We start from the raw sequence: 54,996 nt of genomic DNA, 5'->3' as shown, positions 1-54,996 counted from the left end.
CCCCCGTCCTCCCCGTCCCGCCTGGACGCGCTGACGGCGCCGACCGCCCGGCACGCCCACCGGCTGCTCGTCGCCAAGGCGATCCGCGAGTTCACCCATGAGCGGCTCCTGACGCCGGTGCGCGGCGAGCGGGTCGACGACGCCGGCCGCCACGCCTACACGCTCACCCTGGGCGGGGTGCGGTGGACGTTCACCGCGCGTGCCCTCCCGCTCGAGCACCTCGGCGTGGATCCGGACTCGGTGTGCCGTGCCGGGGATCCGGACGCGGTGGCCGTCGACCGCTTCGTCCTCGACGCGGCCGAGGTGCTCGGGCTGGCCGGCGAGGCGCTGGACGTCTATCTCGAGGAGCTCGCCTCCACCTTCGCCGCCCGGTGCCACACCCTGGCCGGCGAGCGCCCGTCCGCCGCCGACCTGGTGGACGCGGACTACACGGCGGTGGAGGCCGCCATGAGCGAGGGACACCCGGGCTTCGTGGCCACCAACGGCCGCATCGGCTGGGGGGCCACGGAGTACGCGATGTTCGCCCCCGAGGGCGGGCGGGCGCTGCACCCGGTGTGGCTCGCGTTCCCCTCCGAGCTCGGGGGACGGTGGACCTGGCCCAAGACCGCGAGCGCGGGCGCCGCCGTGCCGGCGCCGCCCCCGCCGATCACCGAGGCGGTGGCGGGCCTGTGGGCGGAGCGGGCGGCGGCGCTCGACGTCGATCCGGAGGCGTACACGCTGATCCCGGTGCACCCGTGGCAGTGGGAGCACCGGATCCAGGTGGCGTTCGCCCCCGACCTCGCCGCGGGGCGGCTGGTGCACGTGGGCGAAGACCCGGACGCGTTCACGGCCATGCAGGCGGTGCGCACCCTGTTCAACGCGAGCGACCCGCACGCCCCGCAGCTGAAGACGGCGTTGTCCGTGCAGAACATGGGGTTCGTGCGCGGCCTCTCCCCCGCGTACATGTCCGTCACCCCGGCGATCAACGCGGTGGTGGCCGACCTCGTGGACTCCGACCCCCTGCTCGCGAGGTGGGGCTTCGGGGTGCTGCGGGAGTACGCCTCGGCCGGGTACACCGGGGACGCCTTCCATGCCGTGGGCTCGAAGGGTCCTCACACGAAGATGCTCGCCGCCCTGTGGCGGGAGAGTCCGCTGCCGCGCCTGGCGGAGGGCGAGCGGGTCATGACCATGGCGGCGCTGCTGCACCGGGACGGCGGGGGCCGCTCCGTGGCGGGGGCGCTCGTGGAGCGCTCGGGGCTGACGGCGGCGCAGTGGCTGCACGGGGTGGTGACGGCCTACGTGACCCCGCTGGTGCATCTGGCCGCCGCCTACTCGACCGTGTTCATGCCCCACGGGGAGAACATCGTGCTCCGCCTGCGGGAGGGACGGGTCACCGGCGCCTTCCTCAAGGACATCGGGGAGGAGGTGGTGGTCGGCGCGGACGGCGTCCCGCTCACGGAGCAGACCCGGCGCATCCGCATCGACCTCACCGACGAGGACCTCTCCCTCTCCTTCTTCACGGACATGCTGGACGGCGTGCTGCGCCATCTGGCCGACGTGATGGACGCGGACGCCCTGCTGCCGGCGGAGGAGTTCTACGCCGTGGTGGGGCGGGTCCTCGCCGAGTACACGGCCCTGGGGCTCGCGGATGTGGAGCGCCTCGGCCTGGACGCGGAGGACTTCGCGCACTCGTGCCTGAACCGGTTGCAGCTGCGGAACGCCACGCAGATGGTGGACCTGACGGACCCGTCGGGCTCGCTGCTCTACGCCGGTCGCCTGGCCAACCCGGTGGCCGCGCCGCTGCGCCGCGCGCTGGCGGAGCTCCGGCAGGACGCCGCGGCATGAGCGCGGACGCGTGGACCGGGACGGCGACGGGTGACGTGGCGGGCCGTTGCCACCGGGACGCGCACGGCGTGCCGACGCTCGTGGCCGCGTCCCTGCCCGAGCTGGCCTACCTCCAGGGGTGGCACGTGGCGACGGAGCGGGCCTGGCAGGTCGACTGCGAGCACCGCCGGGTCACCGGCATGAGCGCCGAGGTGTTCGGCCCGCCGGCGGTGGCGAACGACGTCGCCGCCCGGCAGATGGACCTGGACGGCGCGGCCCGCCAGGCGTTCAACGCCCTCGACGACGCGGAGGACCGGGCCTGGTTCACCCGGTTCGCCGACGGCGTGAACGCGGGGCTGGACGCCGGGGCCCGGCGCGCGCCCGAGTTCGCCGCCCACGGGGTGAAGCCGCTGCCGTTCGACCCGCACACGGCGCTCGCCCTGCACCTGGGCTACAACGTCTGGCTGACCAACGCGCCGGCCGCCCTGTTCCGCACCCTGCTGGCCGAGCGCTTCCCCGCGCTCGCCGCGGCGCTGATCTCGCCGCGCCCCGACGCGGACGGCTCGAACGCCTGGGCGGTGCGCGTCGGCGCCGAGGGCGCTCCGCTCGTGGCCGCCGACCCGCACCGGCTGCTCGAGCTGCCCGGCGTCTACCAGCAGGTGCGCCTCGTGGTGGAGGCCGAGCGTCCCCGGGACCGCGTCGACGTCGTCGGCCTGGCCTTCCCCGGTGTGCCGGGCGTCCCGCATGTGGGGCAGTCCGAGCACGTCGCGTGGGTGACGACCTCGGCGATGGTGTCCTCGCTCGAGATGGTCCTCGAGGACGCCCCCGAGGGGCCGGAGGTCCTCGACGCCCGGACCGAGCGGGTGCACGTGCGCGGCGGCGACCCCGTGGACTTGCGGGTGGCCCACACCCCGCGCGGGCGGCTCGTGGACGTGCCCGGCGCCGGCCCGGTGAGCATGCGGTTCCCCGCCTGGGACCGCGCCGACACCGGCCTGCCGAGCGCGCGCCGGCTGCTCACGGCCGCGAGCGCCGCGGAGGCCTGCGCGGTGCTGGACGGGCACGTCGAGCCGGTCAATCGCGTGATCGTCGCGGACCGGCGGACGGTGCTCACCCGGCACGCCGGGGCCGTGCGGCGCCGGGATCGACGCTCGGCCTGGGGTGCGGCGCGGGCCTCCGCGCTGGGCCGGGGCTCCGCCGACGGGTCCCTCGATCAGCGCTGGGTGCGCTGGCCCGCGCCGGCCGCGGCGGACGACGTCGTGGTGGCGGCCAACGAGCCCCACCCGGACACCGCCTGCCTCACCGTGGACGCGTGCGCGCCGTGGCGGTCCCGCCGCATCCGGGAGGCCCTCGAGGCGCTGGCACCGCAGGAGCGGACCGTGGACGCGATGGCCGCCCTGCAGACGGACACCCGGACCCCGGGCGCGCCGCGGGCCTGGCTCGCCGACGCCGTCGACGCGCTCGTCGCGGACGGCGTGCTGGCCGCGGAGTCCGTCCCGGCGTGGGCCGGCGACGCCGCCGCCGGATCGGCCGCGGCCCGCTGGTGGCTCCTCGTGGAGCACGAGGTGGCCGCCGCCCTGATCGCGCACCTGCCGCCCGCCTCGCGGGCCCTGCTCGGCGGCCCGTGGGCACCGTGGGGCGACGCCGCCGCATGGGTCGGCGCGGCGCTCGCCGAGCGCGGGCCGGAGCCGCTGCGCGCGGCCCTGGGGGTCGCAGCGTCGACGAGGGACCTCGTGCGGGCCGCCGTCGCCGCCGTCGGCGACGCCGCTGAGCCGCCGGGCCCCGACGACACGGCTCGGACGTGGGGTGCGGCGCATGCCCTGACCCCGTTCCTGTTCACGCACGAGCATCCCGGCGGGCCGGATGTGCCGGGGCTCGCCGACGTGCTCGACACGATCGGGTCCGTCCGGGTGGGCGGCACCGCGGACGCGGTCTGCGCCACCTCGCACGCCCCCGGCCTGGCCGTCGGCACCCACCGCGGGCCAGTGGCCCGGGTCGTGTTCGACCTCGGCGACCGCACCCGCAGCCGGTGGGTCGTCCCGTTCGGCGCCTCCAGTCTCGGAGGCGGGCACGTGACGGATCAGCTGGACGCGTGGGCCGCCGGCCGCCTGCTGCCCGTGCCGTCCGGTCCCGTCCCCCCGTCCGCCGGCAGCGGCGTCGCACCCGCCCGCTCCGTCCCCGGCGGGGCCCCTCCGGGACGCATCGTGGCCGAGGTCGGCGTCGGGGCGTTGGGCCTGACCATGACGCGCGTCCGCCCGGCCCTGGACGCCCCGCTGATCCACGCACTCGTCACGGAGCCGCGGGCGGAGTTCTACGGGATGCGCGGGCACAGCGTGCAGGACGTCGAGGAGGTCTACGACTTCCTCGAGTTCCAGCCCACCCACGCGAACCACCTCGTGTGGCACGGCGGGACCCTCGTGGCCCTCGTGCAGACCTACGACCCTCGCGCGGAGGAGGTCGGCGGCGCCTACGAGGTGCGGGACGGGGACCTCGGATTCCATTTCATCACCGCCCCCGGCGGCCTGCAGGGGCGCGCCCGCGCCACGGCCTACCGGAGCATTGTGGACTGGTTGGGCGCACGCCCCGGCACGCGTCGGCTCGTGATCGAGCCGGACGTCCGCAACACGCGGGCCGTGAAGACCGCCCGGGCTCTGGGCTTCACGGTGGACCGGGAGGTCGAGCTGCCGGGCAAGCGGGCGGCGCTGTGCTTCCGCGCCGTGCACTGACCCTGCCCCGCACACGGCGACGGCGCGCACCCGTCTCGGGTGCGCGCCGTCGTCGTGCCGGTCAGGGGCGGTGGCTCACTTGTGCTCGGCCACGCCCGTCTGGCCCTCCCGGACCAGGGCGGTCATGCGGGAGACCGTGCGGAAGTACTTCTTCATGTAGCCGCCGTGCATCATCTCCTGCGTGAACAGGGCGTCGAAGGGCACACCGGAGGCGAGGACGGGCACGTCCTTGTCGTACAGGCGATCCGCGAACACCACGAAGCGCAGGGCCGTGGCCTGCTCCGTGATGGTGTGCACGTCGTGGAGGGCGAGCACGTCCACGTCCTTGACGAGCTCGCGGTAGCGGGAGGGATGCACGCGGGAGAGCATCGCGGTGAGGTCCGCGAAGTCGTCCACGGCGAGCACACCCGCGTCGGGGAAGTTCTCCTGGGCGGTGGCCTCGACGGCGGCGTCGTCCAGCGGCGACGGGGCGGCGGAGAGGCCGCGGTGGCGGTAGTCCTCGCCGTCCACGCGGATGACCTCGAACTGGTCGGCCAGGACCTGGATCTCGCGCTTGAAGTCCTGCGCCGCGAAGCGCCCCTCGCCGAGCGAGCCCGGCAGGGTGTTGGAGGTCGCCACCAGGCGCACGCCGGCGTCGGCCAGCTCGCGCATGAGGCGGGACATCAGCACGGTGTCCCCCGGGTCGTCGAGCTCGAACTCGTCGATGCACACGAGGGTGTACTCCTTGAGCTCGTCCACCGCCTTGCGGAAGGACAGGGCGCCCACGAGGTTGGTGTACTCCACGAACGTGCCGAACGCCTTGGGCCCGGGGGCCGCGTGCCACGTCGAGGCCAGCAGGTGGGTCTTGCCGACGCCGAAGCCGCCGTCGAGGTAGATGCCGGCCGGCCCTGCCGCCCGCTTCTTCCCGCCGAACAGGCCGCCGAGGAACCCGCCGCCCGAACCGCCCCGGCCGAGGTCTGCCGCGAACCGGCGCAGCCGCTCCACGGCCTGTGCCTGCGAGGGGTGCGCGGGGTCCGGGATGTAGGTGTCGAAGGACACCGTGCCGAAGCGGTACGACGGGTGGAAGCCGGCCAGCAGCTGGTCCGGGGTGACCTGCGGCGAACGGTCGGCGAGGTGGACGATCTGAGCCACGGGACACTCCCAGGGTCGACGACGGGGATTCCGGGCCATGCTATCGGGCCGCGGACCCGACCCATGTGACCTCGCGTGTCCCGGACTGAGGGGCCCCTACCCTCTTACGTGACACCGATGTGCCGTAATCTGTCGCGCAGGGCACGGACACGGAACCCGCCGTCGTCGTGCCGCCCGCCCCGGGCCCGTGCGGGCCCGCCCGACGCGAAGGAAGGCAGTGCCATGACCGATACCGCCGCGAAGTTCTCCGAGTACGCCCACCCCGAGAAGCTGGTGTCCACGCAGTGGGTCGCCGACCATGTCGGCGACGAGGACGTCGTGGTCCTCGAGTCCAACGAGGACGCTCTCCTCTACTCCACCGGCCACATCCCCGGCGCCCAGCGCGTCGACTGGCACACCGAGCTCAACGACCCCGTCACCCGCGACTTCGTCGGCCCCGAGGCCTTCGCCGAGTTCGCCGCCTCCAAGGGGATCTCCCGGGACACCACCGTGGTGTTCTACGGCGACAAGTCCAACTGGTGGGCCGCCTACGCCCTGTGGGTGTTCACCCTCTACGGCCATGAGGACCTGCGCCTGATGGACGGCGGCCGTGACAAGTGGATCGCGGAAGGACGCGAGACCACCCGCGAGGTTCCGACCGTGGCCCGCGCCGAGTACCCGGTGATCGAGCGCGACGACCACACCGAGCGCGCCGCCCGCGAGGACGTCCTCAAGGCCATCGGGACCACCCCGCTGATCGACGTCCGCTCCCGTCCCGAGTACACGGGCGAGACCACGCACATGGCCGGCTACCCGCAGGAGGGCACCCTGCGCGGCGGCCACATCCCCACGGCGGCGTCCGTGCCGTGGGCGTCCGCGGCCAACGAGGACGGCACCTTCAAGTCCCGCGCCGAGCTGGAGCAGGTCTACCGCACCGGCGCCGGCCTGCAGGAGGGCGACGACGTGATCGCCTACTGCCGCATCGGCGAGCGGTCCTCCCACACGTGGTTCGTGCTCAAGTACCTGCTCGGCCACGAGGACGTCCGCAACTACGACGGCTCCTGGACCGAGTGGGGCAACGCCGTGCGCCTGCCCATCGCCGTCGGCGAAGAGCCGGGCGAGGCCCCCGCGCGCTAAGCCCCCGGCACGGCGTGGATCACTAGACTGGGACACCATGACCGAGAACCACGCCGTGCCCGCCGCCCTGGCCGAGATCATCGACGACTTCGCCGGGGTGCCCGATCCCGAGAAGCTCGAGCTGCTGCTGGAGTTCTCGGACGAGCTGCCGGCGCTGCCGGAACGCTACGACGGCCACGAGGCCGAGATGGAGCAGGTCGTGGAGTGTCAGACCCCGCTGTTCCTGGCCGTCGAGCTCGGGGGTGAGCCCGGCCCGCAGGCCCCGGTCCGCCTCTTCATCACCGCTCCCCCGGAGGCGCCCACCACGCGCGGCTTCGCCTCCGTGCTCACCCAGGGCCTGGACGGGCTGAGCGCCCTCGAGGTCCTGGACGTGCCCGAGGACATCCCCACCCGCCTCGGTCTGGCCAAGGCCCTCACCCCCCTGCGGCTGCGCGGCATGTCCGCCATGCTCGGCCGCATCAAGCGCAACGTGCGCGAGCAGGCCGGGATCGCCTGAGTCCGCCGTGGGCCAGCGCAAGAAGGATCGCGGCGCCCGGCACGGGGCGGCCACGCCGGCCGTCGCCGCACTCGAGGCCGCCGGGGTCCCGTACCGGCTGCACACCTTCGACGTGGCCCTCGACGCCGGCGGCGAGCGGTTCGGCGTCCAGGTCGCCCGGGCGCTCAGCGTGCCCGCCGACCGACTGTTCAAGACGCTGATGGTGGCGGACCCCGACGGCGCGCTCGCCGCATGCGTGGTGCCCGTGTCCGGTCAGCTGGACCTGCGGGCCGCCGCCGCGGTGCTGGGCGTCAAGCGGCTCGCCCTGGCCGATCTGGCGGTCGTCGAACGCCGGACCGGCTACGTGCGGGGCGGCGTCTCGCCCCTGGGCCAGCGCCGGCCCCACCCCGTCGTCCTGGACTCCTCCGCTCTCGACGCGGAGCTCATGTACGTCTCCGGCGGGCAACGCGGCCTGGATGTGGAGATCGCGCCCGCCGACCTCGTGCAGGTGACGGGCGCCGTCGTCGCGGAGATCGCGGCGGACTGACGGGCGGGTCCTGCGGCCGGGCCGGTCAGGCGTCGTCGCGCGCCTGGCGGCGCACCACAGCCATGCGCTGGCCGACGGTGACCAGGGAGGCTGCGGCGAGCAGCCCCAAGGTGACGGCCAGGACGACCGGGGGCAGACCGAGGCCGGTGAGGCCGGCGACCACGAGGGTGGCCACGAGCCGTTCGGCGCGCTCGGCGATGCCCACGTGCGCGTCCCAGCCGAGGGCCTCCGCCTTGGCACGCACGTAGGAGACGAGCATGCCCAGGGCGAGGCAGGCCCCGGAGAGCGCGCCGACCGCGGGTGCGGCGCCGACGCCGAAGCCCCACAGGCACAGCCCGAGGAACACGGCCGCGTCCTGCACGCGGTCCAGGGTGGAGTCGAGGAACGCGCCCCAGCGGCCGGTGGACCCGGCCTCGCGCGCCATGATCCCGTCCACCAGGTCCGAGAACACGAACGCGGTGATGAAGAGCGTGCCCCAGAACAGGTGCCCCAGGGGGAAGAGCACGAGCGCGCCCAGGCTCACGCCGAGTGTGCCGACGACCGTCACGGTGTCCGGACTGACCCCGGCCCGCAGGAGCGCACGGGCCACCGGGGTGAACAGGCGGGTGGTGACGCCGCGCGCGTGACGGTCCAGCATCAGGCGGAGTCTCCGGCCCCCGGGCGAGGATGCTCGGCCGCGGCACGGGCGTTGGCCGCCTGGCGCGCGGCGTGGTCCCGGGCGGCCCGGTCCCAGACGTCCGCGAGGATCTGCCGGGTCTCCCCCAGGGTCTGCGACATGTTCTTGGTCCGGGCGATGATCGGCAGGAAGTTGCCGTCGCCGGTCCACCGGGGCACCACGTGCTGGTGCAGATGGGCCGCGATCCCGGCGCCGGCCACCGCCCCCTGGTTCATGCCGAGGTTGTAGCCGGACGCGCCGGCGGCCTGGCCGAGGGCGAGCATCGCCGTCTGGGTCAGCTCCGCCATCTCGGCGGCCTCCTCCGTGGTGGTGTCCGTGTACAGGGGCACGTGGCGGTAGGGACAGACGAGCAGGTGGCCGGGGTTGTACGGGTACAGGTTCAGCACCACATAGGCGGTGCGGCCGCGGTGGACGATGAGGGAGTCCTCATCGTCGCGCTGCGGGGCCGCACAGAACGGGCAGGTGTGCTCGTCCTTGACCTGGCCCGTCCCCTTGGACACGTACGCCATGCGGTGGGCGTTCCAGAACCGCTCGAAGGCGTCCGGGGCGCCGGGCAGCTCGAAGCCGTCCGTGGCGGCGGCGTCCGCCGACGCGCGGGCCTGCGCCCGCGCGTCGGATCCGCCGGTGCCGGGGCTGGTCATGGGGTGACCTCGCGCTCGCGCACCGCCTTCACGATGCGTTCGATCGCCTCCTCCACCGGCACGCCGTTGTCCTGGGTGCCGTCGCGGAAGCGGAAGGACACGGCGTTCGCCTCCCTGTCCTCGCCGCCGGCGATCAGCACGAACGGCGCCTTCTCCTTGGCCGCGGTGCGGATCTTCTTCGGGAAGCGGTCCGAGGAGTCGTCCAGGCGCGCCCGGATCCCCTCGGCGCGCAGCTTCGCGACGACGTCGTCCAGGTAGTCGTTGAATGCCTCGGCCACCGGGATGGCCACGACCTGCTCCGGGGCGAGCCAGGCCGGGAACGCGCCGGCGTAGTGCTCGGTGAGGACGCCCAGGAAGCGCTCGATGGAGCCGAAGAGGGCGCGGTGGATCATCACGGGGCGCTGACGGGTGCCGTCGGCGGCCTGGTACTCGAGGTCGAAGCGCTCGGGTAGGTTGAAGTCCAGCTGGATGGTGGACATCTGCCAGGTGCGGCCGATGGCGTCCCGGGCCTGGACCGAGATCTTCGGGCCGTAGAACGCGGCGCCGCCCGGATCCGGGACGAGCTGCAGACCGGAGGCCTCCGCGACCTCGGCGAGGGTGCGGGTGGCCTCCTCCCAGATCTCGTCGGAGCCGACGAACTTCTCCGGGTCCTTCGTGGAGAGCTCGAGGTAGAAGTCGTTGAGGCCGTAGTCCTTGAGCAGGTCGAGAACGAAGTTGAGCGTGGTGGTCAGCTCCTCCTTCATCTGCTCGCGGGTGCAGTAGATGTGGGCGTCGTCCTGGGTCATGCCGCGCACGCGCGTGAGCCCGTGGACCACGCCGGACTTCTCGTACCGGTACACGGAGCCGAACTCGAACAGCCGCAGCGGCAGCTCACGGTAGGACCGGCCGCGGGAGCGGTAGATCAGGTTGTGCATGGGGCAGTTCATCGGCTTGAGGTAGTAGTTCTGCCCCTGGCGCGTGATCTCGCCGGTCTCGGGATCACGGACCTCGTCGATGTGCATGGGCGGGAACATGCCGTCCGCGTACCAGTCGAGGTGGCCGGACACCTCGTAGAGGTGCTGCTTGGTGATGTGCGGGGTGTAGACGAACTCGTAGCCGGCCTCGGTGTGGCGCCGACGGGAGTAGTCCTCCATCTCCTTGCGGATGATGCCGCCGCGCGGGTGGAACACGGGCAGGCCGGAGCCGAGCTCGTCCGGGAAGGAGAAGAGATCCAGCTCGGCGCCGAGCTTGCGGTGGTCGCGGCGCTCGGCCTCGGCGAGGCGCTCCTGGTAGGCCTTGAGGTCGTCCTTGCTGGCCCACGCGGTGCCGTAGATGCGCTGCAGCTGCTTGTTCTTCTCGTTGCCGAGCCAGTAGGCGGCGGCGGAGCGGGTGAGCGCGAAGCCGTTGCCGATGAGCTTGGTGGAGGGCAGGTGCGGGCCGCGGCAGAGGTCGCACCACACGGCGTCGCCGGTCTTGCGGTCCACGTTGTCGTAGATGGTGATCTCCCCGGCCCCGACCTCCACGGAGGCGCCCTCGCCGGCGGTGTCCGCGGCATCCTTCTTGCCGAGCAGCTCGAGCTTGTAGGGCTCGTCCGCCATCTCGGCGCGGGCGGTCTCCTCGTCCACGACGCGGCGGCGGAAGGTCTGGCCGGACTTCACGATCTTCTGCATGAGCGAGGAGATCTGCTTGAGGTCCTCGGGGGTGAAGGGCTCGTCGACGTCGAAGTCGAAGTAGAAGCCGTCCGTGATGTACGGGCCGATGCCGAGCTTGGCGCCCGGGCGCAGCTGCTGCACGGCCTGGGCCATCACGTGGGCGGTGGAGTGCCGCAGCACCTCGAGGCCCTCGGGCTCCGTGATGTCCACCGCTTCGACGGACGCGCCGGCGGGGATCTCCCGGGCCAGGTCCCAGAGCAGGCCGTCCACCCGCATGACGGCGGTGGTCGGCTTCTCGCGGAAGAGGTCGAGGCCGGTGGTGCCGTGCGTCACCTCCCGCAGCTCTCCGTCCACGGTCAGCAGGATGTTCTTCGGCTCCGACACGGTGCTCCTTCGAGGTCTGGCTTCGGGATCGGTGGCGTACGGGGGCCACCGTCGGCCGCGTCCCATTCTAGGGGTGCGGCCGGACGGCGGGGCACGGAGGCGGACGGTCTCATCTGTCCGGGGTGGGCAGCAGCTCCCACGTCTCCGGGTGGGGCACCGGGATCGGGGGGTGCTCCGGCGCGGGCCGACCCGGTGCCGTGCGGCCGGGGCGGGCCCCGCCGGCCGGCCCGACGTCGGTGCGCACCTTCACGGGCCAGCCGCCCGTGCCGTGGTGCGGGATGTCCGGCAGGGGCTGCGCTCCGGTGCCCGCCCGGCCGCTGCGGCGCGCGGCGGCGGCTCGGCGGTCCGCCGCGAGCCAGTCCCGCCACTGCTGCCGGGTGGCGTCCAGGTAGTCGGGGTCCGGGAGCGTCTCGGGCCGGTGCAGGTCCCAGGCGCGCACGGCCTGGACGGACACGGCCCGGTCGCCGGTGCGCCGGACGGTGCCCTCGATCAGCAGGAGGCGGGCGGAGAAGAGCATCTCCCCGGAGGCGTGCTGGGCCTCGGTGAAGAAGGAGGCGTCCACGCAGCCGGTGCCGTCGTCCACGGAGAGGAACACCACCCGCTTGCCGCTGCGCATGGGCGGGGTCTGGGTGGCCACGCGCACCCCGGCCACGAGCACCCGGGACTGCGTGCGCAGCCCGAGCAGGTCCTTCGCCCGGGTGACGCCGAGCGCGTCCAGGTACGGGGCGTGGGAGTCCATGAGGTGGGCGGTGACGTCCAGGGCGGTGAGCTCCAGCTCGGTGCGGACCCGGGCGGCCGGGCCCGGGTCAGGGAAGAGCGGGGCGAGGGCGGTGAGCTCGGTGTCCGGCAGGTCCAGGGCCAGCTGGCCCTCCACCTGCCGCGGACGGGCGGACCGCGAGCGCGGGGCGGTGCGGCCGGGGGCGGTGCCGCGGGTGGTGGAGTGCTGGAGTTCGAGGTGGTGGACGAGGTCGGTGCGGGAGGCGCCGCCGGGTGGGAGGAGGCAGTCGAGGGCGCCGAGCTGGGCGAGGCGTTCGAGGTTGCGGGCGGTGGGGCGGGCGCGGTCGCGGACGTCGGCGAGGGAGCGGTAGGGGCGGCCGGCGTCGAGGCGGTCGGTCTCGGCTTCGCTGAGTCCGGAGAGGCTGGTGAGGGGCAGGCGGATGCCCCAGCGGCCGGGGGCGCCGTCGTCGACCTCGGGGTGGGCGGGGACCCACTCGACGTGGACGTGGCGCGAGGAGGCGTTGACGTCCACGGGCAGGACGGGGATGCCCATGCGGCGGGCCTCGGCGACCATGAGGCGGGCGGGGTACATGCCGGGGTCGTGTTCGAGGATGGCGGCCATGAAGGCGGCGGGGTGGTGGGTCTTGAGCCAGGCGGAGTGGTAGGTGGGGACGGCGAAGGCGGCGCCGTGGGCCTTGCAGAAGCCGAAGGAGCCGAAGGCGGAGAGGGTGGCCCAGACCTCGTCGATGACTTCGAGGGAGTAGCCGCGGGCGAGGGCGCCGGTGCGGAAGGCCTCTTCGACGAGGTGTTCCTGCGGGCCGCCGAGGAGGCGGCGGTGCTCGTCGGCGCGGGCCAGTCCGCAGCCGGTCATGACGTCCATGGTGCGTAGGACCTGTTCGTGGAAGACGGTGACCCCGTGGGTCTCGGCGAGGACGGGCCGCAGGTCGGGGTGCGGGTAGTGGGCGGGTGCCCAGCCGTGCCGCTGTTCGAGGAAGGGCCGGACCATGTCGGACTGCATGGGGCCGGGGCGGAAGAGGGAGATGTCCACGGTGAGGTCGTTGAACTCGCGGGGGGCGAGTTTGCCGACGAGTTCGCGCTGGCCCGGGGACTCGATCTGGAAGCAGCCGAGGGTGTGGGTGGTGCGGATCATCGCATAGGTGGCGTCGTCGTCCAGGGGCACCTGTTCGAGGTCGATGCGCTCGCCCGTGGTGCGTTCGACCTCGGCGATCGTGTAGGCGATGGCGGACTGCATGCGCACGCCGAGGATGTCGAGCTTGAGGAAGCCCATGGGGTCCATGTCGTGCTTGTCGAACTGGCTCATGGGCAGGCCCATGCCGGAGGGCTGGACGGGGGTGCGGTGCAGCAGGGCGGCGTCGCCGAGGATGACGCCGCAGGGGTGCATGGAGATGTGGCGGGGCAGGCGGTCGAGGCGTTCGGTGAGGTCGACGAGCAGGTCCAGCTGGCGGTCGCCCTCGGCGCGGCCGGACTCGATGCGGCGGGAGAGGCCGCCGAGTTCGGGCATGCGCTGGAGGGCCTCGCGGAAGTTCGAGGCGGAGAAGCGCCAGAGCTGCTTGGCGATGGCGTCCACCTCGGGTTCGGGCATGCCGAGGGCGAGGCCGGCGTCGCGGACGGCGCCGCGGGCCCGGTAGGCGTTCTGCATGCTCATGAGGGTGGTGCGCTCGGCGCCGAAGCGCTCGACGACGGCATGGTAGATCTCGTGGCGGCGGGCGGACTCCACGTCGATGTCGATGTCCGGGAGGGTGGAGCGGTCGGTGGAGAGGAAGCGCTCCATGATCAGGCCGTTGGCCATGGGGTCGACATGGGAGATCCGCAGGGCGTGGTTGACGAGGGAGGAGGCGCCGGAGCCGCGGGCGGCCACGCGGATGCCCATGCCCTCGATGAGGTCGACGACGGCGGCCACGGTGAGGAAGTAGGAGGAGAAGCCGAGTCGGGTGATGATGCCGAGCTCGTGTTCGGCGCGGTCCTGCAGGTCCCGGGCCGCCTGGCTGGTGCCGGGGAGGCCTCCCCCGGTGTGGAGGTGGGGGTAGCGGGCGAGGAGGCCGGTGCGGGTGCGCTCGCGCAGCACGTGCTCCGGGGGGCCGTCGATGCCGATGACGGCGGCCTCGGGGACGCGGGGCACGCCCCAGCCGAGGTCGGTCTCGGGGTCGAGCGCGCAGGCCTCGGCGAGGCGGCGGGTGGCCTCGAGCAGGGGGGCAGGGCGGTCGTCGGCGGCGGCGGCGACCTCGTGGGCGATGCGGTGCATGGCGGCGGTGGACTTGAGCCAGCCCTGCCCGTTGGGTTGCAGGTCGTGGAGGGCGTCGAGGGAGCTGAGGGCACGGACGGCGTCGAGGACGTCCGCGGTGGCGGCACCGTCCGGGGCCGCGTAGCGCACGGCGTTGGTCAGGACGGCGGGGATGCGGGCCTGGCGGGCGGCGCGGAGGGTCTTCACGGCGTGCCCGGTGTCGAGGCGGCGGCCGGGGGCGGAGAGGTGGGTGACGACGTCGGCGTGGGGGCTGCCTGCGGGCAGGGCCGCCTTCCAGCGGTGCAGGGCGGCGAGGCCGGCCGCGTACCGGCGGCGGGCCAGGTGGCGGCCGACGTCCGAGTCCGGGCCGAGGAGGACGAACAGCTCGGGGGTGGACGGGTTGTCCCGGTTGGCGGCGGTGGGGACTCGGCCGGCCGCCGCGGCGGCGAGCTCGGCGACGCTGGCCCAGGGGCTGCCGCCTGCCGCTCCCCCGGTGGTGCGGGCGTGGGCGGCGGAGACGAGCTCGCACAGGGAGCGGTAGCCGGAGCCGTGGCAGCCTCCTCGGGCGAGCACGACCACGCGGCCGGCGTTCTCGTCCTCGCTCCACCGGACGGCCAGGTCCACGCCCACGATCGGGGTGATGCCGTGGCGCAGGCAGGCGCCCACGTGCTTGGCCATGCCGTAGAGCCCGTCCCGGTCGGTGCAGGCCAGCAGGTCCATGTCCGCGGCCGCGGCGGCGGCCACGAGGTCCTCGGGCCAGCTGACCCCATGGTGGGCGCTGAACGCGGAGGCGACGTGCAGGTGGGCGAAGGGTGCGGCGGTGCGTCCGGCCGCGGCGGCCTGGCTCATGCCGACCGCCTCAGGTCCTGGGCGTGCTCGTGGACGCGCACGAGCCGCCACCGGCCGGAGTCCAGGTGGTGGGCGACGTCGAGGGTCTGCAGGGGCGCGGCGCCGGCCCGGGCCAGGCGGACCTGCAGCCGCCACATCTCGTGGTCGACGAGACCGGCGCCGCGGCCCTTCTCCGCGCGGACCTCCTCCGCCCACCAGCGGCGCCGCTCGAACCAGCGCACGGGGCGCTCTGCGAGGACGTAGTCCCGCCCGTTCCAGCGCAGCCCCTGCGGGGTGCCGTCTGCCCCGCACTCCACCGCCACCGACTGTGTGAGGACTCCCATTCTGCTTCTCTCCCTGTGCACTGCTGACCGGACCGACGACGGGGTGCCGTCGGGCGATGGGAGCGCGGCCCGTCCGGCGGACCGGACGCGGGGAAGAAGTGGGAAGGTGGGGCCGCACCCCCGATCGTACTCGAACATGTGTTCGAATGCGATGAGTGCGAAGGTAGGGTGGCCGCCGGACACGTTAAGGACGCATCGCCCCGAGACGAGCGAGGCCGGGAACGCCCTTTTCGTGAGACCGGCTGGCCGAGTCCTGGCCGGGGACCTCGAATCCGACCCTGGAGCGCACATGCACGAGAAAATCGTCTCTTGGGCCGGAAGAAGTGCGTCGGCACGGCCCTGTGGACAATGCGAGCAGGACCACAATCCGTCTGCGTATACTCCGAACCAACCGGGCCTCGCATGCCACGGGCACCGCGCTGCGGGATCAGCGCGGGAGGCGCGGACACACGACGGACGTCCAGTTGGAGGGGAAATGTCTCTCACCGCACCCGGGCGCGCCCTGCGCCGCCACCGATTCGCCCAGGCCGGCACGCTCAGCGTGGCCTTGGCGCTCGCACTGACCGCCTGCGGCGGGCAGTCCGAGCCCGCCGAGTCGTCGACGACGTCGCCCTCGTCCGCCAAGCCCGCCGTCGAGACGTCCGCGCCCGCGAGCACGAGCGAGACCGCGAGCACGAGCGAGACCGCGGGCGTCAGCTCATCCCCCATGGCCACGGAGAGCGGGTCCGGCGAATACGTGCCCGCGTCTGCCGACGGTCCCGCTCAGAACGTGCCCAAGCCGGAGATGCCCGCCGCCATGAAGGAAGAGACCAAGGAGGGCGCCGAGGCGGCGATTCGCTATTTCTGGGACGTGCACTACTACGCCGAGCAGACCGGAGACACGGAACTCCTCGACTCTCTCTACAGCGAGTATTGCGAGTTCTGCCAGTTCAGCTCGAACGACCTGCAAATGATCTACAAAGACGGGGGGTGGTACACCGGCACTGAGGTACAGATCGATTCGATTCTGACTCATCGATCCGAAACCGGGTATGTCTCGACACTCCTTGTCACTACGGGCACAGGAACGGGATACACCAAGGGCGGGGTTGTTCCCGAGAACGGAGATGTTGAAGCGGCCTCCAAGCAGCCTTGGATCGCGGAGGTCTCGTTTAACCCCGAATCTTCACACTGGATTGTTGATGAGATGTCATATGAAGGTTCGATCGGATCTAACTGATGGGGCGCACCTGGATTGTATTAGTGGCATTATTGATCAGCCTCCTATTCGTGCCTACCACTGCCGCCGCCACCCCTTCACACGCACGAGACATCGAGTCGTGCACTTCTTCGAAGAGCCACTACTCAATAAATAAAAAGGGCATTGCGGCGAATAAGAGATGCTCAGATAGACACTCAGCAACCTCGAGTTCAGTTGTTGCAACTGATTACTCAGCGACCGCCGCCCGCCCGGACCCACACCTAGAGCACAAAACGGTCAGTGCATGCTTCTCGGGGCAGCTGGGCAATCCGGATTTCGAGAGTTGTCGAGAGCAAGAGGCGAACTTCTGCCCCGAGGGTTCGTGGATCCGGGCGCAGACCGTAGACACTCGTCAGCCTGATGCTAATCCCGCCTATGGCGCCCCTAAATGTTGGACGGCCAAGGCCTCCAGCAACGGCGCCCCGCCCGTCTCCATCGACGAGGTCCGCACGCTCCTCGTGCTGGAGCCTGAGATCCGGTCGGACAATGGCGGACGCGGGATCCGCAATGCGGAGACCAACTTCTACGCAGACGCCGAGACACGCACGCTCGTCACCACCCTCAACGGGGTCGAGGTCGAACTCCGCGCCACGCCGGTGAGCTTCCACTGGGACTACGGGGACGGCTCCCCCACCAAGACCACCTCGGTCGCAGGCCAGAGCCAGCCGGAGTTCAACGTCCCCACCCCCACGAGCCACGTGTACGAGGACACCGGGCAGTACACGGTCCGCCTCACCACCGTCTACATCGGCGAATACCGGGAGGCCGGGGGCGAGTGGGTGCTCATCCCGGGCACCATCAGCCTCGACTCGGCCCCTGTCACCGCGAATATCTGGCGCACCATCACCCGCAATGTCGCCGATGACTGCAGCGTCGACTCCTCAGCCTGGGGCTGCACCGGCCCCATCGAATCCGCTCCGGCCGGCTGAGCACAGACCGCGGGGCGGCCGACGGTCTCCCGTCCACCGCCCCGCGGCCCCCTCGTCGGCCGGGTGTGTCAGACCCGGCGCACCCGCCCCCGGGCCATGAGCACGAGTCCCGCGCCGAGGGCCGCGAGCGCTCCGAGCGCGCCCGCCGGAACCTCACGCCCGGTCTCGACCGTGTCCGGGGTCGTGTGGGCGTCCTCCCCCGCCGGCACGTTCAGGGCCCGGGGCTTCTGCCCATCCGCGAGCGACTCCACGAGTGCGAAGACGTCGGACCGCTCCGCGTCCTGGGTGATAATGACGTCCTCACTCCTGGTCACCCCGTCCAGCGACCAGTCGCGAACGAGGCGGTCGTCGGTCGGGTATGTCGCGTCGGCGAGGTAGTGAAACCCGGTGAAAATTCCAACGCGGTGTCGCGCCAGAGGGTGCCCCAGCGCGGACCCCACGAGAGTTCCGCGACCGACGCGTCGTCGCCCTGGCGCTTGGACCACAATGGCAGCTCCACGCCCGGCTCGGCGTACTTCAGCGCGAGGACCCGCTCGGGGTAGTCCCCAAACACGGGGTCGGCCCGGCTGTGCTCGCCCCACGCGTAGACGAGCCCGGCAGAGGGGCCTCTGTTGCCCTCCGGAATGCCGGCGGTCTCGTCGTCGAGGGCGGCCACCGGGGTGCCGCCCACGGACAGGGTGAACAGGAGATGACCGTCTCCGGCCTCACCGCGGCACCGCGCTTCCGCGTCTCACGGGCAGGTCATCCCCGTCGCCCCGTCTCTCAGAGCAGCGTTCCCTGCTGCTCTCTCATCTCCTGGATCAGTTCTGGCCCGTTGTTCCGGACGTTCCCCACGGCGCTCCCCACGGGCCGCAGCGACCAGCCCGCCGCGACGTCGTACGCGCCGGCGCACACCTGGCCCACGAGGGCGTCGGCTTCTTCGGCAGACCCGAGCGTGTCCGGAGCGAGCCACCGGTCCATCGTCTCGGCATCCATGGGCACGGGCAGCCGGTCGTGCAGCTGGCCGAGCGCGGCGAGCACCGGATCGTCGTCGTCCGCGTCGGGCGCGGCCATGGTGAGGATCGTCGTCGAGAGGACCCAGGCGTCCTCCCCCGCGGCCTTGGCCTCGGGGTCCTGCCACCACTCGTACAGGCCGGCGAACCAGATGACCGGCCCCTCGCCGTCCCCGGCCCCGGCCGGGTGCACGTAGTAGGGCTGCTTCTTCGCGGCCCGCCCGTCGGGACCCTTGGCGCCAGGCTCCGGCGTCTTCCACTCGTAGTAGCCCTCCACCGGCACGGCGCAGCGTCGAGCGCGGACGGCGGCCCGGAACGTCGGCTTGGAGGCCACGGTCTCCGAGCGCGCGTTGAACGCACGGGACCCCACGGACAGCTCCTTCGCCCACGGCGGCACCAGGCCCCAGCGCGCCACGTGGATCCGCCGGGTCACTCCGGCGCCGACGTCGTCCGCATGCGCCACGAGGATCGGCACCTCGGCTGTCGGCGCCACGTTCCAGCTCTGGCGCAGCACCAGCTCCTCATTCGTCTCGGCATCGCCCAGGGCCACCAGGTCGCTCGTGGCGCGGGCCATCACGTAGCGGCCGCACACGTCAGCGGTCCCTCCCGTCCCGGCCACGATCGACATACATCCACGCGATGCCGAGGGCGAAGCCCATCATCGCGCAGCCGAGCACAGTGCCCCAGGGACTCTCGGTGCCCAGTCCGAACACCACTCCCAGGCCGACGCCGATCAGCAGCCCCACCAGCAGGATGCGCCACTGAGCGAGCGTGCCGGCACCGGCCGGAGCCCCGGCTGGAGCCTCCGGAGCCTCGTACGCCTCGTCCTCGTCTCTGCCATGTCCTGCCACGGTTCGCCCCTCCGTTCACATCGGTGTTGCGGGTCAGGTTGCAGTCTCCCCCGGCCGCCATGGTGACGCCATACACCAGGCCCCCCGGCTGCTCACCGATGCGTCGCACAGGGTCCTGTGATGGGATGGGCAGAACGAGCCCGCCCGCCGCGCCGCCTCACGCATGCGCGGCCTCGGGCAGATCCCCACCACCAGGAGGAACAACGTGTCCCAGAAGGTCCGCGGCGTCGTCGCCATGGCGAAGGACGCCCCCGTCACCATCGAGACCATCGTCATCCCCGATCCGGGACCCGGCGAGGCCGTCGTCGACATCAAGACCTGCGGCGTCTGCCACACGGATCTGCACTACCAGCAGGGCGGGATCGGCGACGAGTACCCGTACCTGCTCGGCCACGAGGCCACGGGTGTGGTCTCCGCGATCGGCGAGGGCGTCGACCACGTCCAGGTCGGCGACACCGTGATCCTCAACTGGCGCGCCGTGTGCGGCGAGTGCCGCGCGTGCCGCAAGGGCGAGCCGAAGTACTGCTTCAACACCCACAACGCGACCCAGAAGATGACCCTGGAGGACGGCACGGAGTTGTCCCCGGCCCTGGGCATCGGGGCGTTCGCGGACAAGACGCTCGTCCACGCCAAGCAGTGCACCCAGGTCGACGGCGTCGACACGCCCGAGGAACAGGCCGCGGTCGGCCTGCTCGGCTGCGGGATCATGGCCGGCATCGGCGCGGCCATCAACACCGGCGAGGTCAAGCGCGGCGAGTCCGTGGCCGTGATCGGCTGCGGCGGCGTCGGCGTGGCCTCGATCGCCGGGGCGAAGCTCGCCGGCGCCACCACGATCATCGCGGTGGACATCGACGCCAAGAAGCTCGCCAAGGCCAAGGAGCTCGGCGCCACCCACACCGTGAACTCGAAGGACGAGGACCCCGTGGAGGCCATCCGCGCGGCGACCGGCGGCTTCGGCGCCGACGTGGTCATCGATGCGGTCGGCCGCCCGGAGACCTACGAGCAGGCGTTCTACGCCCGGGACCTGGCCGGCCGCGTCGTCCTGGTGGGCGTGCCCACCCCCGGCATGGAACTGAAGCTGCCCCTGCCGGAGGTGTTCGGCCGCGGCGGCGCGCTGAAGTCCTCGTGGTACGGCGACTGCCTGCCGGAGCGCGACTTCCCCATGCTCGTGGACCAGTACCGCCTGGGCCGCCTGCCGCTGGACGAGTTCGTCACGGAGACCATCGCCCTGGACGAGGTGAACGAGGCCTTCGAGACGATGAAGTCCGGCGACGTCCTGCGCTCGGTGGTGGTGCTCTGATGGCGCGCATCGATCACCTGGTCACCTCCGGCACGTTCTCCCTGGACGGGGAGACGTTCGACGTGGACAACAACGTGTGGATCGTCGGCGGCGCGGAGCAGTGCGTCGTCATCGACCCGGCCCATGACGCCTCGGCCGTCTGGAAGAAGGTGAACGGCCGCCAGGTGCTGGCCATCGTCCTCACCCACGGCCACGACGACCACATCCGCCAGGTCCAGGAGTTCCGCCAGATGGTGGACGCCCCCGTGCTGCTCCACCCCGCAGACCGCATGCTCTGGGACGACGTCTTCCCCGACGAGGAGCCCGACGGCGCGCTCGCCGAGGGCGACGTCCTGCGCGTGGCCGGCGTCGAGCTGCGGGTGCTGCACACCCCCGGCCACTCCCCCGGCTCGGTCTGCCTGTACGCCCCCGCGCTGGGCGAGGCCGGCGACGACGGCGCCCCGACCGGCGTCGTGTTCTCCGGCGACACCCTGTTCCAGGGCGGGCCCGGCGCCACCGGCCGCTCGTACTCGGACTTCGACACGATCATCGAGTCCATCCGCGAGCGCCTGTTCCCGCTGCCGGAGGCCACCGTGGTCCACACCGGCCACGGCGACTCCACCACAATCGGCACGGAGAAGCCGCACCTGCAGGAGTGGATCGACCGCGGCCACTGAGGACGCGCCGAGGTGGGGAAGAATGGTCCCCCGTGACCATCCTCCCCGCCTCGCCCCCTCCCTCCGTGATCCTGCTCGGCGGCGCGTCGGGCTCCGGCAAGTCCTACCTGGCCCGGCGGCACGGCCGGCCCCACCTCTCGCTCGATGCGTTCTACCGTCCGCAGTCCGACGACGGCGCCGCGGGCGGGCCCGGCCCCGTGTTCCCGCGCACCCCCTACGGTGAGATCGACTGGGACCACCCCGGAACGTGGGATGAGCAGGCGGCCGTGGACGCCGTCGTCGAACTGCTCGAGGAGGGCGCCACGCGCGTGCCCGACTACGACATCTCCACGTCCTCCGTCCGCGGGCACAGCACCGTCGCGCTCGAGCCGGGCGGGGTGATCGTGGCGGAGGGCATCTTCGCCGAGCGCATGCCCGCCGCCCTGGACCGGGCCGGAGTCCGCTACGCGGCCTGGTACATCGACCAGGCGCGGACCACGACGGCGGCCCGCCGGTTCGTGCGCGATGTCGCCGAACGCCGCAAGCCGGTGCCGTTCCTCGTGCAGCGGGGCTGGTCCCTGTACCGGACGGACGCGGCGCGCCGGGCGGCGGCCGTGGCGGCCGGCTTCACCCCGCGACGCAAGCGGGAGATCATCGCGGATCTCACGGCCTGACGGCCCGCCCGCAGCCAGTCCGTGCCCTCAGCCGGAGGTGCGCGCGCCGAGGACGGCGAGCTGCTCGGCCACGACCTCGATCCCGGCGGCGGCCGCCCACGCCGTGTACTCCTCCCGCAGGGCCGCGGCGAACGCGGGAACGCTCACCCCGGGACGCACGTCCTCGGCCGCGCCCGCCGTGCGGGGGTCCATGTCCAGGCCGAGCTCCCGGTAGACGTCGACGAGCACGGCCCGCAGCGGAGCGGGGTCGGACACCACCACGTGGGTGGAGAACAGGAACGCCCCCTTCACCACGCGCTGCGCGGAGCCGGCCAGCTTCACCGGGTACGTCGGCGCAGGACCCTGCACGGAGAACTCGCCCGGGCAGTACTCCCCCGGGATCTCGCCCACGGAGGCGGGCACGTCCATGCGCGCGAACGCCCGCACGAACAGGTCGGCGAACTCGGCGAACCGGGCCTGCTGGGTGAGTGCCGCGTCCTCCTGCTGGCTCAGGTGGTCCACCACCAGGCAGCCGTGATGGTAGGCCGCCGCCCTCCCGCCGGCCCGGCGCACCGCCGGCGCGAAGCCGTGGGCCCGGGCCGCCGCAGCCGCGGCCGCGAAACCGGGCAGCCGCGCGTCGCGCTGGCCGAACGCGACCGTCGGTTCGGGCACGTAGACGCGGATCAGATCGTCGAGGGCCCTTCCCTCGGCCGCGGCGGCGCGGAAGACGGCCAGCTCGCCCATGGCCCAGTCGAGGTCTTCGACGGCCCCGAGGGTCCGCTCCTGCACAGCCCAGCGCAGCCGGGGAGCTGCACTCACAGGCCGCCCTCGACCGGCCAGGAGCGCAGGGTGAGGGTCTGCTCGACGTGGGCGAAGGGGCCGTCGTCGTCGTGGAGGACGGTGCTGGTCAGGCCCACGCCGTCCGGGCCCACCGTGACCTGCCCCGCGAGGCCGAGCCAGTGGCCGGTGGGCTCGCGGTACAGGTGGATCTGCAGGTCCACGTTGGGGAAGAACCACCCGCCCGGCTTCGCCGGCAGGGCCGGGGCGATCCCGTTGGCTGCGTCGGTGAGGCTGATCAGGCGCACCAGGTCGCTCGTGCTCTCCCCCGCCACCATCTCGCGGTCCGTGGTGAGCCACACCCGGCCGTGGCCCGGCCCGTGGCCGGGCAGGATGACGCCGTCGAGGGAGGCGATGTACCCGCCTCCCCATCCGTGGAGCGCGTTGTGCGACTGCGCCTGCGAGCGCGGCGGGAGGGGCTCGTCCGGCAGCTGGGCGACGGCGGAGGTGTCCGAGGTGGACAGCAGCCAGGCCCGCAGGGTCAGCACGGTGCGGCCCCGGGCGTGGAGCACGGACTCGACGAGCTCGATGGTCCGGCCCGGACGCAGGGTGCGCGTGACCACCTCGAGCTCGCCCGACCAGAGCGTGCCCAGGATGTCGTAGGAGAGCCGTCCCACCCGCAGCCCGGGAGTGGTCTCGTGCGCGGCGACCTCGTGCAGCAGCAGGCCCGAGACGGCGGCCATGTGCATCTCCTCTTCCCGCCATGCGCCCTGGGCGTGCACGGTGGAGCGCACGCGGGAGGTGCGGACGCCGTCGGCGTCCACGGTGGGCTCGCCGAGGCGGACGTAGAAGGCCAGGGGATCGTCGGCGACGGAGGTCGCGGGGGTGGAGGTGATGTCGGTCATGGGCCGAAGTCTGCCAGAACGACGACGGCCGGTGACGTCCCCGCGGGGATGTCACCGGCCGTCGTCGTGCGGACCGAGCCGGGGTTCAGCGGCGCATGACCTTGCGGGCGATGCCGTTGCCGATCAGCTGCAGCGCCTGGACGAACACGATCACCACGATCACGGCCAGCCAGGTGACCTCCGGACGGAACCGGTTGTAGCCCTCCACGATGGCGAAGTTGCCGACGCCGCCGCCGCCGATGATGCCCGCCATCGCGGACATGTCCACGAGCGAGATGATCACGAACGTGAAGCCGAGGATCAGCGGGCCGAGGGCCTCGGGCAGCACCACGGCGCGCACGATCCGCATGCGGGAGGCGCCCATCGCGCGGGCGGCCTCGATCACGCCGGGGTCCAGCGAGACGAGGTTCTGCTCCACGATGCGGGCGATGCCGAACGTGGACGCCCAGATCATGCAGAACACCACGGCGGTGTTGCCGATGCCGGTGCCGAGCACCGCGATGGTCAGCGGCTGCAGGGCGGCGATGAGGATGACGAACGGGATGGGCCGGATGAGGTTCACGATGAAGTTCGTGACCAGGTAGACGGCACGGTTGGCGAAGATGCCGCCCGGGCGCGTGGTGTAGAGGACGAGCCCGACCAGCAGGCCGAGGATGCCGCCGAGGATGAAGGACCAGCCGACCATGTAGAGGGTGTCCCCCACGGCGGTCATCAGCTCGGGGCCGTAGTACCCCCAGTCGAGGTTCTGGAATCGGTCGATCACTGGTGCACCTCCTGCACGTCTCCGGCGCCGGCCAGGTCCGCGACAAACGCGTCCACCGCGGCGGCCTCGCCCGTGAGCGCCACGGTGAGCAGGCCGTACGCGGAGTCCTTGGTGGCGGACATGCCGCCGTGGACGATCTCGAAGCCCACGCCGCGCGTCGATGCGGTGCCGAGCACCGCCGAGACCGCGGCGGAGTCCTTGAGCGAGACCATGATCAGCCGACCCTCGGTGCGCGCCCGGATGCGGGCCACCTCCTCGGCATTCGGCCGGTCCTTGAGCGCCGTGGCCACGAAGGACGCGGCGTCGGCGGAGTGGGCGGGCCGAGAGAAGAGGTCGTAGACCTTGCCGGACTCCACCACGCGGCCGGTGTCCATCACGGCGACGCGGTCGGCGATCGAGCGGATGACCTCCATCTCGTGGGTGATGGCCACGATCGTGACCCCGAGCTCCTCGTTGACGCGGCGCAGCACGGAGAGCACCTCGTGCGTCGTCGAGGGATCCAGGGCGCTGGTGGCCTCGTCCGCGAGCAGGATCTCCGGCTCGGCGGCCAGGGCGCGGGCGATGCCGACGCGCTGCTTCTGGCCGCCCGAGAGCTGCTCCGGGTAGTGCTTGGCCTTGTCCGCCAGGCCGACGAACTCGAGCAGCTCCGCCACGCGAGCGCGGCGCTTGGAGCGTGGCCAGCCGGCCGTGTCCAGGGCGAACTCGATGTTCCCGGCCACCGTGCGGGAGGTCAGCAGGTTGAACTGCTGGAACACCATGCCGATGCGGGTGCGCAGCGGACGCAGCTTCGCCTCGGACAGGTGGGAGACCTGCTGGCCCAGCACCGTGACGGTGCCCGACGTCGGCTTCTCCAGCCCGTTGATCATGCGGATCAGGGTGGACTTGCCGGCGCCGGAGAAGCCGATCACGCCGAAGACCTCGCCGCGTCGCACGGAGAGCGAGACGTCGTCCACGGCCGTGACGCCGCGGCCCTTCTTGGCGGCGTAGACGCGGCTGACGTGGTCGAAGACGATGACCGGCTCCCCCGGGGCGCCCTCAGAGTGGCGCCCCGGGGTGACCGCGTCACGGTCGGACGTATGGGAACCTGCCATGGATCAGGCGTCCTGCTTCGCGATCGCGTCCTGGTACTGCTTCAGGGTCTCGTCGATCTGGGCGGCGTCGAGCTGCACCGGCACGCTCGTGTCGGAGGAGAGCTTCGCGGACTCGTCCAGCACGGCCTGCTCGTGGTACAGGGCCGCGACCTTCTTGTAGGTCTCGTTCTCGCGGTCCGCGCGGCGCACGGCGAAGCCGTTGACGAACGGCTTGGCGGAGTCGGCCTGGGGGTCGTCCTTGAACAGGGCGGTGTTCGTGTCGATGCCGGCGTCGGCCGAGAACGTGTTGTTGATGACCGCGCCCTGCACGGACTCGAGCGCGTTCACGGTCTGCTGCGCGGCCACGGGCTGCACCGTCACGGTGGAGGCGGCCTCGTCGATGTCGCGGACCTCCGGGCGGATGGTCTCGTTGGACAGCTTCAACAGGCCGGCGGCGACGAGCACGTTGATGGCGCGGGCCTGGTTCACGGTGTCGTTCGGGATGGCGACGGTGTCGCCCTTCTTGAACTCGGAGACGTCTTTGTACTTCTTGGAGTACAGGGGCAGCGGGATGATCTCGGTGGTCCCGATCAGCGTCAGGTCCTTGCCGGAGGCCTGGTTGTAGTCGGCCAGGTAGGCGATGTGCTGGAACCAGTTCATGTCGATGTCGCCGTTGTCCAGCGCCGGGTTCGGCTGCGTGTACTCGGTGAAGTTGCGGATCTCGACGTCGATGCCGTGCTTCTCCTTGGCGAGCTTCACCAGGGCGCGGTGCGTCTCGTTCTCGGACACGACGCCGATGCGCACGGTCTGGGCGCCGTCGTCGCCCTTCTTCTCGGCCTGCGAGTTGCAGGCGGTCAGGGCGAACGCGCCGACGGCGGCCAAGGACAGGCCGGCGAAGGAGCGGCGGGAGATGTTCGAGGGGGTCGTCATGGGGTTCTCCTTGGAGGACGGTGCGACGTCGCCGGCGCGGGTGGGCACGGCGGGTGCGGAACGGTGCGGGGTGGGCCGTGCGGTGGGTGATTCCCCGCGGGGCACAGCACGGCGGGCGGGGGGCGAGAGACGCCCCGAGCCGGAGGCCGGGATCCTTTCGAACGCTGCTCTTGCCCGTCCCCCAGTCACCGCGGGCTCCCCTCGAGGGGTCTGCACGCAGCGGAGGCGGGCCGCTTCTCGGTCCGTTGCCACCCGTGAACATGGGGTTGGCGAGCGGCTCGTCGTGGGACCACGTGGACCCGCCGAGGCGGGGTCCACAGCCGCTTCTCCTGAAGCTGGGCCCAAGCCTATCGCAGCGTGTGCGCTCCATCGGGCAGGGCGGTGACGCGCAGCGTCATACTGCGGGGCCCGGGGCCGACGTGTGATGCCCCCGCGAGACGACGACGGCCGGGCGCCTCCGCGGGGAGGCGACCGGCCGTCGTCGGGACGGGGCTCAGGCGGACGGGATCAGAAGTCCCAGTCCTCGTCCTCGGTGTTCTCGGCCTTGCCGATCACGTAGGAGGAGCCGGAGCCGGAGAAGAAGTCGTGGTTCTCGTCCGAGTTCGGGGAGAGCGCGGAGAGGATGGCGGGGTTCACGTTCGTGGTCTCGGCCGGGAACATGGGCTCGTAGCCCAGGTTCATCAGCGCCTTGTTCGCGTTGTAGTGCAGGAACTTCTTCACGTCCTCGGCCAGACCGACGGCGTCGTAGAGGTCATGGGTGTACTCGACCTCGTTCTCGTACAGCTCGAACAGCAGCTCGAAGGTGAACGCCTTGAGCTCCTCCCGCTTCTCCTCCGGCAGGGTCTCGATGCTCCGCTGGTACTTGTAGCCGATGTAGTACCCGTGCACCGCCTCGTCGCGGATGATCAGGCGGATCAGGTCGGCGGTGTTGGTGAGGCGGGCGTGCCCGGAGAGGTACATGGGCCAGTAGAAGCCCGAGTAGAAGAGGAAGGACTCGAGCAGGGTGGAGGCGATCTTCTTCTTGTACGGGTCCTGGCCGTCATAGCGCTCCACGATCAGGCGGGCCTTGGCCTGCAGGTTCCGGTTCTCACGGGACCAGCGGAACGCCTCGTCGATCTCCGGGGTGGAGGCCAGCGTGGAGAAGATCGAGGAGTACGACTTCGCGTGCACCGACTCCATGAACGCGATGTTCGTGAGGACGGCCTCCTCGTGCGGGGTCATGGCGTCCGGGATGAGGGAGACGGCGCCCACGGTGCCCTGGATCGTGTCCAGCAGGGTCAGGCCCGTGAACACGCGCATGGAGAGCAGCCGCTCCTCATCCGTGAGGTGGGACCAGGACTGGACGTCGTTGGACAGCGGCACCTTCTCCGGCAGCCAGAAGTTGTTGACGAGGCGGTTCCACACCTCCACGTCCTTCTCGTCCTGAATGCGGTTCCAGTTGATCGCCTCGACGAGGTGGGACTGCTGGGTCTCGGTCACGGCAGGGCACATCCTTCAGAAGAATTCGTTGAGAATCCGCGGATTCCGGGGGCTCTCGAGAGCACGGTCAGCGGGGCGCGGGTCCGGGACAGTCTAGGCCCGCAGGGGCAGCGGCAGCCACTCGGGCAGGTCCGGGCTCACGACGTCGTGGGCCCGCCCCGCCCGGCCAGGCGCGCCGCTCCACTTCGCGGCGGGAAATCGAGCGCACCTGCGCTCAGAAGCGCGGAATACGCCGGATTTCCCGCCTCGAAGGGCTGGCTGTCAGAGCATGCAGCTGACGCAGCCCTCGACCTCGGTGCCCTCCAGCGCGAGCTGGCGCAGGCGGATGTAGTAGATCGTCTTGATGCCCTTCGTCCACGCGTAGATCTGCGCGCGGTTCAGGTCACGGGTGGTGGCCGTGTCCTTGAAGAACAGCGTCAGGGACAGGCCCTGGTCCACGTGCTGCGTCGCCGCGGCGTACGTGTCGATGATCTTCTCGTAGCCGATCTCGTACGCGTCCTCGTAGTACTCGAGGTTCTCGTTGGTGAGGTACGGCGCCGGGTAGTACACGCGGCCGAGCTTGCCCTCCTTGCGGATCTCGATCTTCGAGGCCACCGGGTGGATCGAGGAGGTCGAGTTGTTGATGTAGGAGATCGAGCCCGTCGGCGGGACGGCCTGCAGGTTGCGGTTGAAGATGCCGTGCTCCATGACGGAGGCCTTCAGCTCACGCCAGTCGTCCTGCGTGGGCAGGGCGATGCCGGCCTCGGCGAACAGCTCGGCGACGCGCTCGGTGGCGGGCGCCCACTCCTGGTCCGTGTACTTGTCGAAGAACTCCCCCGAGGCGTACTTCGAGTCCTCGAACCCGCCGAACCGCTGGCCGGTCTCGATGGCGATCCGGTTCGAGGCCCGCAGCGCGTGGAACAGCACCGCGTAGAAGTACATGTTCGTGAAGTCGATGCCCTCCTCCGAGCCGTAGTGGACGCGCTCGCGCGCCAGGTAGCCGTGGAGGTTCATCTGCCCCAGGCCGATGGCGTGGGAGGCCGCGTTGCCCTTGGCGATGGACGGCACCGACTGGATGTCGGACATGACCGACACGGCCGTCAGCGCACGGATCGCGGTCTCCACGGACCGGCCGAAGTCCGGCGAGTCCATGGTCTTGGCGATGTTCATCGAGCCGAGGTTGCAGGAGATGTCCTGGCCCACGTGGGCGTAGCTCAGGTCCTCGTTGTACTCGGAGGCCTCGGAGACCTGCAGGATCTCGGAGCACAGGTTGGACATGGTGATGCGGCCCTTGATCGGGTTCGCGGCGTTCACGGTGTCCTCGAACACGACGTACGGGTAGCCGGACTCGAACTGGATCTCGGCGATGGTCTGGAAGAACTCACGCGCGCTGATCTTGGTCTTCTTGATCCGCGCGTCGTCGACCATCTCGTAGTACTTCTCGGTCACGGAGATCTCGGAGAACGGCACCCCGTAGACGCGCTCGACGTCGTACGGCGAGAACAGGTACATGTCCTCGTTCTTCTTCGCCAGCTGGAACGTGATGTCCGGGATCACGACGCCGAGGGAGAGGGTCTTGATGCGGATCTTCTCGTCCGCGTTCTCGCGCTTGGTGTCGAGGAAGCGGTGGATGTCCGGGTGGTGCGCGTTGAGGTACACCGCGCCGGCGCCCTGGCGCGCGCCGAGCTGGTTGGCGTAGGAGAAGGAGTCCTCGAGGAGCTTCATCACGGGGATGACGCCGGAGGACTGGTTCTCGATCTGCTTGATGGGCGCGCCGTGCTCGCGGATGTTGGTCAGCGAGAGGGCCACGCCGCCGCCGCGCTTGGACAGCTGCAGGGCGGAGTTGATGCCGCGGGCGATCGACTCCATGTTGTCCTCGATGCGCAGCAGGAAGCAGGAGACGAGCTCACCGCGCTGCTTCTTGCCCGAGTTGAGGAACGTGGGGGTGGCCGGCTGGAAGCGGCCGGCGATCATCTCGTCCACCAGGTGGGTGGCCAGCTCCTGGTCGCCCCGGGCCAGGTGGAGGGCGACGACGGCGACGCGGTCCTCGTAGCGCTCGAGGTAGCGCTTGCCGTCGAAGGTCTTCAGGGCGTACGAGGTGTAGAACTTGAACGCGCCGAGGAAGGTCGGGAAGCGGAACTTGGCCTTGTAGGCACGATCGAACAGGCCCCGGATGAACTCGAAGGGGTACTGCTCGAACGTCTCGGTCTCGTAGTAGTCGTTCTTCTGCAGGTAGTCGAGCTTCTCCTCCAGGTCGTGGAAGAACACCGTGTTGGTGTTGACGTGCTGCAGGAAGTACTGGCGCGCGGCCGCGTGGTCGGCCTCGAACTGGATGCGACCGTCGGCGCCGTAGAGGTTCAGCATGGCGTTGAGCTCGTGGTAGCCGAGGTTCTGCCACTCGGCGGGCATGTTCTTCGCCTGGCGGATGAGGTCCGCCTCGGTGGGTGCGGTGGTGGTCATGTCCACAGTCCTTCCAGGCCGCCGCGGACGCGTTCGACGTCGTCGGGCGTGCCCATCAGCTCGAATTTGTACATGAGGGGCACCTGGCACTTGCGGGAGATGATGTAGCCGGCCAGGCAGTAGCCCTCATGGAAGTTGGTGTTCCCGGACGCGATCACACCCCGAATCCAGTGACGGTTCTCCGGGACGTTGAGGAACTTGATCACCTGCTTCGGGACCGCGCCCGGCCCGCTGCCCCCGCCGTAGGTGGGGGTCATCAGGACGTACGGGGCGGTGGCCCCGAGGGTGGGCTCCCGGGTGATCAACGGCAGTCGAGCCACCCGGTCCTCGGGCAGCTCGAGCTTCTCGACGAAGCGGTGCGTGTAGTTGGAGGCGGAGGAGAAGTAGATCAGTCCCGCGTCGGTGGGGACGAGCCCCTGCGCCTCGGCCGAGCGGATGTGGCTCGGGTCCGCGGCGACGGTCATGTCGACTCCGGTCAGGCCACCGATGCCGCGGCGGACTCGGCGAGCTCGGCGATCTTGTCCGGGCGGAAGCCGGACCAGGAGTCGGTCTCGGTGACGACGACGGGGGCCTGCATGAAGCCGAGGGCACGGACGCGCTCGAGGGCGGCGGGGTCCTGGGACATGTCCACGACCTCGTAGGCGATGCCCTTCTTGTCCAGTGCACGGTAGGTGGCGTTGCACTGCACGCAGGCCGGCTTGGTGTACACGGTGACGGTCATGGCGATCCCTGTTCCTTCGTGGTCTCTGGTGGTCTGCGGGTGTCGGCGCGGCGCCCGCGAGGTGAATCACGGGGCGTGCCGAACATCTGCGTCGATACTACATCTAGTGATCACAGCCGGGAACCATCCCTACATGTAGTAGTCACACCGCTGTAGTTACGTATCCCCACCCTCTGCCCATCCTGTCCACACCCTGCTGTGCGAGACGATCCGCGCGGACATGCGGGACACGCCGGGACCGAGGTCGACTGTCCACAGCCGGTGGAGATCTCGGGGCCGGGTTCCCACAGCCGGAAAGTCGGGTTCGCCACGTCCGCGAGCGGCGTGTCCGGCCCCCGCGGACCACTACATGTAGGAGCCCGCCGCCGGCCGGCGTCGGAATACCCCGTGACCACCGGGGGTTGCCCCGGCATGAGCACCTCCCCCACCGTCACCCGCAATGACGCCGAGTCCCGCTACGAGCTCCACGACGGCGGCACACTGCTCGCCGTCCTCGACTTCCGGGACAACGGCGCGGCCGTCTCCCTGAACCGCGCGTTCACCATCCCGGTGCACCGCGGCCGGGGCCACGCCGCCGCGCTGACCGCGGGCGCCGTCGAGGACATCGCGACGAACGGCGGCCCCGCAGGGGGCCGCCGCATCGTGCCGATGTGCTGGTACGTCGCCCAGTGGTTCGACGAGCACCCGGAGAAGAGCGCGCTGCTCGCGCCCCGCTGACCGGCGCGGTCAGGCCGCGACGCGGTGCCGGCGCACCACGGCCAGGACGCCCGCGGCCAGCACCGCGACGGCGACGGGCCACGCCGCCGGACCACGCCCGGTCTCGACCGTGTCCGGCACCGTGTGCTCGCCGTCGGCCGGATCCGCAGGGGTCTCGGGCTCCGCCGGCGAGGTGGGAGTGTCGGGATCGGCCGGCTGGCCCGGAGCGTCGTCGAACGGGCCGGCCACGGGGAAGGTCACGAACCCCGGGATCCGCCCGTTCTCCCAGTCGTAGAGGTCCACGCGGGGATCGCCGAACCGCACGGTCACCGTCCGCGTCGTCGTCACGCCGTCCCTCGTGGCCCGCAGGGTGACGGTGTCGGATCCGGTGAAGCCCTCGGGCGCCTGGTACACGTAGCCGCGCGGCCCGCCGGTCTCCTCCTCCGTCACCTCGACGACCCGACCCTCGGCCGGGCCCGCGACGAGCGTCAGCGGCGCCGCCTCATCGCCCGTGTACGAGGAGATGAACACGTGTCGCTCCCCCGGCGCCGCGAGCAGGGTGGTGTCCCAGGCGGTGGGGAGCATGTGGAAGCCGAGCTCATGACGCTGGTCGGCGCGCAGCGGCTCGCCCGGGTCAGCGTCGGTGAGGTCGGCGTCCGGACCGTAGGTGAGGGCGGCCACCTCGCCGCCCAGGACGTAGAGGGTGTAGACGACGGGACCGGTCCCCGACTCGCCCAGGCTCCGCCGGGCCGCGGCGACGTCGAAGTCACCGCGCTCCAACTCGTCGTCGTACGTGAACGGGACCTCGGTCTCGGCGCCGCGGGCCTCCCCCTCCAGCACCGGAGCCACCGTCAGGCGGACGTCGGACTCGTCCACCTCGAACTCGGTGCCGAAGGAGGCACCGGTCTCACCCTCCGCGCCGGCCACGAGGAAGGATCCGCCGGGCAGGCCGTGCTCGGCGGTCCATCCAGCGGGGTGGGCGGGTGAGGCGAGGGCAGGGGTCGCCCCCAGGCCGGTGAGAAGGACGCCGGCGCCCAGGGCGGCGGCAAGGCGGGTCGGTCGGGCGGTGCGCATCGTGCTCCTCCAGGGGTGCGGTGCTGCGACGGGCCGAAGGGTTCTCCGGCTCGGACGCCCGAGGTCGACCGGATGCCGCACTCGCCGCTTCGGCACGAATCTACGCCGCGCGGACGTGAGGCGGGTCACTGTCCGGTGACGAAGCGCTATCGACTCGGTCACGGCGACGCGCGATGCGGATCGGGCCGGCCGGCGCCGCGCGTCAGCGGGACGCGCTGGGCGAGGGGCTCGCCCCGGAGGAGGGGCGCGGGGTGGCCTGCGCCGTGTCGGCCGGGCTGGGCGACGGGCTCGCCGACGCGGCGTCCCGCCCCCGCTGGTCCTCGGCGTCCCGGCCGGAGGCGCTGGCGGAGCCCGACGCGCTGGAGGAACTGGGCGAGCTCGACGACGGCAGCACCGGCTTCTGGGTGGCGCGGAAGTTGCGCACCCGCTGCAGCGGCTCCGGGACGAAGTCCGAGGGGACGGAGCCGCCGTCGGCGCCGGTGCCCTCGATCTTGATGGGGCCGGTGAACCCGGACGGTTCCGCCGTGCGCGCCCCGCTCGACCCGATCACGCCCATCTCCGCGAGCGTCGCGGCCAAACTCTCCAGCTCCTTGCGGTGGCCCTCGACCACGCTGGAGGCCAGCTCCTTCGCCGCGTCGTCCGAGCCGTCCTCCGCCTCCGTGGCGGAGATCGTCAGCGCGCCCTGATAGAGGCGGCGCATCTGGAGCAGGTAGATCCGTCCTGCCTCCTCCGGCTCGGCGGCGGCCAGCACGTTCTTCTCCCGGTCGGACAGGAGTCCGGCGCGCAGCTCGTCGCCCACGATCTCCGCCGGCTCCGCGTCCTCCGTGGACTCGGGCTGCGCAGACGGGGTCGCCTCGGCACCCGCACCGCGCACGTCATCCGAGGGGACGCCCCAGCCCTCGAGCATCGACTCGAGCCGGCCCGCCCGCTCCTCGTGCTCGGACTTCATCCGTTCGGCGGTGGCCCGGATCTCCTGGTCCACGCCGTCCTTGCCCAGCACCTGATCGGACTGCTGGATCGCGTCGCGGTGGTTGCGCAGCAGCAGACCCGCGAACTGGATGTCCGCCGCGAGCGGGTCGGCGGACGTCTGGCTGGGGCTGGCCAGCACGCCCTCCAGGTAGGTGTTCCCCGCCTCCGTGCCACCGGTCTGTCCGGGCTCCTCGGCGACGCTGCAGCCGCCGGTGGCCAGGGTGATGCTCAGGAGCGCCCCTCCGACGGCCACGCTCCAGCGGCGGGGGTGCACGCGGGCGGGGGCGATGTCGGCTCGGCTCATGGGCGCAGGTCCTCTCGGCGGTCGTCACCCGGTCACGGGGTCAAGGGCGGTCCGACGCGGTCGGCCGCCCCGGCCTCCCCAGGGTACCCCTCCGGCCTCCCGGCCCCGGGGTCGCCGCGGCCTCAGGCGACGCGGGTGGCCTGCACCACCCAGTTGTTGAAGGCGTTCCCGGCCATCCCGGTGCCCGGCACGAGGTCGCACGTGATCAGCGTGACCTTCGCGTCGTCGCCCCCGGGCTCCCATGCCCAGCGGTGCGACGGATCCTGGGTGAGCGCCTCCTTCTCCACCGAGACCGCGTCCGCGTCCGCCTCGAAGGCGGCCTGCGTGCCGTCGTCGTATGTCACCACGACGACGGCACCCGCGCGCACGTCGCCCAGGTTCCAGAACACGTCCCGCACGCCGTGGTAGACGACGTGCCCGGCCAGGACCCCCGCGTACCGGGACCGCTCCCCCGGCGTGGTGCCCCACTGCGGCGGGCCGTACCAGCCGACCGTCTGTGGCTCCGGGTCCAGGTCGCCGCCCTCATCCAACTGCGTGAGGTCGATCCCCGCTCCGACGATCTGCTCGCCGTCCTGGTGGACGTCCACGTGCACGGGCGTCGCCGTGACCTCGTCCCACGGGGCGGCGGGGCCGGAGAGGTGGGCGGCCGCGGCGGGGGTCGGCTCCTCGGACGGTGCCGGCTCCTCGGACGGCGCCGGCTCCTCGGTGGGGGTCGGCTCCTCGGACGGCGTGGGTGTGCCGGCGAGCTCCTGGGTCTCGACGGGAACCGCCGCCTCCCGCGTGGGTGACGCCGAGGACGGGCTCGGCGTCGGGGTCGGGGTGGCCGTCGTTGCGGGGCTGGGCGTGAAGCGTGCCGAGGACGGCGACGGCGACGGCGACGGGGTCGCGGACGCCGTGGCGCTGAGGGTGGGGGCGGCGCTGATCGGCACGGCGCCGACCGCCAGCACCCCGCGCAGCGCGAGGAACACGAGTCCCAGGCACAGCAGCACCAGGACCACCCACAGGGCGCGTCGGACGGTGGTGTTCATCCGGGTTCTCCCCTCGTGTGCATCGACGCGGCCCGCCCGGGGCCGCGTCCGACGACGGCATGGTCTCACGCGCTCCGGCCTCAGCGCGGCGCGTCGTCCCCGGGCTCGGCATAGCGGTCCCGGACGAAGGCCTGCAGCCGACGGGCGATTTTCTCCAGCGTCGCGGTGGCGAAGTGGTCCTCCCGCCACGCCGCGTGCAGTCGCACCGCGAGCGCCCGCCCCTGCGCGATGACCCGCACCGGCGTCAGCTCGAAGGCCGGGTCCTCGGTGACGACGGCGACGCCCGCCCCCGTCGCGACCAGGGCCTGGGCCACCCGCCCGGAGTTCGCCTCGACGAGGGCCGGCGGCGTGAGGCCCGCCACGGCCACGGCGCCGTCGAGGACGCGCCGCGCCATGAAGGTGCGGGCGGGTGCGACGACCGGCTGGGCCACGAGGTCGTCGAGGGACACCCGCGTCCGGCCCGCCCAGGGGTGGCCCGGGGCGACGTACGCCCAGACCGGCAGGTCCATCAGCGGCAGCGACGCGACGGAGGGCGGCGGCACCGTCGGCATCACCACGAGGTCGTGCCGCGCGACGGCGTCGAGCAGCGAGTCGTCCAGCTGGGTCTCCGCGACGCGCGGGCGCGGGTCCTCCTCCCCGAAGGTGGCCACGAACGGCAGCACGACGTCGATGAGGGTGGTGCCCGGTGCGGCCACGGCCACGTCCGTGAGCCGACCGGAGGCGAGCGTGCGGGCCGCCTGCTCCGCCCGGCGATGGGCGACGAGGACCTCGCGCGCCACCGGGAGGAACGCCTCGCCGGCCGTCGTCAGCTCGAGCCGGCCGCCGACCCGGGCGAACAGTGGCAGGCGCAGCTCACGCTGAAGCCGCTGCAGCTGCCGACTGAGCGCGGACTGCACGAGATCCAGGCGGATCGCGGCCCCCGAGACCGTGCCGACCTCGGCCACCGTGACGAAGGCCCTGAGCAGTTTCTCCTCCATGCCGGATAAGCATAGCCTCCATGCCGGATCATCACTGGACGGCATGGCCTCGACGCCCCACCATGGGAGGACGCGGCCCGACGCGTCGTCGTCGTGCCCACCCGTCGTCCCCGCTCCCCGTGAGCCGTCCCCAGGAGGCATCCCCATGACCGCCACCCCCGACCTCGAGCAGACCCGCCATCTGGCCACCGAGCTGCCCGGCCCACGCTCCCGTGAGCTCGCCGAGCGCCAGAAGCGCGCCGTCCCAGCCGGCGTGGCCACCACGATGCCGGTGTACGCGGCCCGCGCCGCGGGCGGCATCCTCGAGGACGTGGACGGCAACCGCCTGATCGATCTGGCCTCCGGCATCGCCGTCACCTCCGTGGGCGCCTCCCACCCGCGCGTCGTGGCCGCCGTCCAGGAGCAGGTCGCGCAGTTCACCCACACCTCGTTCATGATCACGCCCTACGAGGGCTACGTGGCCGTGGCCGAGCAGCTGGACCGCACCAGCCCGATCCCCGGCGAGACCCGCACCGCCCTGTTCAATTCCGGCGCCGAGGCCGTGGAGAACGCCGTCAAGGTGGCCCGCGCCTACACCGGCAAGCAGGCCGTGGCCGCGTTCGACCACGCCTATCACGGCCGCACCACCCTGACGATGGCGCTGACCGCCAAGTCCATGCCCTACAAGCACAGCTTCGGACCGTTCGCCCCCGAGATCTACCGCGTGCCCGGCTCCTACCCGCTGCGGGACGGCCTGTCCGGCGCCGAGGCCGCGCAGCGCGCCATCTCCGCGCTGGAGAAGCAGATCGGTGCCGACAACCTGGCCGCCGTGATCATGGAGCCGATCCAGGGCGAGGGCGGCTTCATCGTCCCGGCCGAGGGCTTCCTGCCGGCCGTGGTCGAGTGGTGCAAGGCCAACGACGTCCTGTTCATCGCGGACGAGGTCCAGTCCGGCATCGCCCGCACCGGCGCCTGGTTCGCCTCCGAGACCGAGGGCATCGAGCCGGACCTGATGGCGACCGCCAAGGGCATCGCCGGCGGCATGCCGCTCTCCGGCGTCACCGGCCGCGCCGAGGTGATGGACTCCGTGCACCCGGGCGGCCTCGGGGGCACCTACGGCGGCAACCCCGTCGCCACGGCGGCGGCGCTCGCCGTGTTCGAGGCCGTCGAGGAGGACGGTCTCCTGGAGAAGGCCCGCCGGATCGAGCAGGTCATCCGCGAGCACTTCGCGCAGAACGCCGACGACCGCATCGCCGAGGTCCGCGGCCGCGGCGCGATGATGGCGATCGAGTTCGTGGACCCCGCCACCGGCGAGCCGGACGCGACGCTGACCGCCACCGTGGCCGCGGCCGTGCGCGCCGCCGGCGTCATCCTGCTCACCTGCGGCACCTACGGCAACGTCGTCCGCTTCCTGCCGCCGCTGACCATCGGTGAAGACCTCCTCAAGGAGGGCCTGAGCGAGGTCACGAAGGCGCTGCAGTCCGCCTGAGCCCCCGCCATCGGCGGACCGACGACGGCCCCGCATCCCTGCCCGGGATGCGGGGCCGTCCGCCTGTCGGTGGAGGACTCAGATGTCGTCCTCGTACGCGGGGCCGCCTTCGTTCTCCAGGGCCTCGAGGCGCCGGGACTTCTCGGCGGTGAAGATCCGGCGGACCCCCGTGCCGCCGAACTCGTCCTCCGGGACCAGCCCGACGCCGTACTTCCGCAGGGCCTTCTCCAGACGCAGACGCTCGTCCACCCGCAGGTCGGCCAGCCCCTTCTCGAAGCGGCGCAGCTGCTCCTTCTCGAGGCCGGCCGCGGTGGCCAGGGTGCGGACACTGACCTGGGCGAGAGCGCGGCCGGCGCGCGCCACGTCGAAGGTAATCGGGGTGGGGTACATCAGACATTCTCGATTCTGCAGTTCTCGACGGGGATCCGGTCCATGATGGCCACGCCCCGGATGAAGGGACAAGGGCGCGCCAGCCTAGAACCCGCTGTGTGACAGGCGCGTCACTGACGGAGACGGCCCCGGCCGACGATCGGGGAGAATATGGCGGTCATCACTTCCCCACCCCCCGAGAAAGGGGGCTCCATGAGCCACGTGACCTCCTCCCCGCCCGCGACAGGGCCGGGTCTCAAGAAGACCCTCTCGTCGCTCGACGCCTACGCCATGGGCTTCGGCGCCATGATCGGCTTCGGCTGGGTCGTCCTCGTGGGCGGCTGGCTCAAGGACGCCGGCACCATGGGCTCGATCATCGCGATCGTCTCCGGCGGCCTGATCATGACCGTCGTCGCGCTGGTGTACGCCGAGCTCGTCGCAGCGATCCCGAAGGCCGGCGGCGAGCATCACTACCTGCTGCGTGGCATGGGCGCGCGGTGGAGCTTCCTCGGTTCGTGGGGCATCACGGGCGGCTACATCTCGATCGTCGCGTTCGAGGCCGTCGCCCTCCCCCGCACCGCCGCGTACATCTGGCCCGAGATCGAGTCGATCCCGCTGTGGAACGCCTTCGGCTCGGACGTCTACCTCGTCTGGGCGCTGGTCGGCGCCGGGGCCGCCGTGGTCATCACCTGGATCAACTACATCGGCGTCAAACTGGCCGGCATCGTGCAGACGATCGTCGTCGCCACGCTGCTCGTCATCGGCGCTCTCCTGGTGTTCGGGGCCGGAACGGGTGGCTCCGTCGCGAACTTCGAGCCCCTCTTCACGGACGCCCGGGGCCTCTTCACGGTGATGGTCGTCGTGCCGTTCCTCTTCGTGGGCTTCGACGTCATCCCGCAGTCGGCCGAGGAGCTCAACATGCCCCCTCGCCGCATGGGCGTGATGATCATCGTCTCGGTGGCCGCCGCGACCCTCTGGTACATCATGGTGATCCTGACGAACGCGTCCTCGATGCCCCGTGAGCAGCTCGTGAACTCCGACCTCGTGACGGCTGACGCCATGGCGGCCCTGTTCCACAGCCCGGCCATGGCCAACGTGCTGCTCGTGGGCGGCATGGCCGGCATCCTCACCTCCTGGATCGCCCTGCTCATGGGCGCGGCTCGCCTGCTCTACGCGATGGGCGTCTCGGGCATGCTGCCCCGCTGGTTCGGACACATCCACCCGAAGTACCGGACCCCGTCGAACGCGGTGCTGTTCATCGGCGTGCTCTCCATCGCGGCGCCGTTCTTCGGCGCGGGCGCCCTGGGCTGGTTCGTCGACTCCGGATCCCCGTCCATCGTGTTCACCTACATGATGGTCTGCGTCGTGTTCCTGCTCCTGCGCCGCCGCGAGCCGGAGATGGACCGCCCCTTCCGCGCGGGCGGCGCGACCGCCGGGCGAGTGCTGGGCGTGACCGGTGTGATCCTCACTGCGGGGCTGCTCAGCCTCTACATTCCGGGGATGCCCGCCTCCATCGCCCCGATGGCCTATGCCTTCTTCGGCCTGTGGTGGCTGCTCGGCTTCGTTTTCCTGTTCCGCATCCCGCGCGGGATCACCCCGGGCGAGGACGCAGAGGAGCGTCTGCTGGAACGTCTGGCGCGTCGCTGACCCACTGCTCCCGCCACGCCGGCGGGACGCGGACGGGCCCGCCTCCGGTCACCGGAGGCGGGCCCGTCGTCGTCGTGGGGTGTCAGTCCTGGACGAAGTACGTCTGCTTGTTGACGAACTCGTCCATGCCGAGCGGGCCGAGCTCGCGGCCGAAACCGGAGCGCTTGACGCCGCCGAACGGGATCTCCGCCCCCTCGCCCGCCGGCGTGTTGACGTTGGCCATGCCGACCTCGAGCTGCCGGGCGATCCGCTCGGCCTGGGCCTCGTCCTGGGAGAACACGGCGCCGCCCAGGCCGTACTGGGAGTCGTTGGCGAGGGCGAGCGCCTCGTCCGCGGACTCCACCTTGTAGACGACGGCGACGGGGCCGAAGAGCTCCTCGCGGTAGGCGTCCATCTCGGAGGTGACGCCCGTGATCACGGCCGGGGCGAAGCGGGCGCCCGCCTCGTCCGTGACGGTCCCGCCGACGTGGACGGTCGCGCCCTGCTGACGGGCCCGCTCCACCTGCTCGGCCAGGCCCTCGGCGGCACCGCGCGAGGACAGCGGGGTGAACACCGTCGGGTCCTCGTCGGCGGCCTCCCCGGGCTTCATGGCGTCGGCCAGGGACACCAGCTCGGCCACGAAGGCGTCATGGATGTCCGCCGAGACGATCATGCGCTTGTTGGAGTTGCAGGCCTGGCCCATGTTGTACATGCGGGTCGCCCACGCGGTGCGGGCGGCCTCGGCCGGATCCTCGGCGTCGAGCACGATGTACGGGTCCGACCCGCCGAGCTCGAGGACGGCCTTCTTGAGGTGCTGGCCCGCGAGCGCGCCGATCACGGAGCCGGCCCGCTCGGAGCCGGTCAGGGAGACGCCGGCCACGCGCGGGTCGGCGATGAACTCGGCGATCTGGTCGTGCGTGGCGAACACGTTGGTGTACACGCCGGCCGGCACGCCGGCGTCGTCCATGATCTGCTGCACGGCCAGGGCCGAGCGCGGGCAGATCTCGGCGTGCTTGAGCACGATCGCGTTGCCGAGCATGAGGTTCGGCGCGGCGAAACGGGCGATCTGGTAGTACGGGAAGTTCCACGGCATGACGCCCAGCAGCACACCCAGGGGCAGGTGGCGGATCATGGCGCGGCCGCCCCCGTAGGTCTCGATGGGGCGGTCCGCGGCGAGGGTGGGGCCCTTGTCCGCGAAGTAGCCGAAGATGGCCGAGCTGAACTCCGCCTCCTCGACGCCCTCGGTCACGCGCTTGCCCATCTCGGTGGCGATGATCTGCGCGAGCTCGTCTTTGCGCTCCTCGAAGAGGTCCGCGACCTTCTGCACGATGGTGGCGCGTTCCTCGATGGGGCGGGCGGCCCATGCGCGCTGGGCGGTCTCGGCGGCGGCCAGCACCTGGTCGACCTCACCGTCGGCGAGGGCGGGGAAGGTCTCCACGACCTGGTCGGTGCTGGGGTCCTGCACGCGATAGCCGGTGGGGGTGCTCATGAGTGGGTCCTCTCGTTGGGGTCCCGGACCACGGCAGTGCCGTCGTCGTCCGGACGGATGATCGGGATGGGTCGGGTCGAGTCCGTCTGCGGCAGGGTCTCGCCACGGAAGTAGGCCGGGTGGCGCAGCCGCGTCCACATCATCAGTACCACGCCGATGGCCAGCACGCCCATGCCCAGGATGAACACGGTGCCGACACCGAACACGGAGGAGCCGGAGCCGTAGTCGGGGTCGGTGGAGTCCATCGCGGTCACGCAGAACATCACCAGCAGCACGAGGCCGCCGATCAGCGGGAACAGGAAGGTGGTGAGGGCGTTGCCCACCGAGGTGAACCACTCGCGGCGGAAGTACCAGACGCAGGCCAGGGCGGTGATGCCGTAGTAGAAGCAGATCATCAGGCCCAGAGCGGTGATGGTGTCCCACAGGGCGTTCTCGGAGAGCAGCCGCGTGACGACGTAGAAGAGGCCGGCGAAGCCCGCGCACACCCAGGTCGCGAAGGCCGGGCTGTTGAACCGGGGGCTCAGCTCGGCGAAGCGCGCGGGCACAGCCCGGTAGAAGCCCATCGCCAGCAGGGTGCGGGCCGGGGAGACCATGGTGGACTGCAGGGAGGCCAGGGAGCTGACGAGGATCGCGCTGGACATGATCACGGCAAAGGGGCCCAGGATCGGGCCGGCGAGGACCGCGAAGATCGACTCCTGGTTGTCCGGGTTGCCCGCGCCCAGGCCCTCGGAGCCGATGCCCGCCCAGGAGATCACGGCCAGGGCGGACAGGATGTAGACGGCGATGATGACGAACACGGTGACGGCGGCGGCCCGGCCGGGGGTGCGCTCGGGGTCCTTGGTCTCCTCGTTCATCGTGAGGGTCACGTCCCAGCCCCAGAACAGGAAGATGGACAGGGAGACGCCGGCCGCGACCACACTGAAGTCGCCCGCGGTGAACGGGTTGAACCAGTCCAGCTGCACCGGGGTGGGGTCGAAGCCCGCGCCACGGGAGGACTGCGTCAGGGCGGCGACCGCGAACGCACCGAGGGCCAGGATCTGGAAGGCCACCAGGATGTACTGCAGGTGCTTGGTGGTCTCCATGCCGCGGTGCGAGATCCATCCGGCCAGGGCCAGGTACACCAGGGTCAGGGGGATGTTGACCCACAGGTTGCCGGCCAGGTCCGCGATGGCCTGGCTCCCGGTGATCTGGGCGAGCAGCAGGAACGTGAAGTCGACGGCGACGGCCGCCAGGTTGGACAGCACGATCACGGAGGCGGCGATGAGCCCCCAGCCGCCCATCCACCCGACATACGGCCCGAAGGCGTGCGTGGCCCAGGTGAACGACGTGCCGGAGTCCGGCACCCGCGTGTTCAGCGCCCGGTAGCCGAGGGCCACCAGGAGCATCGGGATGAAGCCGAGCAGCAGGATCGCGGGCACGTGGGTGCCGACGGTGCTGATGGTCGGCCCGAGGCCCGAGGTCAACGTGTAGGCGGGGGCGACGACGGAGACGCCGATCACCACCGCCCCGAGCAGGCCGACCTTGCCGGCCTGGAGCCCCTTGTTGCTCACCCCGCCCGGGTTGAGCAGGTTGACCTGCTCGATGGCGGAGGTGGTCGGGTACACGTGCTCGTGTCCCTCATTGTCGACGACGCGGCGTCGTGGGGTGGATGCGCTCATGAGGATGTCCTTGTCCGTCGGGCCGGTCAGCCGGTGGGCTGCCCCGCGTCGGTGGCTTCCCGCTCGGCGATGGCCAGGGCGGCGGCCTCGCCCATGCGGATCGCGCCGTCCACGTGCTGGTAGCCCTCGGCTGCGATGTCCGAGCACGCGTAGTGGATGGGACCGGTCGGGCGGTTCTGGAGGTGGCCCCAGCGGGAGAGCCCGCCGAGGTCGTAGCTGGTGGCGTAGGCGCCTCGGGTCCACTCCTCGGCGGCCATGTCCGAGAGGAAGAACGCGATCGGCTCGAGGGTCCGGGGGCCGAGGTACTCGGCCATGGCGCCGAGGATCGCGGCCTTGCGCTCCTCCTCCGGCAGGGCCCACATCTGCTCCGCGTACACGTCGGACACGAAGCCGACGAGGGTGCCGTGCGGGTCCTCCTTGCCCGGGGCGCCACCGGCCAGGTTCTCGCCGCGGTTGGTGTTGTCATAGATCTCCTGGACGAGACGGCCCCCACCGAAGCACGTGCCGGACAGGCCCTCCTCGCGCCAGAACGGGGTCTCGTACACGGCGTGCACCTTGATGACCAGGCCCATGGAGATGTGCTGGTGCGCGATCTGCTGCTCGCGCGGCATCGGCGGCTCGAAGGAGATGCGGCTGTAGAGGTTCGGCGGGACGGCCAGGACCGCGTAGCGGGCGTGCACCTCGTAGTCGTCAGTGAGCGCCACGACGTCGCCGGCGGCGCCGTCGTGCGCCACGCCGTTGCGCACGTCCGCGGCCACCCCGTTCTTCTCGTCCGCGGTGGACGGGTCCGGCTCGGCCCAGCGCAGGGTGCGCACCGGCTGGCCGAGGACGACGTCGTCGCCCAGCTCGGCGGCCATGGCCAGGGACACGGACTGCATGCCGCCCTCGACGCGCTTGTCCAGGATGAAGTCCTCGTCCACCAGGTTGCGGAACGACCCGGCCGAGGCGGACATGAGCAGCGCCTGGAGCAGGGAGAAGGTGTGGGAGGGCTTGGTCAGCATGCCGGAGGCGATGTAGATGGAGACGTTGTCGATGGCCTCCGGGTCGTCGGACTGCTGCTCCAGCCAGTGCCGGAAGGAGATCTTGTCCAGCTCGGCGGCCCGCGGGTGCTCCCACGGGGCGGCGGCGTCGATCTCGGCGGTCAGTTCGTCGATCTTGGCGATCAGGCGATCCATCTCCCGGTCCGTCTTCTCGGCCACCGGGAAGTCGAGGCCGTCGTAGACGTGGCGTTCTCCGCGCGGGTCCACGTAGACGTTGCGACCGTCGCGGAAGCGGGAGAACGTCGGCAGGCCGAGCTCCTCCACCAGGGAGATGAGGCGGGTCTGGTCCGGGGAGATCCACTGGCCGCCGATCTCGATGAAGTGGTCCTTGCCGTCGGCGCCCTCGACCAGGCCGTTCCAGGTGCGGCCGCCGACGCGCCGGCGAGCCTCCAGGACGGTGACGGACAGGCCCTGGGCCTTCGCGGTGCGGGCGGCCATGAGGCCGGCCGGGCCGGCGCCGATCACGACGACGTCGCTCGTCCGGCGCTCGCGGCCGGCGGTGGCGGGGGCGGTGGTCATGGGGTCATGGGGGGCTCCCCTGGCGGGGACGGGGCATCGGGCGGGGCCCGGGTGAATGCCGTTCATTTAGAGTGTCGGCGCTCACTGTACGGGCCGCGCGCCGGGAAGGGAAGGCTGGTCCGTAGCCGGCCTGACACCTCCTGCCCGTCCGACGGGTCAGAATGGCCGGATGGACGAGACCACTGAACCGCCCCGGGCGCGCCGCCGCCGCGGACGACCTCTCTCCCCCGCTCTGAGCCGCGAAGCGATCGCGGACGCGGCGCTCGCGGTCGCCCGCACCGAGGGATACGAAGGGCTCACCATGGCGGCGGTCGGCCGTCGCCTGGGCGTGGCGCCGAGCGCGCTCTACAACCACATCAGCGGCAAGCATGAGCTGCTCGTCCTGCTGCAGGACGCCGTGATGGGCGAGGTCTCGCTCGTCGAGCTGGAGGCCGCGATCCGGGGCGAGGTGCCCGTCGTCGCCGCCCTGCGGGCGTGGGCGCGCTCCTACCGCGACGTCTTCGCGGCCCATCCGCCGCTGATCCCGCTCATCGCGACCCTGCCGATCGAGGGAGCCCCGTCGACGCAGCGGGTCTACGAGACGGTGTGCGCGGTGTTGGCCCGGACCGGTCTGGCGCCGGAGCAGGTGCTGGCCCGGGTGATCGCGCTCGAGTCGTTCATCTACGGGTCTGCGTACGACGTCGACGCTCCGGCCGACATCTTCGAGGTGGCGGGGGCGCAGGAGCGCCTGCCCGCGCTTGGCGCGGCCGCCGAGGCCTTCCGGGNCGCCCCTCTCACACACAGGGGCGGCGCGTCCGTGCCGGCCTGACACGCGGCCGGCAGTCCGCGGGTCAGTCGCCGAGGCCTTCCGGGCGGGCGGGGGCACGCGCGCGACGGGGGCGCGGAACCCCTATGCGGACGCACCCTTCGAGGAGGGACTGGACCTGCTGCTCGCGGGCCTCGGCGACTGACCCGCGGACTGCCGGCCGCGTGTCAGGCCGGCACGGACGCGCCGCCCCTGTGTGTGAGAGGGGCGGCGCGTCGACGGGGCCGTGTGCGGCGGGCCGTCAGCGGGTCAGGCCGAGACGACGACGCGCCGCGACCAGCACCCCCGCGGCGGCGGCGCCGAGGCCGGCCAGCCACCAGCCGGTGGACTGCCCCGTCTCGACGGTGTCCGGGGTCGTGTGCTGCTCGTCGGCGTCGCCCTCGACCGGAGCGGTCTGCTCCTCCTCATCCTCCGGAGCCGGGGCGGCCTCGTCGCCCCGGAACGCGGCGAGCGCCGCTGCGGTGTCCGGGTCGGTCAGGTCGAGCGGCTTCCCGTTGAGGACGCCGTCCTCGGCATCGAGGAAGCCGTCGTACGCGGCGGAGATCTCCTCGCCGACATGCACGGTGACGGTCTGGACGTGGGCGACGTGGTCGCTGTGGAAGTCGACGGTGAAGGTGTCCGTACCGACGAAGCCCTCGTCGGGGATGTACCAGGCACGGAGCTCGGAGTGCTCCGAGTCACGGAACGCGAAGACCTCACCGTGGGCCGGTTCGGCCACGACCGTCGCGTAGGTGTTCTCCATCGTCGGCGCGGCGACCAGGTGGACGATCTCGGCGCCCGCCACCCCGGGTGCCAACTGCACGGCCGAGTCCCAGGCCAGGGGCCGGTCCCCGAGGTGGGCCATCTGCGGGCCGTCGACGGCGTGCACGGCCGCCCCCTGATCGTCGGCGAGGTCGGCGTCCGCCTGGAGCGTGATGCCCATGTTCAGCATCTGCCCGTCGGCCACGACGTCGTACCGCACGAGGCCTTCACCGGCCGCGCCGAGCGCGCGGCGGGTCTCCAGGACGTCCACCGCGCCGCCGTCGATGACGTCCAGGCCGGTGAACTCCACCTCCTGGCCGCCCTCCAGGCGGGTGCCGTCCTCGGCCACCGGGGTGAGCGTGAGCGTGAGGTCCTCCGGGTCGTAGCCGTCGTAGGTCTGGAAGAAGGCGGCGGTGACGTTCTCGTGGTCGACGGCCTGGAAGTAGCCGGCCTGGGGGCCATGGGCGTCGTCCCAGGCCGCGGCGGGGCCGGCGAGGGCGACGGTGGTGATGAGGCCGGCGGCGGCGACGGCGGCGGGCAGGTGACGGAGGGAGGGACGACGGGTACGGATGACGGACATGGCAGCTCCTCACTGAGTCAACCGGACAGGGCCGGCGGCCCCCGCCTCTGCAGCACCGGTGGTCCGGGCTCCACGGGTGGAGACGCCTCGAGTCTGTCCGCCGAGAGCCTGCCGTGAAAGGGCTGTGCGACGTCGATGCGTGATCGACGCTGGACCGCAACCCGGTCGTGACCGGTGGTTCTCGACGGCGAGCTGGCCGTCACGACGACGAAGGCCCGGTCCGCACGGACCGGGCCTTCTGACTGGTGGAGGTAAGGGGATTCGAACCCCTGACCTTCTGCATGCCATGCAGACGCGCTACCAACTGCGCCATACCCCCAGGTGGGTGGTGACTCCGTTTCCGGCGGACCGGCCGGAGCACCTGAACAGAATACCCGGCCTGCGGCAACCGCGCAAACCGGCCGGGCGGCGTCGATGGACCGCCGCGACGCCACGGCCTAGCGTGCAGGAGACGCCCCCATGCCCCCCCGCCAGCCCAGGAGGTCCTGCATGTCCCGCACTGACGCACCGATCCGCACCGCCCTGATCGGCTACGGGTTCGCCGGGAAGACGTTCCACGTCCCCCTGCTCCACGCCACGGAGGGACTCGCTCTCACCCATGTCGTCTCGAGCCGCCCGGACGCGGTGCACGCGGACCTGCCGGACGTCGTCGTGGTGCCTGACGTGGACAAGCTCCTGGCTCGCCACGACGTGGACCTCGTGGTGATCGCCGCCCCGAACGACCAACACGCGCCGCTCGCGCGCACGGCCCTGAGGGCGGGTAGGCACGTGGTGGTGGACAAGCCCTTCACGCTGAGTCTCGCCGAGGCGCGGGAGCTTCGCGACCTCGCGGTCGAGACCGGGCGGGTGCTGCGGGTGTTCCAGAACCGCCGCTTCGACAGCGACTTCCTGGGCATCGCCGAGCTGGTCCGCTCCGGCCGGCTCGGGGACGTCGTCCACCTCGAGTCCCGGATCGACCGCTTCCGCCCGACCGTCCGGGACCGCTGGCGGGAAGCCGCGGTGCCCGGGGGCGGCATCTGGTTCGACCTCGGACCGCACCTGGTCGACCAGGCGCTCCTGCTCTTCGGTGTCCCCGAACGCGTAGACGCCGACCTCGCGGCCCTGCGTCCGGGCGCCCCGGTCGAGGACTGGGCGCACTGCGTGCTGCAGTACCCGGGCCGGCGCGTGGTCCTGCAGGCGTCGATGCTCGTGGCCGGCGGCAGCCCGCGCTTCGCGGTCCACGGCACGCGTGGCTCCGCGGTGAAGAAACTGCCGGATCGGCAGGAGGTTCAGCTGCGCGCTGGTCTGCTCCCCGGCGCCGAGGGCTGGGGCGTCGATCCGGACCCGATCCTCCTGCACGACGGGGAGGGGAACACCGAGCGCGTCCCCGCGCCGATCGGAGCCCAGCAGCGGTCCTACGCGGGCGTGCGCGACGCGATCCTGGGCCGCGCGAGCAGCGACGCCGCCACCCCCGACCAGGCCGTCGCCGTGATGGCGGTGCTCGAGGCCGCCGTCGCCTCGGCGCGGGAGGGCCGTGCGGTGGAACCCGCACTCACGGCGGCGGAGCGCGCAGCGTACCCCGGCGTGTCCCCCGCACCGACCGCGGCGGAGCGACATCACCGCAGTGCAGAACCGCGGTGATGTCGCGGGGCGGCGGTCGCCTCCCGGCCCCGCACGGGAGTCCGACGACGACGAAGGCCCGGTCCGTGTGGACCGGGCCTTCTGACTGGTGGAGGTAAGGGGATTCGAACCCCTGACCTTCTGCATGCCATGCAGACGCGCTACCAACTGCGCCATACCCCCAGATGTGGGCGCCACCCGCGATCTTCACGCGCCGTTTCCGGCCCGTTCGCCTCGCTGGCAACTCGACCAGCGTACACGGTCCCCGTGCGGGCGCCAAATCGGCGTCCAGGCCGGGGCGCCCTCAGATGCCGTAACCCTCGAGGGTCCAATCGCCCCAGCCCTCGGCCCCGGTGTCGGCAGTGAACGCGCCCTGCAGCACGGCGGCGCGGGCGTTGCCGATCCGTTCCATCGCCGCGAAGGCCTCGCCCTCGTGACGCAGGAGCAGCCCCGTGGCCGCGCGGATCAGCGCACCGTGGGCCACGACGAGCAGGGTGTGGGCACCACCGTCGCGCGGGGTGTCCGCCCAGTGCGGGGGAACGTGTCCGCGCAGCGCACGCAGGGCCCGCTCGCCGCCCCCGCGCAGGGTCTCCCCGCCCACGGGGCCGGCGTCGAGCGCCGGCTCGGCCCGCCAAAGGCGGTGCTCGTCCGGCCAGCGTTCCGCGATGGCACTGAGCTCCAGGCCCTCCCACTCTCCCCCGGCCAGCTCCATCAGCTCCGGGTCGACGGCCACGGACGCCGCGCCCACCCGGGCCTGGAGGACGATCTCGGCCGTGCGCCGCGCCCGGGCCAGCGGGGAGCAGACGGCCACGAGCTCCTCCGCGACCTCGATCAGGTCGCCCACGGGGCCGCCGGCGGCGCGGCGCGCCTGGCGCTCCCCCTCGGCGTTCAGCTCGATGTCCGTGTGCCCCTGGTAGCGGTCCAGGGCGTTCCAGTCGGTCTCGCCGTGACGCAGCAGGATCAGGCGCATCTCGCGACCGCGCTCAGGAGGCGTGCGAGGCGGAGGCGCCGTCGTCCTGGGCGGCCGCGTCCGGTCGGGTGCTCTCCTCCGGCAGGCCGAGGTCGATCGCCGGGGTGTCCTTCCACAGGCGGTCCAGCGCGTAGAACTCGCGGTCCTCGCGATGCTGGACGTGCACCACGAAGTGCCCGTAGTCGAGCAGCACCCAGTGGCCGTCAGACCGGCCCTCGCGACGCAGCGGCTTGAGCTGCTCGTCCTTCAGCAGCGCCTCCTCGACGCCGTCGACGATCGCGTTGACCTGACGCTCCGAGGCGCCGGAGGCGATCAGGAAGGCGTCGGTCAGGCCGAGCCGCTCGGCGACGTCGAACGCGACGATGTGCGTGCCGAGCTTGTCCGCGGCGGCGGCCGCGGCGGTGGTGAGGGCGTCCAGGGTGGTCTGGGGAACGGTCACGAGGTCTCCTCTTCCGAGACGTAGAGGTGGTGCTTGGCGATGTACTGGACGACGCCGTCCGGGACGAGATACCAGACGGGCCGGCCCCGGCGGACGCGCTCCCGGCAGTCCGTGGAGGAGATCGCCATGGCGGGGATCTCCATCAGGGACACGTCATCGCCCAGGCCCATGTCCGAGAGGTCGTGGCCGGGACGGGTGACACCGACGAAGTGCGCCAGGCCCCAGAGTTCGTCCACGTCCTTCCACGTGAGGATCTGGCCCATGGCGTCCGCGCCGGTGATGAAGAACAGCTCGGCGTCCGGGTGCAGGCGGCGCAGGTCCCGCAGCGTGTCCACGGTGTAGGTGGCGCCGGGGCGGTCGATGTCCACCCGGGAGACGGTGAACCGGGGGTTGGAGGCGGTGGCCACCACGGTCATGAGGTAGCGGTCCTCGGCCGGGGAGACCTGCCGGTCCGACTTCTGCCACGGCTGACCCGTGGGGACGAAGATGACCTCGTCCAGCGCGAACTCGGCGGCCACCTCAGAGGCGGCCACGAGGTGCCCGTGGTGGATCGGGTCGAAGGTGCCGCCCATGATGCCGAGGCGACGACGGCGCACGCCCCCGGCGGTGGGCTCGGGGACGGGGGTGCGGGAGGCGACGGTCATGCGCTCAGGAGACGAACGGACGGCCCGCCGCGTCGCCCCCGGCGGAGGCGGCGACGCGGCGGGCCGGTGAGACGTCAGTGACCGGAGGTGTGCGAGCCGCGGCCGGTGCCGTGGTGCTGGACCGCGGTGGTGGGCTCGGGCAGGCGCAGCGCGCGGGAGCGCATGGACATGGTGGCGGCCAGGGCGGCCATCAGCAGCGCGAAGACGAGCAGGCCGTACCAGATGGGGTCCATCGGCAGCTCGTTGACGACGTGGTGGCCCTCCTCGGCGGCGGCCAGGATCAGGGAGGTGTTCAGCATGGATGCTCCTCGGTGCAGCGGGTCAGACGGCCGGGCCGGGGCCGGGCCGAAGGGGTCCTGGTGTCCATCGTAGCCCGGCTCAGCGGCGGATCTGCCCGTCGCCGCGCAGGATCCACTTGGTGGTCGTGAGCTCCTCCAGGCCCATGGGCCCGCGGGCGTGCATCTTCTGGGTGGAGATGCCCACTTCGGCGCCGAGGCCGAGCTCGCCGCCGTCGGTGAAGCGCGTGGACGCGTTCACGATGACGGCCGCGGCGTCCACCTCGGTGATGAACCGCTCGGCCGCGGCCAGGTCGTTCGTGACGATGGCCTCGGTGTGGCCCGTGGACCACCGGCCGATGTGCTCGATCGCCTGGTCGAGGGAGTCCACGACGCGCACGGCCATCTCCATGTCCAGGTACTCGGTGCCCCAGTCCTCCTCGGTGGCGTCCACGGCGTCCCGGGCGTGGTCGCCGCGGTCGGCGAGCGTGGGCAGCCAGGCCCGCGCGGCCTCGTCCACGTGCAGCAGCACGCCGGCACGGGTGAGGGCGCGCAGCACTTCTCGGCCCACCTCCTCCGCGTCCCGGTGGAGCAGCAGGGTCTCGGCCGCATTGCACACGGAGGTGCGGTGGGTCTTCGAGTTGAGCACGATGTCCACCGCCATCTGCTTGGGTGCGGAGGCGTCCACGTACAGGTGCACGTTGCCCTCACCCGTCTCGATCACGGGCACCCGGGCCTCACGGACCACGCGCTGGATCAGCTCACGGCCGCCGCGCGGGACGAGGACGTCCACCGCGCCACGGGCGGCCATCAGGGCGGCGACGCCAGGACGTCCGAGGTCGTCGATGCCCTGGATGATGTTGGGGTCGAAGCCCTGGTCCACGAGCGCCTCCCGCAGCACCTGGATCAGGACCGCATTGGTGGACTCCGCGGCCGAGCCGCCGCGCAGGATCACGCCGTTGCCCGACTTCAGGGCGATGCCGGCGATGTCCACCGTGACGTTCGGACGGGCCTCGTACACGGCGCCCACGACGCCCAGGGGCACCCGCACCTGGCTCATCCGCACGCCGTTGGGCAGCGGGCCGCCGCGGACCACGGTGCCCACGGGGTCCGGCAGGCCGGCCAGGGTCTCCAGGGCGAGGGCCAGCGCCTCGACGCGCGCCTCGTCCAGCTTGAGGCGGTCCAGCATGGCCGCCGAGGTGCCGGCCTCGCGGCCGCGGCTGCGGTCCTCGCGGTTGGCCGTGATGATCGCGGCCGCGTTGGCGCGCAGGGCCTCGGCCATGTGGCGCAGGACGGCGTCCTTGCGGACGCGGCCGGCGGTGGCCAGCTCGGGCACGGCCTGACGCGCCCACTCGGCCCGTTGGCGGACGGCCTCCTCGACCTCGGGCGTCGGCGCCTCGGCGTCCTGGCGGCCGGACTGATCCTGGGGTGCGGTGCTCTCGGTGGTCTGCATGCCCCCAGCCTATCGAGCGCCCCGGACGAGGCACGAGGCCCCGGTCCGTCGCCGCGGCCGGAGCCCGTGCCGGTCAGCGCTGCGGCGGAGCCAGGCGCACCCAGTCGTCGGCGTGCACGACGACGCCGTCGTAGCCCGCGCCCAGGTCCTCGCGGAGGTCGGCGGTCGTCCGCCCGAGCATGGCGGGCAGCTGCGACGAGGAGTACTGCACGAGGCCGCGCGCCCGCACCCGGCCGTGCGCGTCCACGATCTCGACGACGTCGCCCGGCGTGAAGTCGCCCGTGCAGCCGGTGATGCCCGCGGCCAGCAGGGAGCGGCCGCGGTCGATCGCCCCGGCCACCGCGCCGTCGTCGATGACGAGCCGGCCCCGGACCTCCGCCGTGAGGCCGAGCCACGCCGCGCGCGCGGACCGGCGGCGGCCGGTGGCGGAGAACCACGTGCCCACGTCCTCCCCCGCGAACGCGGCGCCCGCGTTCGCGGCCGAGGTGAGCAGGGTCGGGATGCCGGTGGTGGCCGCGATGCCGGCCGCGTCCACCTTGGTCACCATGCCGCCCGTGCCCACGCCCGCGGAACCGGGCACGCGCACGTCGACGCCGGCCAGATCGTCGTCCGAGGTGACCTCCGGGATGCGCCGTGCGTCCGGGTTCGAGGGGTGGCCCGTGTAGAGGGCGTCCACGTCCGAGAGCAGGACCAGCAGGTCCGCCTTGCAGAGGTTGGCGGTGAGGGCCGCGAGGCGGTCGTTGTCGCCGAAGCGGATCTCGCGCGTGGCCACGGCGTCGTTCTCGTTCACGATCGGCATCACGTCGAGCGTGAGCAGCCGCGACAGGGCGCGGTGCGCGTTCGTGTACTGGGTGCGCCGCATGAGCTCCTCGGCGGTGAGGAGCACCTGCGCCACCTCCGTGTCGTGCCGGCCGAAGCTCGTGGTGTAGTGCGCCATGAGCTTGCTCTGGCCGACCGCCGCCGAGGCCTGCTGGGTGGCGGTGTCCTTGGGGCGTCGGCCCAGCCCGAGGTGGGGGAAGCCGGCCGCGACGGCACCGGAGGACACGAGCACCACCTGGGTGCCCTTCTGCCGCTCGGCGGCGAGGACGTCCACGAGCCGGTCGATGGCCTCCACGTCCAGGCCGTCCGGGGTGGTCAACGAGGACGAGCCGATCTTCACGACCACTCGGCGTGCGGCCTGCATCGTCTCCCGCGAGGTCACGGGGTTGGCCCGCGGGTCCTCAGAGCCGCGCGTGGCGGGGGTCGGATAGCGGGTGACGACGGTGCGCCGCACGGACATGGATCATCCCTCTCGATCGTCGGTGTCGGTCCACAGGCCGGAGCGTCGCTCGGCCTCCATCTCGGCCCGGGTCGCCGCACGGGCGGCCCGGCGGGCATCCTGCTCGGCGCGCTTCTCCGCGCGGGTCGCGCGGGTGCGCTCGTCGAGCCGCAGGTCGGTGCCACGGGGCCCGGCGAGCAGCTCGGCTCCCGCGGACAGCGTGGGCTCCCAGTCGAAGACCACGCCCGTGACGTCGTCGCCGATCACGACGGCGTCGCCCGGCCTCGCACCGGCCTTGAACAGGCCGTCCTCGACGCCGGCCCGCTGGAGCCGGTCCGCAAGGTAGCCGATCGCCTCGTCGTTCTGGAAGTCCGTCTGGGCGACCCACCGCTCGGGCTTCTCGCCGCGCACGCGGAACAGCGGCTCGAGGTTGCGTTCCTCGCGGCGGATCGTGAATTCGGCCCGCTCGCCACGGCGGCGATGCCGGCGCGGCACCTCGACGGGCGCGGCCGGCGCGGGCTCGACCACCCGGGAACGGGCCTCCGCCACGAGCTCGGCCATGGCGTACTTGAGGGCGTCCAGGCCCTCGCGGGCCAGCGCGGAGATGTCGAAGACCCGCAGGCCACGGCCCTCGAGCTCGTCGCGGACCATGTCCGCCATCGCGGCGCCGTCGGGCAGGTCGGTCTTGTTCAGGGCGATGAGGCGGGGCCGCTCGTTCAGCGGTACGACGCCCTCCCCGCCCTGGGAGAAGACGGGCTCCACCGCGTAGGCCTCGAGCTCGGCCTCGATGGCCTCGAAGTCGGCGATCGGGTCGCGGTCGGACTCGAGGCTGCCGCAGTCGAGGACGTGCACGAGCGCGGCGCAGCGCTCGACGTGGCGCAGGAACTCCAGGCCGAGGCCGCGGCCCTCCGAGGCACCGGGGATCAGGCCCGGGACGTCGGCCACGGTGAAGCGCACGTCGCCGGCCTGCACGACCCCGAGGTTGGGCACGAGCGTGGTGAACGGGTAGTCCGCGATCTTGGGACGGGCCGCAGACAGGGCAGCGATGAGGGAGGACTTGCCGGCCGAGGGGAAGCCCACGAGCGCGACGTCCGCCACGGTCTTGATCTCGAGCGTCAGGTCCCGGCTCTCCCCCGGCAGGCCGAGCAGCGCGAAGCCGGGCGCCTTGCGCTTCACGGAGGCCAGAGCCGCGTTGCCGAGGCCGCCCTGACCGCCGGCGGCGGCGACGTAGGTCGCGCCCTCCCCCACGAGATCGGCCACGATGTTGCCCTGCTCATCCTTGACCACCGTGCCGTCCGGCACGGGCAGCACGAGCGACTGGCCTTTCTTGCCCTCGCGGTGGTCGCCCATGCCCGGCTGGCCGTTCTCAGCGGACCGGTGCGGGGCGTGGTGGTAGTCCAGCAGCGTGGTGGTCTGCGAGTCCACCACGAGGGTGATGTCGCCGCCGTCGCCCCCGTCGCCGCCGTCGGGGCCACCCAGGGGCTTGAACTTCTCGCGATGCACGGAGACGCACCCGTGCCCGCCGTTGCCGGCGGTGAGGTGGAGGACCACGCGGTCCACGAAGGCTGCCATGGGAGTGCTCCTAGGGGCTGGAGGGATCGGACTCAGACGGCCCAGGGGCCGGAGACGCCGACGGCGGGGGCGGGTCCGGTGGATGCCGGGCCCGCCCCCGCCGGGGCGTCAGGGGGTGCGGGTGTCCTCGCCGGGCGAGGGTCCGCACGCAGACCGCACGAGTGTCAGATCACTCCGCGGCGGGGACGATGTCCACGACCTTGCGGCCGCGGCGCTGGCCGAAGGCCACGGAGCCCGCGGACAGCGCGAAGAGGGTGTCGTCCTTGCCGCGGCCGACGTTGCGGCCCGGGTGGAACTTGGTGCCACGCTGGCGGACGATGATCTCGCCGGCGTTGACGTCCTCGCCGCCGTAGCGCTTGACGCCGAGGTACTGCGGGTTCGAGTCGCGGCCGTTCTTCGAGGAACTGCCGGCCTTCTTATGTGCCATTGCTGTTGCCTAACCTCTCGGATGCTCGGTTTCGCCGGTGCCGGTGACGGCTCAGGCGATCCCGGTGATCTTGA

Annotated in this window: 51 protein-coding genes, 2 tRNA genes and 1 pseudogene (1 of these 54 running past the window's edge); 15 read left to right on the top strand and 39 right to left on the bottom strand. The window is 72.0% G+C overall.

Annotation, left to right across the window (positions count from 1 at the left end; translation table 11 throughout):
* Positions 1 to 1,824: IucA/IucC family siderophore biosynthesis protein (locus CITRIK5_RS03950; RefSeq protein ID WP_159833107.1), on the top strand; the 1,824-nt coding region annotated here is incomplete at its 5' end.
* On the top strand, positions 1,821 to 4,526 hold the full coding sequence (locus tag CITRIK5_RS03945) for a GNAT family N-acetyltransferase (RefSeq protein ID WP_113914430.1): 2,706 nt from the start codon (positions 1,821 to 1,823) through the stop codon (positions 4,524 to 4,526). The genes CITRIK5_RS03950 and CITRIK5_RS03945, both read left to right, overlap by 4 nt.
* A gap of 75 nt (positions 4,527 to 4,601) precedes the next feature.
* On the opposite strand, the gene zapE is transcribed toward CITRIK5_RS03945, so the two are convergent.
* Positions 4,602 to 5,657 (bottom strand): cell division protein ZapE, encoded by a 1,056-nt coding sequence (zapE, locus tag CITRIK5_RS03940; protein WP_036340820.1) that lies wholly within the window; start codon positions 5,655 to 5,657, stop codon positions 4,602 to 4,604.
* A gap of 222 nt (positions 5,658 to 5,879) precedes the next feature.
* Between zapE and CITRIK5_RS03935 the strand changes: the two genes are divergently transcribed.
* From CITRIK5_RS03935 to CITRIK5_RS03925, 3 genes are read left to right on the top strand one after another with little or no spacing between them, the layout of a single operon-like run.
* On the top strand, positions 5,880 to 6,773 hold the full coding sequence (locus tag CITRIK5_RS03935) for a sulfurtransferase (protein WP_123244432.1): 894 nt from the start codon (positions 5,880 to 5,882) through the stop codon (positions 6,771 to 6,773).
* A gap of 37 nt (positions 6,774 to 6,810) precedes the next feature.
* Positions 6,811 to 7,269, top strand: a complete 459-nt coding sequence (locus CITRIK5_RS03930; protein WP_070708839.1) for a SufE family protein — start codon at positions 6,811 to 6,813, stop codon at positions 7,267 to 7,269.
* A gap of 7 nt (positions 7,270 to 7,276) precedes the next feature.
* Positions 7,277 to 7,795, top strand: coding sequence for an aminoacyl-tRNA deacylase (locus tag CITRIK5_RS03925; protein WP_069941367.1), 519 nt, complete (start codon positions 7,277 to 7,279; stop codon positions 7,793 to 7,795).
* 25 nt (positions 7,796 to 7,820) lie between these two features.
* Here the strand turns inward: CITRIK5_RS03925 and pgsA are convergent, their stop codons facing one another.
* From pgsA to CITRIK5_RS03900, 5 genes are all read right to left on the bottom strand, one after another.
* Positions 7,821 to 8,432, bottom strand: coding sequence for a phosphatidylinositol phosphate synthase (pgsA, locus tag CITRIK5_RS03920; protein ID WP_123244431.1), 612 nt, complete (start codon positions 8,430 to 8,432; stop codon positions 7,821 to 7,823).
* Complete coding sequence (locus CITRIK5_RS03915) at positions 8,432 to 9,112, bottom strand: HIT domain-containing protein (protein ID WP_070708841.1); 681 nt, start codon at positions 9,110 to 9,112, stop codon at positions 8,432 to 8,434. Before CITRIK5_RS03915 ends, pgsA begins: the two co-directional genes overlap by 1 nt.
* Entirely contained in the window at positions 9,109 to 11,127 is a 2,019-nt protein-coding gene (gene thrS / locus CITRIK5_RS03910; RefSeq protein ID WP_044659661.1) for a threonine--tRNA ligase, read from the bottom strand. Before thrS ends, CITRIK5_RS03915 begins: the two co-directional genes overlap by 4 nt.
* Positions 11,128 to 11,236: 109 nt before the next feature.
* Complete coding sequence (locus CITRIK5_RS03905) at positions 11,237 to 14,935, bottom strand: DNA polymerase III subunit alpha (RefSeq protein ID WP_159833105.1); 3,699 nt, start codon at positions 14,933 to 14,935, stop codon at positions 11,237 to 11,239.
* The gene (locus tag CITRIK5_RS03900) at positions 14,932 to 15,258 is read right to left on the bottom strand and encodes a DUF6504 family protein (protein ID WP_036338972.1); all 327 of its coding nucleotides are present in this window, start codon (positions 15,256 to 15,258) and stop codon (positions 14,932 to 14,934) included. The genes CITRIK5_RS03905 and CITRIK5_RS03900 overlap by 4 nt, the downstream gene beginning before the upstream one ends.
* 475 nt (positions 15,259 to 15,733) lie before the next feature.
* Between CITRIK5_RS03900 and CITRIK5_RS03895 the strand changes: the two genes are divergently transcribed.
* Both CITRIK5_RS03895 and CITRIK5_RS03890 read left to right on the top strand, forming a co-directional pair.
* Positions 15,734 to 16,477, top strand: a complete 744-nt coding sequence (locus CITRIK5_RS03895; protein ID WP_119217322.1) for a DUF6318 family protein — start codon at positions 15,734 to 15,736, stop codon at positions 16,475 to 16,477.
* 479 nt (positions 16,478 to 16,956) lie between these two features.
* Positions 16,957 to 17,427 (top strand): PKD domain-containing protein, encoded by a 471-nt coding sequence (locus CITRIK5_RS03890; protein WP_004167595.1) that lies wholly within the window; start codon positions 16,957 to 16,959, stop codon positions 17,425 to 17,427.
* Between the two features lie 68 nt (positions 17,428 to 17,495).
* Here CITRIK5_RS03890 and CITRIK5_RS03885 read toward each other — a convergent pair whose 3' ends face one another.
* The 4 genes from CITRIK5_RS03885 to CITRIK5_RS03870 form a co-directional block, all read right to left on the bottom strand.
* Complete coding sequence (locus CITRIK5_RS03885) at positions 17,496 to 17,741, bottom strand: hypothetical protein (protein ID WP_036381645.1); 246 nt, start codon at positions 17,739 to 17,741, stop codon at positions 17,496 to 17,498.
* Complete coding sequence (locus tag CITRIK5_RS03880; RefSeq protein ID WP_020628069.1) at positions 17,738 to 18,097, bottom strand: hypothetical protein; 360 nt, start codon at positions 18,095 to 18,097, stop codon at positions 17,738 to 17,740. The genes CITRIK5_RS03885 and CITRIK5_RS03880 overlap by 4 nt, the downstream gene beginning before the upstream one ends.
* A 92-nt stretch (positions 18,098 to 18,189) precedes the next feature.
* Entirely contained in the window at positions 18,190 to 19,011 is an 822-nt protein-coding gene (locus CITRIK5_RS03875) for an SOS response-associated peptidase (RefSeq protein ID WP_036381670.1), read from the bottom strand.
* Between the two features lies 1 nt (position 19,012).
* A complete protein-coding gene (locus tag CITRIK5_RS03870; RefSeq protein WP_036381642.1) occupies positions 19,013 to 19,270 on the bottom strand; it encodes a hypothetical protein in 258 nt (85 codons plus the stop codon).
* Positions 19,271 to 19,475: 205 nt separating this feature from the next.
* On the opposite strand from CITRIK5_RS03870, the gene CITRIK5_RS03865 reads away from it, so the two are divergent.
* Genes CITRIK5_RS03865 through CITRIK5_RS03855 form a run of 3 tightly spaced genes read left to right on the top strand, consistent with a single transcriptional unit; the run spans position 19,476 to position 21,879 of the window.
* The gene (locus CITRIK5_RS03865) at positions 19,476 to 20,570 is read left to right on the top strand and encodes an S-(hydroxymethyl)mycothiol dehydrogenase (protein ID WP_036381639.1); all 1,095 of its coding nucleotides are present in this window, start codon (positions 19,476 to 19,478) and stop codon (positions 20,568 to 20,570) included.
* Positions 20,570 to 21,226 (top strand): MBL fold metallo-hydrolase, encoded by a 657-nt coding sequence (locus CITRIK5_RS03860; protein WP_004167600.1) that lies wholly within the window; start codon positions 20,570 to 20,572, stop codon positions 21,224 to 21,226. The genes CITRIK5_RS03865 and CITRIK5_RS03860 overlap by 1 nt, the downstream gene beginning before the upstream one ends.
* Before the next feature lie 32 nt (positions 21,227 to 21,258).
* The gene (locus CITRIK5_RS03855) at positions 21,259 to 21,879 is read left to right on the top strand and encodes a uridine kinase (protein WP_036338950.1); all 621 of its coding nucleotides are present in this window, start codon (positions 21,259 to 21,261) and stop codon (positions 21,877 to 21,879) included.
* Between the two features lie 27 nt (positions 21,880 to 21,906).
* Here the strand turns inward: CITRIK5_RS03855 and CITRIK5_RS03850 are convergent, their stop codons facing one another.
* The 9 genes from CITRIK5_RS03850 to nrdH form a co-directional block, all read right to left on the bottom strand.
* A complete protein-coding gene (locus CITRIK5_RS03850; RefSeq protein ID WP_036381636.1) occupies positions 21,907 to 22,677 on the bottom strand; it encodes a lipoyl protein ligase domain-containing protein in 771 nt (256 codons plus the stop codon).
* Entirely contained in the window at positions 22,674 to 23,540 is an 867-nt protein-coding gene (locus CITRIK5_RS03845) for a thioesterase family protein (RefSeq protein ID WP_036381633.1), read from the bottom strand. The genes CITRIK5_RS03850 and CITRIK5_RS03845 overlap by 4 nt, the downstream gene beginning before the upstream one ends.
* Before the next feature lie 85 nt (positions 23,541 to 23,625).
* Positions 23,626 to 24,303: a methionine ABC transporter permease gene (locus CITRIK5_RS03840; RefSeq protein ID WP_036313181.1), complete on the bottom strand. Its 678-nt coding sequence runs from the start codon at positions 24,301 to 24,303 to the stop codon at positions 23,626 to 23,628.
* Positions 24,300 to 25,394 carry a methionine ABC transporter ATP-binding protein gene (locus tag CITRIK5_RS03835; protein WP_159833103.1) on the bottom strand — a complete coding sequence of 365 codons (1,095 nt, stop codon included), beginning with the start codon at positions 25,392 to 25,394 and terminating at the stop codon, positions 24,300 to 24,302. Before CITRIK5_RS03835 ends, CITRIK5_RS03840 begins: the two co-directional genes overlap by 4 nt.
* Positions 25,395 to 25,397: 3 nt before the next feature.
* Positions 25,398 to 26,303: a MetQ/NlpA family ABC transporter substrate-binding protein gene (locus CITRIK5_RS03830; protein ID WP_123244148.1), complete on the bottom strand. Its 906-nt coding sequence runs from the start codon at positions 26,301 to 26,303 to the stop codon at positions 25,398 to 25,400.
* Between the two features lie 507 nt (positions 26,304 to 26,810).
* Positions 26,811 to 27,794, bottom strand: coding sequence for a class 1b ribonucleoside-diphosphate reductase subunit beta (gene nrdF, locus CITRIK5_RS03825; RefSeq protein ID WP_152743901.1), 984 nt, complete (start codon positions 27,792 to 27,794; stop codon positions 26,811 to 26,813).
* Positions 27,795 to 28,043: 249 nt separating this feature from the next.
* A complete protein-coding gene (gene nrdE, locus CITRIK5_RS03820; RefSeq protein ID WP_182488475.1) occupies positions 28,044 to 30,170 on the bottom strand; it encodes a class 1b ribonucleoside-diphosphate reductase subunit alpha in 2,127 nt (708 codons plus the stop codon).
* Between the two features lie 47 nt (positions 30,171 to 30,217).
* Positions 30,218 to 30,685, bottom strand: coding sequence for a class Ib ribonucleoside-diphosphate reductase assembly flavoprotein NrdI (gene nrdI / locus CITRIK5_RS03815; protein ID WP_004167610.1), 468 nt, complete (start codon positions 30,683 to 30,685; stop codon positions 30,218 to 30,220).
* Between the two features lie 11 nt (positions 30,686 to 30,696).
* On the bottom strand, positions 30,697 to 30,942 hold the full coding sequence (nrdH, locus tag CITRIK5_RS03810) for a glutaredoxin-like protein NrdH (protein WP_036313172.1): 246 nt from the start codon (positions 30,940 to 30,942) through the stop codon (positions 30,697 to 30,699).
* Between the two features lie 411 nt (positions 30,943 to 31,353).
* Here nrdH and CITRIK5_RS03805 point away from each other — a divergent pair, with 411 nt between their 5' ends.
* Positions 31,354 to 31,659, top strand: a complete 306-nt coding sequence (locus CITRIK5_RS03805) for a GNAT family N-acetyltransferase (RefSeq protein ID WP_036338933.1) — start codon at positions 31,354 to 31,356, stop codon at positions 31,657 to 31,659.
* A 9-nt stretch (positions 31,660 to 31,668) separates the two neighbouring features.
* Here the strand turns inward: CITRIK5_RS03805 and CITRIK5_RS03800 are convergent, their stop codons facing one another.
* From CITRIK5_RS03800 to CITRIK5_RS03785, 4 genes are all read right to left on the bottom strand, one after another.
* Positions 31,669 to 32,712: a hypothetical protein gene (locus CITRIK5_RS03800; protein ID WP_036338930.1), complete on the bottom strand. Its 1,044-nt coding sequence runs from the start codon at positions 32,710 to 32,712 to the stop codon at positions 31,669 to 31,671.
* A gap of 202 nt (positions 32,713 to 32,914) precedes the next feature.
* Positions 32,915 to 33,985 carry a DUF305 domain-containing protein gene (locus CITRIK5_RS03795; RefSeq protein WP_123244150.1) on the bottom strand — a complete coding sequence of 357 codons (1,071 nt, stop codon included), beginning with the start codon at positions 33,983 to 33,985 and terminating at the stop codon, positions 32,915 to 32,917.
* A 122-nt stretch (positions 33,986 to 34,107) separates the two neighbouring features.
* On the bottom strand, positions 34,108 to 35,013 hold the full coding sequence (locus CITRIK5_RS03790; RefSeq protein ID WP_063189606.1) for a class F sortase: 906 nt from the start codon (positions 35,011 to 35,013) through the stop codon (positions 34,108 to 34,110).
* Positions 35,014 to 35,093: 80 nt separating this feature from the next.
* Entirely contained in the window at positions 35,094 to 35,990 is an 897-nt protein-coding gene (locus CITRIK5_RS03785; RefSeq protein WP_123244151.1) for a LysR family transcriptional regulator, read from the bottom strand.
* Positions 35,991 to 36,135: 145 nt separating this feature from the next.
* Here CITRIK5_RS03785 and gabT point away from each other — a divergent pair, with 145 nt between their 5' ends.
* On the top strand, positions 36,136 to 37,458 hold the full coding sequence (gene gabT, locus CITRIK5_RS03780; RefSeq protein ID WP_036316964.1) for a 4-aminobutyrate--2-oxoglutarate transaminase: 1,323 nt from the start codon (positions 36,136 to 36,138) through the stop codon (positions 37,456 to 37,458).
* Positions 37,459 to 37,536: 78 nt separating this feature from the next.
* Here gabT and CITRIK5_RS03775 read toward each other — a convergent pair whose 3' ends face one another.
* Positions 37,537 to 37,848, bottom strand: coding sequence for a hypothetical protein (locus CITRIK5_RS03775; RefSeq protein WP_100057717.1), 312 nt, complete (start codon positions 37,846 to 37,848; stop codon positions 37,537 to 37,539).
* 192 nt (positions 37,849 to 38,040) lie between these two features.
* Here CITRIK5_RS03775 and CITRIK5_RS03770 point away from each other — a divergent pair, with 192 nt between their 5' ends.
* Positions 38,041 to 39,474, top strand: a complete 1,434-nt coding sequence (locus CITRIK5_RS03770) for an APC family permease (protein ID WP_073115388.1) — start codon at positions 38,041 to 38,043, stop codon at positions 39,472 to 39,474.
* Positions 39,475 to 39,556: 82 nt separating this feature from the next.
* Here CITRIK5_RS03770 and CITRIK5_RS03765 read toward each other — a convergent pair whose 3' ends face one another.
* From CITRIK5_RS03765 to CITRIK5_RS03755, 3 genes are read right to left on the bottom strand one after another with little or no spacing between them, the layout of a single operon-like run.
* Positions 39,557 to 40,942, bottom strand: coding sequence for an NAD-dependent succinate-semialdehyde dehydrogenase (locus CITRIK5_RS03765; protein WP_036340938.1), 1,386 nt, complete (start codon positions 40,940 to 40,942; stop codon positions 39,557 to 39,559).
* Positions 40,939 to 42,600, bottom strand: a complete 1,662-nt coding sequence (locus CITRIK5_RS03760) for an APC family permease (RefSeq protein ID WP_036316957.1) — start codon at positions 42,598 to 42,600, stop codon at positions 40,939 to 40,941. The genes CITRIK5_RS03765 and CITRIK5_RS03760 overlap by 4 nt, the downstream gene beginning before the upstream one ends.
* Before the next feature lie 26 nt (positions 42,601 to 42,626).
* Positions 42,627 to 44,159: an NAD(P)/FAD-dependent oxidoreductase gene (locus CITRIK5_RS03755; protein WP_041103003.1), complete on the bottom strand. Its 1,533-nt coding sequence runs from the start codon at positions 44,157 to 44,159 to the stop codon at positions 42,627 to 42,629.
* 169 nt (positions 44,160 to 44,328) lie between these two features.
* Here CITRIK5_RS03755 and CITRIK5_RS03750 point away from each other — a divergent pair.
* Positions 44,329 to 44,923 (top strand): annotated as a pseudogene (locus CITRIK5_RS03750) (TetR/AcrR family transcriptional regulator); the annotation flags it as partial.
* A 282-nt stretch (positions 44,924 to 45,205) separates the two neighbouring features.
* On the opposite strand, the gene CITRIK5_RS03745 reads toward CITRIK5_RS03750, so the two are convergent.
* Together CITRIK5_RS03745 and CITRIK5_RS03740 are read right to left on the bottom strand one after the other, a co-directional pair.
* On the bottom strand, positions 45,206 to 46,285 hold the full coding sequence (locus CITRIK5_RS03745; RefSeq protein ID WP_036340945.1) for a hypothetical protein: 1,080 nt from the start codon (positions 46,283 to 46,285) through the stop codon (positions 45,206 to 45,208).
* Positions 46,286 to 46,528: 243 nt separating this feature from the next.
* Positions 46,529 to 46,604 (bottom strand) — tRNA-Ala (locus CITRIK5_RS03740).
* A 170-nt stretch (positions 46,605 to 46,774) separates the two neighbouring features.
* Here CITRIK5_RS03740 and CITRIK5_RS03735 point away from each other — a divergent pair.
* The gene (locus tag CITRIK5_RS03735) at positions 46,775 to 47,905 is read left to right on the top strand and encodes an oxidoreductase (protein ID WP_127434962.1); all 1,131 of its coding nucleotides are present in this window, start codon (positions 46,775 to 46,777) and stop codon (positions 47,903 to 47,905) included.
* Positions 47,906 to 47,991: 86 nt separating this feature from the next.
* On the opposite strand, the gene CITRIK5_RS03730 is transcribed toward CITRIK5_RS03735, so the two are convergent.
* From CITRIK5_RS03730 to rplU, 10 genes are all read right to left on the bottom strand, one after another.
* Positions 47,992 to 48,067 (bottom strand) — tRNA-Ala (locus CITRIK5_RS03730).
* Between the two features lie 121 nt (positions 48,068 to 48,188).
* Positions 48,189 to 48,854, bottom strand: coding sequence for a histidine phosphatase family protein (locus CITRIK5_RS03725; RefSeq protein ID WP_123244144.1), 666 nt, complete (start codon positions 48,852 to 48,854; stop codon positions 48,189 to 48,191).
* A gap of 13 nt (positions 48,855 to 48,867) precedes the next feature.
* The gene (gene rsfS, locus CITRIK5_RS03720) at positions 48,868 to 49,293 is read right to left on the bottom strand and encodes a ribosome silencing factor (RefSeq protein WP_002853902.1); all 426 of its coding nucleotides are present in this window, start codon (positions 49,291 to 49,293) and stop codon (positions 48,868 to 48,870) included.
* Positions 49,290 to 49,937, bottom strand: coding sequence for a nicotinate-nucleotide adenylyltransferase (gene nadD / locus CITRIK5_RS03715; protein ID WP_123244143.1), 648 nt, complete (start codon positions 49,935 to 49,937; stop codon positions 49,290 to 49,292). The genes rsfS and nadD overlap by 4 nt, the downstream gene beginning before the upstream one ends.
* Positions 49,938 to 50,011: 74 nt before the next feature.
* A complete protein-coding gene (locus tag CITRIK5_RS03710) occupies positions 50,012 to 50,236 on the bottom strand; it encodes a hypothetical protein (RefSeq protein WP_036316935.1) in 225 nt (74 codons plus the stop codon).
* Between the two features lie 79 nt (positions 50,237 to 50,315).
* Entirely contained in the window at positions 50,316 to 51,665 is a 1,350-nt protein-coding gene (locus tag CITRIK5_RS03705) for a glutamate-5-semialdehyde dehydrogenase (RefSeq protein ID WP_036316932.1), read from the bottom strand.
* A gap of 73 nt (positions 51,666 to 51,738) precedes the next feature.
* Positions 51,739 to 52,944, bottom strand: coding sequence for a glutamate 5-kinase (proB, locus tag CITRIK5_RS03700; protein ID WP_036316929.1), 1,206 nt, complete (start codon positions 52,942 to 52,944; stop codon positions 51,739 to 51,741).
* A gap of 3 nt (positions 52,945 to 52,947) precedes the next feature.
* Complete coding sequence (gene obgE, locus CITRIK5_RS03695; protein ID WP_060973657.1) at positions 52,948 to 54,495, bottom strand: GTPase ObgE; 1,548 nt, start codon at positions 54,493 to 54,495, stop codon at positions 52,948 to 52,950.
* A gap of 169 nt (positions 54,496 to 54,664) precedes the next feature.
* Positions 54,665 to 54,922 carry a 50S ribosomal protein L27 gene (gene rpmA / locus CITRIK5_RS03690; RefSeq protein ID WP_002853915.1) on the bottom strand — a complete coding sequence of 86 codons (258 nt, stop codon included), beginning with the start codon at positions 54,920 to 54,922 and terminating at the stop codon, positions 54,665 to 54,667.
* 51 nt (positions 54,923 to 54,973) lie between these two features.
* Positions 54,974 to 54,996, bottom strand: the 3' end of a protein-coding gene (rplU, locus tag CITRIK5_RS03685; RefSeq protein ID WP_002853919.1) for a 50S ribosomal protein L21. It continues 283 nt past the right edge of the window; only the last 23 of its 306 coding nucleotides appear in the window; the start codon falls outside the window, past its right edge; its stop codon occupies positions 54,974 to 54,976.

It is taken from the genome of Micrococcus sp. 116, assembly GCF_902506395.1.
Taxonomy (GTDB): domain Bacteria; phylum Actinomycetota; class Actinomycetes; order Actinomycetales; family Micrococcaceae; genus Micrococcus; species Micrococcus luteus.
This window is presented reverse-complemented; position numbering and strand designations above follow the sequence as displayed.

Coding starts and splice junctions, on each gene's coding strand:
- CITRIK5_RS03945 (WP_113914430.1), top strand. CDS start 1,821: ATGAGCGCGGACGCGTGGACCGGGACGGCGACGGGTGACGTGGCGGGC.
- CITRIK5_RS03935 (WP_123244432.1), top strand. CDS start 5,880: ATGACCGATACCGCCGCGAAGTTCTCCGAGTACGCCCACCCCGAGAAG.
- CITRIK5_RS03930 (WP_070708839.1), top strand. CDS start 6,811: ATGACCGAGAACCACGCCGTGCCCGCCGCCCTGGCCGAGATCATCGAC.
- pgsA (WP_123244431.1), bottom strand. CDS start 8,432: ATGCTGGACCGTCACGCGCGCGGCGTCACCACCCGCCTGTTCACCCCG.
- CITRIK5_RS03915 (WP_070708841.1), bottom strand. CDS start 9,112: ATGACCAGCCCCGGCACCGGCGGATCCGACGCGCGGGCGCAGGCCCGC.
- CITRIK5_RS03905 (WP_159833105.1), bottom strand. CDS start 14,935: ATGAGCCAGGCCGCCGCGGCCGGACGCACCGCCGCACCCTTCGCCCAC.
- CITRIK5_RS03900 (WP_036338972.1), bottom strand. CDS start 15,258: ATGGGAGTCCTCACACAGTCGGTGGCGGTGGAGTGCGGGGCAGACGGC.
- CITRIK5_RS03895 (WP_119217322.1), top strand. CDS start 15,734: ATGTCTCTCACCGCACCCGGGCGCGCCCTGCGCCGCCACCGATTCGCC.
- CITRIK5_RS03860 (WP_004167600.1), top strand. CDS start 20,570: ATGGCGCGCATCGATCACCTGGTCACCTCCGGCACGTTCTCCCTGGAC.
- CITRIK5_RS03845 (WP_036381633.1), bottom strand. CDS start 23,540: ATGACCGACATCACCTCCACCCCCGCGACCTCCGTCGCCGACGATCCC.
- CITRIK5_RS03835 (WP_159833103.1), bottom strand. CDS start 25,394: ATGGCAGGTTCCCATACGTCCGACCGTGACGCGGTCACCCCGGGGCGC.
- CITRIK5_RS03830 (WP_123244148.1), bottom strand. CDS start 26,303: ATGACGACCCCCTCGAACATCTCCCGCCGCTCCTTCGCCGGCCTGTCC.
- nrdF (WP_152743901.1), bottom strand. CDS start 27,794: ATGTGCCCTGCCGTGACCGAGACCCAGCAGTCCCACCTCGTCGAGGCG.
- nrdE (WP_182488475.1), bottom strand. CDS start 30,170: ATGCCCGCCGAGTGGCAGAACCTCGGCTACCACGAGCTCAACGCCATG.
- nrdI (WP_004167610.1), bottom strand. CDS start 30,685: ATGACCGTCGCCGCGGACCCGAGCCACATCCGCTCGGCCGAGGCGCAG.
- nrdH (WP_036313172.1), bottom strand. CDS start 30,942: ATGACCGTCACCGTGTACACCAAGCCGGCCTGCGTGCAGTGCAACGCC.
- CITRIK5_RS03805 (WP_036338933.1), top strand. CDS start 31,354: ATGAGCACCTCCCCCACCGTCACCCGCAATGACGCCGAGTCCCGCTAC.
- CITRIK5_RS03800 (WP_036338930.1), bottom strand. CDS start 32,712: ATGCGCACCGCCCGACCGACCCGCCTTGCCGCCGCCCTGGGCGCCGGC.
- CITRIK5_RS03795 (WP_123244150.1), bottom strand. CDS start 33,985: ATGAGCCGAGCCGACATCGCCCCCGCCCGCGTGCACCCCCGCCGCTGG.
- CITRIK5_RS03790 (WP_063189606.1), bottom strand. CDS start 35,013: ATGAACACCACCGTCCGACGCGCCCTGTGGGTGGTCCTGGTGCTGCTG.
- CITRIK5_RS03785 (WP_123244151.1), bottom strand. CDS start 35,990: ATGGAGGAGAAACTGCTCAGGGCCTTCGTCACGGTGGCCGAGGTCGGC.
- gabT (WP_036316964.1), top strand. CDS start 36,136: ATGACCGCCACCCCCGACCTCGAGCAGACCCGCCATCTGGCCACCGAG.
- CITRIK5_RS03775 (WP_100057717.1), bottom strand. CDS start 37,848: ATGTACCCCACCCCGATTACCTTCGACGTGGCGCGCGCCGGCCGCGCT.
- CITRIK5_RS03770 (WP_073115388.1), top strand. CDS start 38,041: ATGAGCCACGTGACCTCCTCCCCGCCCGCGACAGGGCCGGGTCTCAAG.
- CITRIK5_RS03765 (WP_036340938.1), bottom strand. CDS start 40,942: ATGAGCACCCCCACCGGCTATCGCGTGCAGGACCCCAGCACCGACCAG.
- CITRIK5_RS03760 (WP_036316957.1), bottom strand. CDS start 42,600: ATGAGCGCATCCACCCCACGACGCCGCGTCGTCGACAATGAGGGACAC.
- CITRIK5_RS03755 (WP_041103003.1), bottom strand. CDS start 44,159: ATGACCACCGCCCCCGCCACCGCCGGCCGCGAGCGCCGGACGAGCGAC.
- CITRIK5_RS03745 (WP_036340945.1), bottom strand. CDS start 46,285: ATGTCCGTCATCCGTACCCGTCGTCCCTCCCTCCGTCACCTGCCCGCC.
- CITRIK5_RS03735 (WP_127434962.1), top strand. CDS start 46,775: ATGTCCCGCACTGACGCACCGATCCGCACCGCCCTGATCGGCTACGGG.
- CITRIK5_RS03725 (WP_123244144.1), bottom strand. CDS start 48,854: ATGCGCCTGATCCTGCTGCGTCACGGCGAGACCGACTGGAACGCCCTG.
- nadD (WP_123244143.1), bottom strand. CDS start 49,937: ATGACCGTCGCCTCCCGCACCCCCGTCCCCGAGCCCACCGCCGGGGGC.
- CITRIK5_RS03710 (WP_036316935.1), bottom strand. CDS start 50,236: ATGCTGAACACCTCCCTGATCCTGGCCGCCGCCGAGGAGGGCCACCAC.
- CITRIK5_RS03705 (WP_036316932.1), bottom strand. CDS start 51,665: ATGCAGACCACCGAGAGCACCGCACCCCAGGATCAGTCCGGCCGCCAG.
- proB (WP_036316929.1), bottom strand. CDS start 52,944: ATGTCCGTGCGGCGCACCGTCGTCACCCGCTATCCGACCCCCGCCACG.
- obgE (WP_060973657.1), bottom strand. CDS start 54,495: ATGGCAGCCTTCGTGGACCGCGTGGTCCTCCACCTCACCGCCGGCAAC.
- rpmA (WP_002853915.1), bottom strand. CDS start 54,922: ATGGCACATAAGAAGGCCGGCAGTTCCTCGAAGAACGGCCGCGACTCG.